We start from the raw sequence: 56433 nt of genomic DNA, 5'->3' as shown, positions 1-56433 counted from the left end.
GCCCAGCGCAGCTTCGACACCTCTTCCGCAATGGAGGAGGTCACCGCTGAGTTGCCGATATTGGCGTTGATCTTGGTGAGAAACTTCCGCCCGATGATCATCGGCTCCGACTCCGGGTGATTCACGTTATTGGGCAGGATGGCGCGGCCGCGCGCGATTTCGGAGCGCACAAACTCCGGATCGCAGTGCTCGCGCAGGGCCACGAACTCCATCTCCTTGGTGATGATGCCCTGGCGCGCGTAATGCATCTGGGTGACGCGCTTGCCCTCCTTCGCGCGCAGCGGCTGGCGACGCTCCCCCTTCCATTCCTGGGAAGCGGCACCGCGGCGCTCGGCGGAGCGGCCATCATCGGCGAGGTTGCGGGCGCGGCCCTCATACTCGTCGACGTCCCCGCGCTCCGCAATCCACTCAGCGCGTAGCGCCGGCAGACCTACCTCTGGCTCGCACTCCGGGCCGCGGGTGCGGTAGACGCGGAAAGGTTCATTCGGGCCGGAAGGGGAATCATCCAACTGAATCTCGGTCTCGGGTACCTCGAGGCCGTGCTCCCGGATGGGGGAGTAGGAGTGCTTGGGGTGAATCTCGCCGGAGTCAGAATTGTGAATGGGGGTATGGGTAGCCGTCATGGCTGCTCCTCTCTTCCTTCGCTGGTGCTAACCAGACAGGTTCAAACGGTGCAGGCGCGGTATCAGCGCCACTCTCAGCCCACTTCCCGTGGGCACCCGTGGGGTATCAGTGCGCCACCCACCTTAGAGCCCGCAACGAGGAGATGTCAGGCGTTTGGCACAATTTGTTCTGCGGGGGTGGGGTATGGAAAGATAGCGATGTTCTGTGTAATAGGCACGAACCGGTCAGCCGCCGCGAGGTGGCGCCAGGGTCCTCTGTCTTAAACTGAAAAGGAAAACACCAATGGCAAACCTCATTGACAAGGTTGATGCAGCTTCGCTGCGCGACGATATCCCGTCCTTCCGCCCGGGCGATACCCTTGACGTCAACGTCAAGGTGATCGAGGGCTCCACCGAGCGTACCCAGCTCTTCAAGGGTGTCTGCATCCGCCGTCAGGGCGCTGGCATCCGCGAGACCTTCACCGTGCGTAAGGTTTCCTTCGGCATCGGCGTTGAGCGTACCTTCCCGGTTCACTCCCCGAACATTGCCTCCATCGAGGTAGTCCGCCGCGGCCGCGTTCGCCGCGCCAAGCTGTACTACCTGCGCGACCTGCGCGGCAAGAAGGCCCGCATCAAGGAGCGCCGCTAGTTCTAGCTGCTCTGTAGCCCTCAGCCCTCCGCTTCCCACCGATTCTTGTGGGTAAGGCGGAGGGCTTTGTGCTTTCAGCAGCCTCCGGCCGAGCCGCATACCGGGATGTCGGCGCGCATTGCTAGGATTTAGCCCGTGGAAAAAGAAAACGACATTACTGAAGGTTCCCAGGGCGTGGGGAAAGAGGCGTCGGAAAGCGCAGCACCCCCAGCTGAGGAAAAGAAGCAGATGCCTTGGTTGCTGGAGACCGCACTGGTGGTGGTTTCCGTGCTTGCGGTCGTTGGTGTTTTCCAAAACTTTGTGGGCCGGCAGTACGTCATTCCATCAGGGTCGATGGAGCCGACCTTGCATGGCTGCGAAGGCTGCAATAATGACCGCATTTTTACCGAAAAGGTCTCCTATTACGGCGACAAGAACCCAGAGCCCGGTGATGTCGTGGTGTTCAAAGGAACGCCGGACTGGGACAGGAATTGGGTATCGCCGCGTTCCGACAACCCGGTCATCCACCGCATTCAGGATGCGCTGAGCTACGTTTCGCTCACCCCGCCAGATGAGAACACCTTGGTCAAGCGTGTTGTTGCTACCGGTGGCCAGACTGTGTCCTGCCAGGAGGGTGATCCGGCGGTCATGGTGGATGGCAAGCCCATCGAACAGGACTATGTGCAGGACCCGCCGACGTATCGCGTTGATGAGACCACCGGTTCTTACGCCTGTGGCGGCGCGTATTTTGGCCCCGTGACCGTGCCAGAGGGCAATATCTGGGTGATGGGAGATAACCGCACGGCTTCCGCGGATTCGCGCTATCACATGCAGGATGAGTTCCAAGGAACGATCCCGCTGGAGAACGTCCGCGGCAAGGTCATGTTCATCTTCTTCCCCTTCAACCGCATTGGTGGAGTCGATGACCCGGACATCCAGTCCTAGAGGGCGCGATGTCCTCACGGCGCTAGCACTCACCTTCGTGGTGCTGGCGCTAATTCAGGCTTTAGTGGGGCGGATGTATCTCATCCCGTCTTCCTCCATGGAACCCACCCTGCACGGCTGCCCGGGGTGCACGAATGACCGCATCGCCGTGCAGAAGGTGAGCTATTACTTCAGCGATCCGCGCCCCGGCGAGGTTGTTGTCTTTGCCGGTCCTGACTCGTGGAACACGTCTTTTGAGGTCAAGCGGTCCCGCAATGTAGTGCTGCGCGGACTGCAAAACATTGGCGCCTTTGTGGGGCTGGTGCCTAATGGCGACAACATCCTGGTTAAACGCGTCATCGCTACAGGCGGCCAGACCGTGTCGTGCCAAGAAGGGGATCCGGCCGTCATGGTGGACGGCAAACCCACTAACCAGGACTTCGTTCTGGATCCGCCGGAGATTCCGATTGATGAACGCGTGGGATCACAAGCTTGTGGCGGCGCCTACTTCGGCCCCGTTACCGTCCCGGAAGGCCATCTGTGGGTGATGGGGGATAACCGCACGAACTCCTTGGATTCGCGCGCGCACCTCGGGGATAACCTGCAGGGCACTGTTCCTGTCGAGAACGTGCGCGGCAAGGTCGCCGCTGTTGTGGTTCCGGTCAGCCGCGCGCAAACTATCGACGACATTCCGTTATAACCGCCATGCGCCGACTGAAACAGAAGAGAACCTATGAGGTCGCGCTCTCCAAGGCAGGGCTCGGTCCAGTTGCAGGGGTGGATGAAGCTGGGCGCGGGGCATGCTGCGGGCCAGTGACCATTGCCGCGTGCATCTTGCCGGAGCGCATCCTGCCCGGCTTGGAGCGGCTTGATGATTCGAAGAAACTCACGCCGGCGGCCCGGGAAAAACTGGAGCCGCTGATCAAGTGCCGCGCGCTAGCGTGGTCGGTGGTGCACGTGGACGCGAAAGACATCGATACCTTTGGCATCCAACACGCGAATGTGTCGGGGATGCGCCGGGCGGTGGCACGACTGGGGGTCCGCCCGGGCTACGTGCTAAGCGACGCCCTCTTCGTCCCCGGCCTGCCCGCCCCGCAGCTGCCGATCATCGGTGGGGATACCGCCGCGCGATGCATCGCCGCGGCGAGCGTTCTGGCCAAAGTCTCCCGTGACCGACTCATGGTGGACATAGCTAAGCACTACCCGGGCTATGCATTGGAGGCCCACAAGGGCTACGGCACCGCAGCACATCAGGAAGCTATCGCCCGGCTGGGGGCGACGCCGGAGCACCGCATGAGCTATCGCAATGTTGCTGACGCACATGCGCGATTCCTCGCGCGCGCCTGAAGCCTTATTCAGGACGCGGGAACTAAGCTGGTGCTGATTCTGTGACACCGTGAATCCGGGTAATTGTGAGCGAAGGAGAAGCACACCGTGAGCGCTGAGGAACTCGATAACTACGAGGCTGAAGTCGAGCTGTCGCTGTACCGCGAATACCGCGATGTGGTCAGCCAATTCTCCTATGTAGTGGAGACTGAACGTAGGTTTTATCTGGCCAACGCTGTGGAGCTTATTCCGCATACGTCGGGTCCGGACGTCTACTACGAGGTCCGCATGTCTGATGCTTGGGTCTGGGATATGTACCGCTCGGCGCGTTTTGTGCGCTACGTCCGTGTAATCACCTACAAGGACGTCAATATTGAGGAGTTGGACAAGCCGGATTTTGTCCTACCGGAATAGAGCCTTAGGTAAGTGATCTAGATAAAAGTGGGCGGGGGACGCCACGTTGGTGACCCCGGACTAGTTATCCACAGATTTGCGGTGGCGAGGCATTAAGCCCTCGCCACAACGCAGTTAATGGGGTGTTCTGGAAGTGCCGTAAGGGGGTGTGCGGCACGGGAATTGTCTTGTGTCGTGCTTGCGGCGTGTTGTGTACACGTTCAATTCCAAGGAGCACCATAGTGACAAGAAATCTAGCAACCACTTTGCAGTCACCGACAGTGGGCCAGACCATCCGCCCGGCGGAAGCACTGGGGAAAGCGGGGGAGAAATTCGCCGCTGACTTTTATCGTGCGCGCGGGGCGCAGGTCATCGCTGCGAACGTCCACTACCGTGTGGGCGAGCTCGATCTCGTCGTGCGTGAACCCGATGGGACCATTGTCTTTTGCGAAGTAAAAACTCGGGCAAACCGCAACTTCGGCGTCGCGGAAGCGGTAACCCCACGCAAGTTAGCGCGCCTGCGCAAGGCGGCCGCGCAGTGGCTGAGCGCCGCACGGAGCGAAGGGCAGGCGTTGAGCAAGGTCCGTTTCGACGTCCTCGGGCTGGTAGCCACCGGGGCGAAGTCGGGGGAGGCGTTCGAGGTGGACTACTTCCAGGGAGTCGATCATGGCTCTCGGTAGGTGCGACACGATAGCGCTGGATGGGGTCCTGGCCCGGGTGGTCACGGTGGAGGCCAACGTTGGCCCCGGGCTGCCGGGGGTTCACGTGGTGGGGCTGGGGGATGCCGCAATCTCAGAGTCGCGGGATCGCATCCGTACTGCGGTAAGCAATTCGCACTTGCCGTGGCCCAAGACGAAGGTGGTGGTGTCCATGTCACCGGCCTCGCTGCCTAAAGCAGGGGCGCACTTTGATCTCCCGATGGCCTTGGCAATTCTAGGAGCAGGCCAGGCGGAGAAGAGTCGCCTTAGCAGGGCGCTGGTTCTTGGTGAGCTGGGGTTGGACGGGCAGGTACGCCCGGTCTCCGGCATCATCCCGGCCATTCTGGCTGCGCGTTCACAGGGCTATGACACCCTGATCATTCCGGTGGGAAACGCTGCGGAAGCAGCATTGGTGTCCGGCATCACTGTACTCGTGGCCGAAACGCTGTGGGATGCTTTTGCGTGGGCGTGTGGGAATGATTGCCTGCCGGACGCGCACCTCATTGCACATGCAGCAGCGCCTGCGTGCGAGCAAGTCGCCGATTTCAGCGAGGTGGCAGGCCAGAAGGAAGCCAAGTGGGCGGCGGAAGTTGCCGCTGCCGGCGGCCACCACGTGATGATGGTGGGTCCACCCGGCTCCGGTAAGTCGATGATTGCCTCGCGCTTGCCGGGGATTCTGCCGCGCCTGAGCACAGAGCAAGCAGTGGAAGCCACGGCCATCCACTCGGTGGCGGGAGCCGTCGGCACCGCTATCTCGCGGGCTCCGTTCATTGCGCCGCACGCTTCGGTAACGAGGGCCGCGCTGATCGGTGGCGGCTCAGGGCGCCCACGGCCAGGAGCAGTGAGCTTGGCGCACCATGGCGTGCTCTTCCTCGACGAGGTCAGTGAGGTGCCTGCGCAGGTACTCGATAGTTTGCGCGCCCCCTTGGAAGAAGGACAGGTGCGCCTGACGCGGGCGAGCCGGGAGGTTATCTTCCCCGCCCAATTCCAACTAGTGCTGGCTGCAAATCCCTGCCGGTGTGGAGCCGAAGAACCGGCGCGTTGCGAGTGCCGAGTATCAGACAGGATGAATTACTTATCCAATCTGTCGGGGCCGCTGCGGGACCGCCTCGACATCATCGTGTCCCTGTCGGGGCAATCAGCGGTGCTCCAAGCGGAAGGTGAAGAGACCTCTGAGGTCATCGCTCAGCGCGTGGCCGCAGCCCGGGAACGCATGAAGGCGCGCTGGGAGGGCGACGGGTTGGGAAGCGTGGTCAATGGAGCAGTTCCGGCTTCATATTTGCGGCGCCACCGCCCAGCAGCGGAGTCTGCGATGATCATGCTCGCCGCCTACCTGGCGGAAGGGGAGCTGAGCCAGCGCGGGGTCGACCGTGTTCTGCGCCTAGCCTGGACGCTGGCAGACCTCGACGGCTCATCTCGCCCTGAGCTCGAGCACGTCAGCCGGGCGCTGGATCTCCGCGGGGCTGGGACGATCGAAAGGCTGGCGGCATGAGTGAGCTCAATCTATCGAGTAGCCGGCATACGTGGGCCTATCTCAATCGCGTGGTGGAGGGTCCTTCACCAACTCTTCACGGGCTGTTGACCCAATACTCGGCTGAGGAGATTGCTCGGGGAATCTACAAAGGAGAGGATTGGATTGGGCCCTTGCGGCAAGCCACGGCTTCGCGGCGTGAGTGGCTGCGGCAAGACGAAGACTTGGCTGTAGCGGAAGCGGAAGGCGCTCGGCTCATTACGCCCGCGGACGCTGAGTGGCCCGGGGAAGAGTTCTCCCGTGCCTTCGGTTTCTATCACCAAGGGGTGGTTGATGCCCCGGCAACGTTTGATGACCAAGCAGTACCACCGCACAGTCTGTGGGTACGCGGTGGAAACCTGCGCGAAGTGGTATCTCAATCTGTGGCCCTCGTGGGCACGCGCGCGGTGAGCAGGTATGGCTGGGAGGCTGCGTCACTCTTAGCGGGTGGCCTTGCGGCTCATCAATGGACAGCGGTGTCCGGCGGAGCGGTAGGCGTTGATACGGCGGTCCATGAAGCGGCCCTCGATGCGGGCGGACTGACCGTCGCTGTGGCGGCCTGCGGCATCGATATCTCTTACCCAGCGCGAAATGCGAAGCTCTTTGACAGAATCGCCGAGAAAGGATGCATCGTGTCTGAGTTCGCGCCGGGCACGCGGCCGCAGCGATTCCGCTTCTTATCCCGCAACCGTCTCGTGGCGGCGATGACGAGTGGCACTGTGGTGGTTGAAGCGGGGTTCCGCTCTGGTGCTCTTAACACGCTGAATTGGGCGGAAGCGCTGGGCAGGGTTGCCATGGCCGTACCGGGGCCTATTACGACATCTGGTTCCTTGGGGTGTCATCAACGAATTCAGGATGGGCGGGCCCAATTGGTGGCGTCTGCGGATGAAGTTCGGGGGTTGGTCGGCAAAGCAGGAGAGGTAGATGTGGTGGGACAGTATGAGCTCGAGTTTCAGCCGACTGCTGTGCAGCGCCTGTCCCGCAATGAGCTTCGGGTGTATGACTCCACTCCACCGGAAAGCGCGGAGGAAGGCGCGAGCGCTGAGGACATCGCGGCGGCCGCGGGAATGCGGGTGGCGTTGACCATTCACCTTCTCGTGGCGATGCAGAAGATGGGGGTGATTACTCGCTCGGGGGCGATGTGGCAGCGCACCTGAGTACACTCATGAGACATGAGTGGTGCAAGTGGTAACGGTGAGCGGCACGTGGGCGGACAGCTGGACGAGGCGATCGAAGACTTCGCGGACTTCCAGCGCATCGTCCGCGGCCGTTCCGATGCGACCGTTCGCGGCTATTGCTCCGACCTGCGCTTGCTGGCGACGGAGGTTCCGGACTTCTCAGCGTTCACACTGAATTCCCTGCGCGAATGGTTGGCCCACGCCGTTTCCGAGGGCAAGTCCCGCTCCACACTGGCGCGCCGCACCGCCGCGGTGCGTGCTTTTTCCACATGGGCTGCGCGTGAAGGCTATTTAAAAACTGATGTGGCGCAGCGTTTGGCCACGCCAAAGGTGGGCAAACACTTGCCGACGGTGATGTCGCCTTCAGCGGCGGGGGAGCTGATGGGCAATGCCGTCTCCGCCGATGAGATCCATTTCCTGCGTGATAGTGCCATGCTCGAATTCCTCTACGCCACCGGTGTGCGCGTGGCTGAGCTCGTCGGTCTCAACATCGGGGATATCGATGTGTCCCGGCGTACTGCCCGCGTCACAGGTAAGGGCAATAAACAGCGCGTCGTCCCGTTCGGGGATGCAGCTCACGATGCGCTTTGTGCCTGGTTGGAAACGGGCCGTCCCCAGCTTGCGGGTGATACGGAGGCGGTGTTCGTGGGGACCCGCGGCGGGCGTATCGACCCCCGCCAAGTCCGCCGTGTTGTCGAGCGCGCTGCGCAAGTGACGGGAACGCCGGGTTTGACCCCGCACGGATTGCGTCACTCGGCGGCAACGCATCTGCTCGAGGGCGGAGCGGATTTGCGTATTGTCCAGGAGCTGCTCGGGCACTCTTCATTACAGACCACGCAGGTCTACACGCACGTCTCCGCCCAGCGGCTTAAGGACGTCTACGCCCGCGCCCACCCACGGGCTTGAGGCGAATGACAGGTTCCCCAAGCAAGTCCAGCGGATTGATGTAATCCTCGCGTCCTTCAATCGCGCCCCAATGCAGTCCCGGATAGCCGTCCACGGACGGGGCGAGGGTGCCAATCACGTCTCCTTCCTGTACCCGGTCACCTTTCTTGACTCTCGCAAACACTGGTTGATAGGTCGTGCGCAGGCCGTTCCCATGGGCAATCGATAGGGCGGGTTTGCCCGCGATCGAACCGGCGAAATATACGACGCCATCGCCGGCCGCGAGGACCACCCCGCCGACAGGCAGGTCCAGATCGACACCGCGGTGTCCCGCCATCCAGCGCTTTTCGGGAGGCTCGAAGCCGCGCAAAACACGCGAAACGACAGGTTCCCCGGTGGTGGGGTCGACGTAGGCGGCGGCTAAAGGGACGTCGACAAGCGCGGCCCAAGCACACAGCAAGACGGATACATAAAGAAGACGGTGACGCATGCCTCCAAGCCTGCGCTCGGACGCCTCTTCAGAGAAGAGGTGCAGCCACTGTTGTGGATAACCTGTTAAAGAAGAGGCCACTGTTGCAGCAGGGGAGAAGACCGTAGAGTCATCAACAATCCTGCTGAGATAAATCAGGCCCGTCGTTTGGAATCACCATGTGTGCAGTACTAAGCTAGCCCATAGCAGTCTGTGCTCAAGCCTAAAATGCTGGCGCATGGATTGACTACGCGCGGCGAAGCAGTCGCTTCCTGGGTTAAGGAAGAGGCAGCCTGTGGTTGACGTGGTCCCCGCAATAGTGGGGTGTTGACCAGGGCCTTCGTTGCTAGGGTGCGGAATAAAACACCGCACAATTTTTGCAAAACCGAAACAACATATAGAAAGCGAGCGAAACATGGCAGTCGTAACCATGCGCGAGCTCCTCGACGCTGGCGTCCACTTCGGTCACCAGACCCGTCGCTGGAACCCGAAGATGAAGCGCTTCATCTTCACCGACCGTAACGGCATCTACATCATCGACCTGCAGCAGACGCTGACCTACATCGATGAGGCCTTCGAGTTCGTTAAGGAAACCGTCGCACACGGCGGCACCATCCTCTTCGTTGGTACCAAGAAGCAGGCTCAGGAAGCCGTTGCTGAAGAGGCAACCCGCGTGGGAATGCCCTACGTTAACCACCGCTGGCTCGGCGGTATGCTCACCAACTTCCAGACTGTCTCCAAGCGCCTGAAGCGCATGAAGGAGCTGCAGGCTATGGACGCGGCTGAGGACGGCTACAAGGGCCGCACCAAGAAGGAAGTTCTGATGCTGACCCGTGAGCGCACCAAGCTGGAGCGCGTCCTGGGCGGTATCTCCGATATGACCAAGGCTCCGTCCGCACTGTGGATCGTTGACACCAACAAGGAGCACATCGCGGTCAAGGAAGCCCAGAAGCTGAACATCCCGGTCGTCGCCATCCTGGACACCAACTGTGATCCGGATGAGGTTGACTTCCCGATTCCGGGTAACGACGACGCCATCCGCGCTACCAAGCTGCTCTCCGGCATCATCGCCACCGCTGTGGAAGAGGGCAAGAAGGCTCGCGAGGAGCGCCAGCTGGCTCAGGCTAAGGAGGCCGCCGGCGACAGCGCTGAGAAGGACGCCCGCGACGCCGCTGAGGCCGCCGCTGCGTCTGACCCGGCTTCCGCAGAGAAGTCTGAGGACGCTGAGAAGTCCGCAGAGTAATCTGCACACCTTAAGCCCCCGTACCGCACGGCCCACAGTGTCCGCGGCGATGGGGGCTTTTTCTTAGCGTGCTAAGGCGCGTGACACATTAAAGGGTTGAAAACACCACGCTGAAGGTTCTTCAGATTCTTCGCTGGGGGAGCTGGCGAAAAACTAGCACCCCCTCAACGCGACGTGGTGGTAGTGATTCCGCTACGCTGTTTCAACGAATACCGTTCAATTCCAAGGAGGATCGCTCCAACTATGGCGAATTACACTGCTGCAGACGTAAAGGCATTGCGTGAGGCCACCGGCTCCGGCATGCTCGATTGCAAGAAGGCTCTCGAAGAGTCCCAGGGTGACTACGACAAGGCCGTTGAGTACCTGCGCATCAAGGGCGCAAAGAACGTGTCCAAGCGTGCCGAGCGTGAGGCCACCGAGGGCCTGATCGCCGTTTCCGGCAACACGATGGTCGAGATCAACTGTGAGACCGACTTCGTGGCTAAGAACGAGGCTTTCAAGGCTTTTGCCACCAAGATCGCTGAGGCTGCCGGTGAGGCCAAGGTCAACTCCGGTGAGGAGCTCAACAACCTGGAGATCGACGGCAAGAAGGTCTCTGAGATCGTTGACGAAGAGTCCGCAAAGACCGGCGAGAAGCTGCAGGCCCGCCGCGCAGTCACCATCGAGGGCGACAACGTTGCTGTCTACCTGCACCAGCGTTCCGCTGACCTGCCGCCGGCAGTGGGTGTCCTGGTCTCCTACGAGGGCAACGCAGAAGGCGCTCACGCAGTGGCACTGCAGATTGCGGCTATGAACGCCGAGTACCTCACCCGCGAGGACGTTCCGGCTGAGGTCGTTGAGAAGGAGCGCGAGATCGCTGAGGCCACCACCCGCGAGGAGGGCAAGCCGGAGGCAGCCCTGCCGAAGATCGTGGAAGGCCGTCTCAATGGCTTCTACAAGTCTGTGGTTCTGCTTGAGCAGGCAGCTCTGTCTGACTCCAAGAAGACCGTCAAGCAGGTCGCGGACGAGGCTGGCACCACCATCACCGGTTTCATCCGCTACGAGGTTGGCGCCTAAGCTTTACTAGAGCTTTCGCAGCCTAAGCGCATTGCGCCGTAGCTGCGGTTTCTCCCTCCTCCTCTTCATCCCTGTGGCCGCCTGGCCGGTGGGGAAGAAGCGGGGAGGGAGTTTGCTGTTTTCTGCCGCCCCTTAGGGTGGGGGTTGTGCGCAGCTGAATATATAAGAGCGGCTTCCTATGGTTAAGATGGAACGGAATTATTCGTGCGCTTAACTGAAGCGTCGCCATGCGTGAAGGAGACGATGAAGACCGTGACTAACCCTGAACCGAAGCGAACCGGATACAAGCGAGTCATGCTGAAGCTGGGCGGTGAGATGTTCGGCGGTGGCAAGGTCGGCATCGATCCTGATGTCGTAGAAAACGTCGCCCGCCAAATCGCCGAGGTGGCCGAACAAGGAACTGAGATTGCCGTCGTTATCGGTGGCGGTAACTTCTTCCGCGGAGCGGAGCTGTCCCAGCGCGGTATGGACCGCGCTCGCTCCGACTACATGGGCATGCTGGGTACAGTCATGAACTCCCTGGCGCTGCAGGACTTCCTCAAGCAGCAGGGCATCGACTGCCGTGTGCAGACGTCCATCAACATGGCACAGATTGCGGAGCCGTATCTGCCGCTGCGCGCCGACCGCCACCTAGAAAAGGGGCGCGTGGTTATCTTTGGCGCCGGCATGGGCATGCCGTACTTCTCCACCGACACCACCGCAGCGCAGCGCGCGCTGGAGATTGGTGCAGAAGTCCTCTTCCTGGCCAAGGCTGTCGACGGCGTCTATTCCGCCGACCCGCGCACGAATCCGGACGCGGAGCTCTACTCCGAGATCACCCCGCGCGAGGTCATCGAGAAGAACCTCAAGGTGGCTGATGCTACGGCGTTCAGCCTGTGCATGGATAATAATATGCCGATTCTGGTCTTCAACCTCCTCACCGAGGGCAATATCAAGCGCGCCGTGAACGGCGAGAAGATCGGCACGCTGGTCCAGTCTTAGTACAAACGGGCCGCGACCTGCTACATTCTTTCCCAGTACTTTTGACTATTTCAAGGGAGTTGTAACCCTCATGATCGACGAGATTCAGCTCGAAGCTGAAGAGCACATGACCGCCTCGGTGGAGCACGCCCGCGAGCAGCTGATCACCATCCGCACCGGCCGCGCCAACCCAGCCATGTTTAACGGCTTGGTCGCTGAGTACTACGGTGTGCCGACCCCGATTACCCAGATGGCAACCATCTCGGTTCCTGAGCCGCGCATGCTGCTCATCAAGCCTTATGAGCAGTCCGTGATGAATGAGATTGAGAACGCAATCCGCAACTCGGATCTCGGTGTGAACCCGACCAATGATGGTCAGGTGCTGCGCGTTACTATTCCGCAGCTGACTGAGGAACGCCGCCGTGAGATGGTCAAGCTGGCTAAGAGCAAGGGTGAGGACGGCAAGATTGCTATCCGTAACATTCGCCGCCGTGCCATGGAGCAGCTGAAGAAGCTGCAGAAGGACGGCGATGCTGGCGAGGACGAGGTCATCGCTGCAGAGAAGGAAATGGAAAAGATTACTTCCGGCTACATCGAGCAGGTGGACAAGCTCGTCGCCAATAAGGAAGAGGAGCTCATGGAGGTGTAGCCTCCACACACGAGCTTTGACTTGCCGCCGCGCCAGGCACCGACCAGCACGGCGGTCTTTTCTGTGTAGAGCTTAAGCACCCACGACTACCTGAGGAGCATGCGTGAGCACTGAGCACCCGAGCCGGATGCCGAAACCCAAGAATTCCGCGGGCCGAGACATGCCTGCGGCGATTGCCGTCGGCGTCGGCTTGGGCGCGCTCGTCGTTTTTGCGGTGTGGGCCGGGCCTTTGGTGTGGTATCTCGTCGTCGCCACCGCAGTGGGCTTGGGCATGTGGGAGGTTCTCACCCGGTTGCGGGAGCACTCCTACTATGTCCCGCGCACCCTGCTGATCGTTCTTGGCCAAGCCATGGTGTGGGTCTCGTGGTTCCTCAACGCCCCGGGCCTCGTTGCGGTGTATGTGGTTGCGGTTCTGGCGCTCATGTTCGGGCGCCTCTTCCACAACGGCAGGCACCGTCCGCCAATTAACTATCTCCGTGATATGTCGATGGGCATCTTCGTGCTGACCTGGATACCCCTCTTTGGCACGTTTGCCGCGATGCTTTCGCGGGTGGAGACGCCGTTTGCTTCGGGGGCGGCGTCGATTGTCGTGTTTATGCTCTGCGTGGTCGCCTCAGATACCGGTGGTTTCATCGCCGGCGTGATGTTTGGCTCGCACCCCATGGCACCGGCTGTAAGCCCCAAAAAATCATGGGAAGGATTTGCCGGCTCTGTCGTTTTCGGCACCCTTACCGGTGCGCTATCTTTCGCATTCCTTCTTCACCACAAGCCGTGGGTGGGCGCGCTCATGGGACTAGGACTGGTTTTCTGCGCCACTCTCGGTGACTTAGTGGAATCCCAGTTCAAGCGCGAACTGGGAATCAAAGATATGTCTGCCCTGCTGCCGGGGCACGGCGGCATCATGGATCGCTTGGACGGCATGCTGCCCTCTGCGATGGTGACCTGGGTGGCGATGAGCTTTCTCACCACCCTTGCACCTTAGATTTAGCGGCGAGCCTGCTTACGCACCTGTCGGCGCAGCTCGAACATGCGCCAGCCGCCTACCAGGGCCATGATGAGTGCGCCAGAAATAGCGCAAATGAGGTAGGTGACGCCAGCCGGGAACTGAACGGACCAGTTAAGGAAGTTCAGCGGTACCTGGTGCTGGTTCTGCAGGATGAAGATAATGAGGACGATGAGCAACAGGAAGCCCACGATGAGGGCGATCCACGTGCTGGCAGCGAAGGAGCCCTTCACCTTGCCATCATTCTTCTCCTCATAGTCCGAAGTAGTCGGAACCGGCTCTACGGAGCTTTCGGTGGCGGGGGCTTCCGCAGAGTAATCGGTCAACGGCTCCTCGGCCGGAGTGCTGGTGCGGAATTCCTCAGGGGAGTTTTCTGGATTCGTCATGCATCCATTAAATAGGTTGAGATGTCACTTTCGCCACTCCAGCAGAACTTAGATTGGATAATGTGGCCGAAAACGTGGAAAATGGGCTCTACCATGGCTGAACCACTGAAACTGAATTTCTCCGCTCCGCGGCGCGGGCTACCCCCGAAGCACTTCGCGGACCTGACCGAGGCCGAGCGCATTGAGGCGCTCGCGGAACTTGGCCTGCCCAAGTTCCGGGCAAAGCAGCTGGCCAAGCACTACTACGTCCACCACACCGCCGATGTCTCTGAGATGACGGATATCCCGGCCGCCTCCCGCGAGGCGGTGCAGGAGCGTTTGTTCCCCACGCTCATGGAGCCCATTCGTCAGACCTCTACCGATGATGGGGAAACCACCAAGTCCCTGTGGCGTTTGCACGACGGCACTTTGCTGGAATCCGTGCTCATGCGCTACCCAGGGCGCGCAACACTGTGTATCTCCTCCCAGGCTGGCTGCGGCATGGCCTGCCCGTTCTGCGCCACCGGCCAGGGCGGGTTGGACCGCAACCTGTCCACCGCGGAAATCGTGGAGCAGTTTAGGCACGCTGCTCGCCTCATGGAAGAGGAAGGCGGGCGCCTAAGCAACGTTGTTTTCATGGGCATGGGTGAGCCGCTGGCTAACTACAAGCGCGTGGTTCACGCGGTGCGCCAGATTACCGGCGCTGACCTCACCGGTTTCGGCCTTTCCCAGCGCAATGTCACGGTGTCGACGGTCGGCTTGGCACCGGCCATCCGCAAGCTCGCGGATGAGGACTTGTCCTGCACCCTCGCCGTCTCCTTGCACACCCCGGACGATGAGCTGCGCGATACCCTCGTGCCAGTCAACAACCGCTGGCCGGTTGAGGAGGTCCTCGATGCCGCTAAGTACTACGCCGACAAGTCTGGCCGCCGCGTCTCCATCGAGTACGCGCTGATCCGCGATAAGAATGATCAGGATTTCCGCGCTGACATGTTGGGCCGGAAGCTGCATGCGGCTCTGGGCTCCAAGGTTCACGTCAATGTGATCCCGCTGAACCCCACGCCGGGCTCGGAGTGGGATGCTGCCCCGAAGGCGCGCCAGGACGAGTTCGTTCGCCGCGTCATCGCGCAGGGCGTGCCGTGCACCGTGCGCGATACCAAGGGCGATGAAATCGCTGCCGCCTGTGGCCAGCTCGCTGCCGACGAGCGCGAGAGCGCTTAAGAGCTCTGCTTACAGTTTCCTAACAATAGTTTCGCCGGAGGAGAAAGCATTAATGGTTCTTGATACCGTTAATGCTTATGACTCATCCTTATCGCGAGGACTTAGCGGCAGATCCACGCACCCAAGCTTTAGCGGTGCGCGATCTGCGCAAGTCTTTTGGTTCTCAGATTGCCGTCAACAGCCTCAACCTGGATGTACCGCGCGGATCCATCTACGGGATAGTGGGGCCGAATGGCGCGGGCAAGACCACGATGCTGACCATGGCGTGTGGCCTCCAGCGCCCTGATGCCGGCCACAGCTTCATCGCCGGCCACAACGTGTGGGAAGAGCCCATCCCCGCCAAACAGGCCATGGGGCTGCTCATGGATGGGGCGCCGGTCTTTGACCGTCTCACTGGCGCTGAATACCTTCACTACCTCGGCGCCCTTCACAAGTTGGAGCGCTCCGAGTCGCTGCGCCGTGCGCAGGAGCTTCTCGACGCCCTCTCCCTCTCCGAGGCCGCCGATAAACGCATCGCGGACTATTCCGCTGGCATGACCAAAAAGATTCTCCTGGCCGGGGCCGTCCTGCACAACCCGGAGGTGCTTATCCTTGACGAGCCTCTGGAAGCCGTGGATCCGGTCTCCGGGCGCCTCATCCAGCAGATGCTGCGCGCCTATGCCTCCCGCGGCGGCACGGTTATTTTGTCCTCGCACGTCATGGAGCTCGTCGAGGGGCTGTGCGACCACGTCGCCATCATCAACGGCGGCCAAGTCATCACCGCGGGTCACGTCGACGATGTCCGCCAGGGCCAAAGCCTGAGCGATCTCTTTATCGCGGCCGTCGGCGGGCGGGACCTGGATGCCTCGAAGTTTGGGTGGCTGCGCTCGCCAGCGGCAGGTGACGCTGAATGACATCCACTCTGTTCAGCCTCCATCGCACTCTGTGGTGGCGAAGCGTTTCCTCCAACCCGGCGACGCTCATGATGGGGCTCATGATGCTGATCTACGGAGCAATCGGCCTCTTTTCCATCGCAGCCATGGTGTATGCAGATATCACCACGCCCGGACACGGCTACCAAGCATTGACCGTTGGCGTGGCGGGCGGCATGCTCATCTACATACTCCTCGCTCTCTTTATGCCGGCGGGGGAGAACCAATTGAGCCCAACAACCCTGGGAGCCCTTCCTCTGACTCCCCGCGAGGTCCTTCCGGGCTTGTTCTTCTCCGGCCTGTTGACCACCCGCGCCATCATGTCAGTCGTCTTTTCCCTGGTGTATGCGATCATCGGCAGCATTTTCCTCATCCTGACAGGAACCGGGTGGGCTGCGGTGCCCTTCGTCGTGGGCATGGTGCTGTCGTGCGCGACGACCATCATCGTTGGCGAATGTCTTGGCCAAGTGGCTTCCGCTATCGCGGATTCCCAAAAGTCGCGCACCCAAATTGCGGCGATGGTGGTTATGGGCCTGCTGGTCTTTGGCATGCTGCAGGCACAGAGCGTCCTCGAGTCCTTGCCTCCGCTCGATTCGGTGGGCACCATCATGGCCTGGACCCCGTTGGGTGCCGGGGTGGGGTGGGCGCTCGCGCTTGCCGACGGCCACCTCATCACCGCCCTATCCCAACTACTGATCGCGGTGGGCAGCCTTGTCCTGCTGGTATGGGCATGGTCCCGTCAGATAGGCGGCCTCATGCGCAACCCCGGAACAGGCGGTGACGCAGCCAGCGAAGTGACGGGCAAGGGTGTGTCCAAGTTGGAGTTGGGCGCTTGGTCTTATTCCAGCCCGGCGGCGATGGAATACTCTCGCGCACTGTGTTATCTCACCCGCGATAAGCGGCAAACCGGCATGCTCTACACGATGCCTTTGTTTGGCGTGCTGACCCTATATCAGTTGTGGAAGGGCGATGATTTCACCGCATATTTCATGCTGTGCTTCAGCGCGATCGTGCTCTCTTCGCTCTTGGCTAATGATTATGGCTTCGATGGGCCGTCGAATTGGGTCCACATGGTGGCGCCGGTTGCTCCGCGTACCATCCTTCATGCGCGCCACCTCGCACACGTCACTATTCCCTTGATCGGGTTTGTGCTGCTTGCCGTAGTGGTTCTTGTCTTTAGCGACAACTTCACCTTGGGCATGTTGTGCACAGCTGTGGCTCTAGGCGTGTTCATTTCCACGGCGGCGGTGGGCTTGGGACTGACCGTGCTCAACCCTTATCCCTTGTCAGCCCCGGGACAGAACCGGTGGAATGACAAATCCGGCTATTCCGCTGGCGCTTTCTTCACGGCGTTCGTCGGCATGATGCTGGTGTGGGTGCCCGCGCTTCCCGGCATCGTAGTTTCTGCCCTCAGCTATGAGCGCGGCGGCTGGCTGCTGTATGCCGCTGTGATAGTTTCTCTGCTGGTTCCGTCACTTGTCTACGCCGCTGTCTGGCGCTTCGCCGGAAAGAGGGCGCAGGAGCGAACCCCGGAGATTTACGCCACGGTAAACCGTTACGTGAGCTAGGGGTTGAGCAGATAGTACAAAAGCTCCCTTCCATGTGCAGTTCATTCATGAACTGCGGGAAGGGAGCTTTTGTTTACAGCGAAGAAGCTTTAGTTAGCCACCGGCTTGGCAGCGTGGCGGCCGTCGGACACGCCGCGGAGGTGAGCGACGCGGGAGGGCTCAATGTTGAGGGCACGCAGCTCGTCATCGGTCAGGGAAGCGTAGACGTTGCCAACGGTCTTCTGCTCGTATGCCCAGTCCGGCTCCTCGTGGCCCACCGGCTTGTTGCGGGCAGTCAAGGTGCGTACCTGGGAGAGCTTCGGCTGCAGAGCGTAAATGACCAAGCCGAGGGCGATGAGGACTGCCAAGGCGATAAGCCAGACCGTCTCTACGTGGCCCTTGTGGTTACCAAAGTTATAAGCAAGCAGGAACGCGACGGACGTCCAGCCGGCGATCTGTACGCCCGAGCGGCTGATGCGGGACCAACCGAAACCTGCGGACGGGACGTCATCGGTGGATACGCCGTCGAAAACCTGCGATGCCGGCTTGTGGGAAGACACTTGCTCTCCTTTGCGTGTACATGCGGCCCGCCCTGGTTAGAACTAGTTGCGTGAGGCGAGCGCACGAAAATGCCAGTTATTCTGTGTAGTAGTTTAAATGATCCTGCCGGCAACCGCGATTAAACACCCCCGCTTATCGCTATCGGAGCGCACAGGACTCCGACTAGGGTTGAGAGGGTGAGTACCCAACGCATTCTTATTCTCGGCTCTACTGGCTCGATCGGCACCCAGGCTCTGGACGTTATCGCGGATAACCCGGATAAGTTCACAGTCGTAGGCATTGCCGCCGGCGGCTCCAACCCGCAGCTCATTATCGAGCAGGCTCGTGCCCTCAACCTTTCGTTTGACCACGTGGCCGTCGCCAAGCCCGATGCGGCACGGACCGTCTCCGAGGCCCTCGGCGGCACCGTGCTCTCCGGCCCAGATTCCGCAGAGCAGCTGGTCCGGGCCATCGATGCGGATAAGGTCCTCAACGCGCTCGTCGGTTCAATGGGCCTAGCCTCCACGGTTGCGACTTTGGAAAAAGGCGAGCTTCTAGCGCTAGCGAATAAGGAATCCCTCGTCGCCGGTGGCTCCATCGTGACCCGCCTGGCGGGGGAGGGTCAGATCATTCCGGTGGATTCCGAGCATTCCGCCATGGCGCAATGCTTGCGCGCGGGCAGTGATGTGGAGCTTGATCACCTTGTGCTCACCGCCTCCGGTGGTCCCTTCCGAGGCTGGACCCGCGAGGAGATGTGGGATGTCACCCCGCAGCAGGCTGCCCAGCACCCAACGTGGTCGATGGGGCAGATGAACACCCTGAATTCCGCCACGCTGGTCAACAAGGGCTTGGAGCTCATTGAGGCCACGCTGCTTTTCGACGTCTCCCCAGAGCGCATCGAGGTCACCGTCCACCCCCAGTCCATCGTCCACTCGATGGCAACGTTCACTGACGGCTGCACCATCGCGCAGTGCTCGCCACCGTCGATGAAGCTGCCGATCTCCCTCGCATTGGATTGGCCGCGCCGCGTGCCGGGTGCCCAGCCGGCATTGGATTTTTCCACCGCGCATGACTGGCATTTTGAGCCGCTGGATGATGAGTCCTTCCCGGCCGTTCGCTTGGCGCGCGAGGTTGCCGCCGCCGGAGGTACCCACGCTGCCGTGTACAACGCTGCCAACGAGGAGGCGGCCGCGGCCTTCTTGGCGGGGCGCATTCACTTCCCGGAAATTGTTGACGTTGTCAGCCACGTCGTGGATCAGGCCGCGCAGTTCGCTGGTGTACCCTCTAGCGTCGATGATGTCCTCGCCGTGGAAGGCGAGGCCCGCCGTCGCGCCAACGCGATGGTGGATTCGCTCGCTCGTTAGAAAGCCCCATAATTTATGGCAAATGTCCTCGGCATAGTTCTCTTCGCCTTGGGGATCGGCATCACCGTTGCCCTGCACGAGGCCGGTCACATGTTTAGCGCTCGTGCCTTCGGCATGCGTGTGCGCCGCTATTTCATCGGCTTCGGTCCGCGCGTTGCGTCCTTTACCCGTGGCCACACCGAGTATGGCCTCGCTGCCTTCCCGGTGGGTGGTTTCTGCGATATCGCAGGCATGACGGCGCAGGATGAGTTCCTCACGGAAGAGGAAAAGCCCTATGCCATGTACACGAAGCCGGCGTGGCAGCGCATCATCGTGCTGGCCGGCGGCATCACCGTCAACCTGCTTTTAGGATTTATTATCCTGCTGCTCATCGCCATGACGACGGGCTTGCCCAACCCAGACGCGGATGTGCGCCCGCGCGTTGGCGAGGTGTCCTGCGCGGCGAATCAGAAGGCCGATGGCGAACTCGAACCGTGCCAGGGAGTAGGCCCTGCTGGTGAGGCGGGCGTGGAACCTGGGGACATCGTTCTCGCGCTGAACGGCGAGACCATGGACTCCTTTGCGCAGCTTCGCGATACCGTCATGAACTATCCCGGCGACACTGTCACCCTCAAAGTCGAACGCGATGGCGAGCCGCGTGACTTCGACATCACGCTTGCTACAGTGACTCGGCTCAATGCCGAGGGGCAATTGGTGAAGGTCGGTGCCATCGGTATGAGCAACCAGATTATCGATATCAGGGAGACCTACTCCTTCGTCGACGCCTTCCCGGCGACCGCCCGCTACTCGGGCTATGCGCTCAACGCCACGGTCCAAGGAATCGCGCAATTCCCAGCCAAGATCCCGGGCGTGGTGGCCTCCATCTTTGGGCAGGAGCGCGATGTTAACGGACCAATGTCTGTGGTGGGAGCCTCCCGGGTGGGCGGCGAGTTGGTCGAGCGGAGCCTGTGGTCATCCTTCTTCATGATGCTGGCCACCCTCAACTTCTTCCTCGCGCTGTTTAACCTCATCCCACTCCCGCCGTTCGATGGCGGCCATATCGCCGTCATTATTTATGAGAAAATCCGCGACGCCCTGCGCCGCCTCATGGGCAAGGGCCCGAAGGGGCCCGCGGATTACACCAAGCTCATGCCGGTGACCTATGTGCTGGCTTTCCTCCTCATGGCGGTGGGTGCTCTCATCATGATTGCGGACGTGGTTAACCCAATTCGGCTGTTTGGCTAGTGATCCACCTGCGGTGCGCGGTGCTAGAGTAGGGGCGTTAAAACCCAATTAGCAAGGAGCACACATGTCGACCCCTATTGGTCTTGGAATCCCCGACGGCCCGCCTCCCACCCTGGCGCCGCGCCGCAAGACGCGTCAGCTCATGGTTGGCCAGGTGGGCGTGGGCTCTGATCACCCGATTTCAGTGCAGTCGATGACCACGACGAAGACGCACGACGTCAACGCCACCCTCCAGCAGATTGCACAGCTGACCGCGAGCGGCTGTGACATCGTTCGCGTTGCCTGCCCGAAGACGGTTGATGCGGAGGCTTTGCCGGCGATTGCGCAGAAGTCCCCGATCCCGGTGATTGCAGATATCCACTTCCAACCCAAGTACATCTTTGCCGCCATCGATGCCGGCTGCGCTGCGGTGCGCGTCAACCCGGGCAACATCAAGGAATTTGATGGCCGCGTTAAAGAGGTGGCGAAGGCCGCCGGCGATGCCGGTATCCCGATTCGCATCGGCGTCAACGCGGGCTCCCTGGATAAGCGCATCATGGAGAAGTACGGCAAGGCCACCCCGGAGGCTCTCGTCGAGTCTGCGTTGTGGGAGGCCGGCCTCTTCGAGGAGCACGGCTACGGCGATATCGCCATTTCCGTCAAGCACAACGACCCCGTCGTCATGGTGGAGGCCTACCGCCAGCTCGCCGCTCAGTGCGACTACCCGCTGCACCTCGGCGTCACCGAGGCCGGCCCGGCATTCCAGGGCACCATCAAGTCTTCCGTGGCTTTCGGCGCCCTGCTCGCCGAGGGCATCGGTGACACCATCCGCGTGTCCTTGTCGGCGGATCCGGTCGAGGAGATCAAGGTCGGTGACCAGATCCTGCAGTCCCTCAACCTGCGCCCGCGCAAGCTCGAGATTGTTTCCTGCCCGTCCTGTGGTCGCGCACAGGTGGACGTCTACAAGCTCGCCAACGAGGTCACCGAAGGCCTCGACGGCATGGAGTTCCCGCTGCGCGTGGCTGTCATGGGCTGCGTGGTCAACGGTCCGGGCGAGGCCCGCGATGCCGACCTCGGCGTGGCCTCCGGTAACGGCAAGGGCCAGATCTTTGTCAAGGGTGAGGTCATCAAGACCGTTCCCGAGTCCAAGATCGTGGAAACGCTCATCGAAGAGGCAATGCGCTTAGCTGAAGAACAAGGTTTGGAAGCTGTGGAGGGCGCCAAGGCTGAGGTCCGCGTTACCAAGTAACCCACCTGCGGTGTGGGGCGGCCGTCTAGCCGCCCCAGGCTGCTACGCTGCCCAAGCATGAAGAGGTTCGTGGCGCTGCTCGGTGCGGCAGGTATCGCGGCGTCGTCATTGGTGGGATGCACCCCCAAGCCGGTGTCTGCGCGTCCAGTCGCTGAGCAATTCCTGGAAGACATGGAAACCCGCAATAACGAGGACTTGGTGCAGCTTGTCGATGATGGCAGCACAGCTACGAACACGCTTGACGCAACCTTCGCGGGCCTGCAAGCCGAGGGGCTCGACGTCGAATTGACCGGGGTTGATCAACAAGAGGCCCAAGCCACCGCGCACTATTCGGTGACGTGGACCCTGCCTCGTAATCGTTCCCTGCGCTATGACACCTCGATGGCCTTAACGCGCAAGGAGAAAGACTGGACGGTGCGCTGGCAGCCCAGCATTATCCACCCCGATCTCGGTGCGCACCAACACCTCGAATTGCGCTCAATTGCGCCGAAACGCGCCGGCGTGGTCTCCTCCGATGGAGTGGAACTCATGTCTCCGGGCTTGCAATACCGCCTCGTTGTCGATACCGACGCCGTAGACGACCCACGCCCCGTCGCCGCGAAAGTATCCGGCGCGCTGAGCCAAGCTCATCAAGAGGATGATTCCATCCCGGAGATTGACTCTGGTGAGCTAGCCAAGAATCTCGAGGAGGTCGATGGTTCCTACTCAGTCACCATGCTCAATGAGGCTCAGGCAGCGCGGCTGCGCCCGGTTCTGGAGAACCAGAAAGGGATCCGCTTCAACGAGGAACCCGCGCTTATCACGCGCGATACTGGCTTGGCCCCGGACATCCTCGCCCGGGTGCGGTCGATGGTCTCCGAGGAGGTCGACGGAACAAATGGATGGTCCGTTTCTGTCGTCAACGAACACGGAGCCGCGCTTTCCGACGTCGAGCATCACGAACCCGAGGCAGCTCCGTCCATCAAGGTATCGCTGGACTATGACGTCCAGCGTGCCGCGCAAGAAGCCGTCAATCAGCGTGCTGAATACGAGGCCATGCTCGTGGCCATGCGCCCTTCGACCGGCGAGATTCTAGCCGTGGCCCAAACCCCGGAGGCAGATAAGAAGGGCGATATCGCCCTCCAAGGTCAGTTCCCACCGGGTTCGGTGTTTAAGATCATTACGGCCTCGGCGGGCGTCGACAAGCAAGGCCTGTCTCCAGACTCTATCGTTCCGTGCCCCGGCACCATGGAGCTGTATGGGCGCACCGTCACCAACTACAACGGGTTCTCCCTTGGCTCGGTGCCGCTGCGTCAAGCCTTTGCACAATCCTGCAACACCACTTTTGCGCAGATCTCAACGGATCTGCCGAAGGGTGAGCTACGTGATGTGGGCAAACAATATGGTCTGGGAATTGACTATGAGGTGCCGGGCTTATCGACGCTCACCGGCTCCGTCCCCGAGGGCGAGACACCCCTCGAGCGCACGGAATCTGGTTATGGACAGGGCCTCGACCTTGTCTCTCCCTTCGGCATGGCGCTTGTCTCCTCGACGGTCGCGGCGGGCAAGACCCCGACGCCGACGCTTATTGAGTCACGCGAGACCAAGGTGTCCGAAAAGGTCCCCGCGCCCAGCGAGGAGACCTTGACTCAGGTGCGGGACATGATGCGCCAGGTGGTGGCAAGCGGTACCGCCTCGGGGATGCAGGCACAGGGCACCGTCTACGGCAAGACCGGTGAGGCGGAGATCAATGGTGGCTCGCATGCCTGGTTCACCGGCTACCGCGACGACGATATCGCTTTCGCAACTCTGGTTGTTCTGGGCGGTGGTTCGACAATTTCGGTCAACATCACGGACAATTTCCTGCAGCGCCTCGACGCCCTCCGCGCGGAAGGCCACGGCGAGGTGGCCCCCGCACAAGAGCAGTAGCGCGTCGTAGTCAGCGCGCCTGTGGTGTCCTTTGTCGGGCGCTGGGGAAGAGGGCTACCATGAGTAGTTATGACTAAGCGCGCGATGCTGAAGCAAGAAAAAGATACTCCAATCCGCAAGGTACCGAAGGACATTGAGCGCCCGGAGTACGTGTGGAAGGACTCGGTCCAGGAAGCCCAGGGCGAGCCATTCGTGCAGACCCCAGAGGTTATTGAGGCCATGCGTGAGGCCTCCCGAATCGCCGCCAATGCTCTCCAGGAGGCCGGAAAAGCAGTGGCGCCTGGCGTGACCACGGATGAGATCGACCGCGTGGCGCACGAGTACATGTGTGACCACGGTGCTTACCCGTCGACTTTGGGCTACCTGGGGTTCACGAAGTCCTGCTGTGTCTCCCTCAATGAGATTGTCTGCCACGGCATTCCGGACACGACGGTGATTGAAGATGGAGACATTGTCAATATCGACGTCACTGCCTTTAAGAACGGTGTCCATGGCGATACGAACGCTACGTTCCTTGCCGGCAACGTCACCGAGGAACACAAGCTGCTGGTTGAGCGCACCAAAGAAGCGATGATGCGTGGCATTAAGGCCGCGAAGCCCGGCCGTGAGATTAACGTTATTGGACGCGTGATTGAGTCCTACGCTCACCGCTTTGGCTACAACGTGGTCACTGACTTTACCGGTCACGGCGTGGGCCCCACCTTCCACAACGGGCTGGTCGTGCTGCACTATGATTCCATGACCTACCGCGACATCCTCGAGCCCGGGATGACCTTGACCATCGAGCCGATGATCAACCTGGGCTCCCTGGATTATGAGATCTGGGATAACGGCTGGACCGTCCAGAACACCGATGGCAAGTTCACCGCCCAGTTCGAGCACACCATCGTCATTACCGATGACGGCAACGAGATCCTCACTTTGCCGGACGAGGCCTAGCGTTTAAGCGCCAGCGTTTAAGCGCCGAGCGCTTAAACCTAGCCAAGATGAAACAAAGCCCTCCACCTCCCGTGCACTACACGGTGGGGTGGAGGGCTTTGTGGTGCCAGTAAAGAGCGCTAACTAGAAGGAGACGTTCTTCAAAGCCTGGCCAACGTAGTCCGGAATCATGCCGGAGAACACGGCGTAGTTGTAGCCGGCGACTGCGGTGGAGACAGCGGCAGCGGCGACCATAGCGATGGTGCCACCACGCCAGAGGTCCAGCCACTGCGGAACCTGGGACTCGTTCTTGGTGGAGCCGAAAGCGTCGGCGCCGTTGCCGGTGATGTTGCCGTCGGTCACGCCACCCAGCTTGGAGGAGAGGGAGCCCTCGCCCTCAGAGGAGAGCGCGGAGGACATTTCGGAGGAGGTAGCGTCCTTCTGGAGCTCCTCCTGAACCTGCTGCTCGGTCAGGCCGGAGCCCTCAACAGCCTCAGCGGCGGAAGCAACGGTGGTGCCAGCGAAGGCGATGGTAGCGGCGGTTGCAGCAGCAACGGCGGCGGTGCGGAATTTACGCATCTTGAGTAAAGCCTTTCAGAAAGTGGGTTAGAAGGGGAAGGGGAGAACTACATACCGAACTTGAGGTAGTTCAGTGCCGGGCCAACCAGACCACCGGCAATGGTGATGATGGTGGCGACGATGCCGATGCCGGCGAGGGCCTGTGCCCACTTCGGCTCACCGGAGATAGAAGACTTCTGGCCGAAGATGTTCTGGCCGTTTGCTTCCTTCTGGGCGTCGAGTGCCTTGCCCAGCTCGGAGGAGCCGCCTGCCTTCTGGTTGCCCTGCTGCTCGCCAGCAGATGCGGAAGAGTTGGTGGCGGAATCGTTGCTGCTGCCCTCTGCGGCGGAAGCAACGGTGGCGCCGCCGAATGCAACAGCGAGAGCGGTAGCACCAGCAATGGTGGCCTTGCGAATGCGCATAGTGTGAATCCTTTTAAACCTCGTAGGAACTGGAGTAACTAGGGTGTCCCAAGTCACTTGAGCGATTCTAGCGTAAACATTGGAGGGATTCACGGAATCTTCACCACTAACTTTCCCATTTCCCTCTTAGAGAGCTCTAGTTACTTAGCTACGTTCACAGCCACATTAAACCGCTAAGAAATGATCAAGCCAGCATCAAGATTGTCCCGAATCATTAGAAAATCGGGCATGCAAAAGCGCCCATCCTCAAGAAAAGAGGATGGGCGCTAGAAAAAGCGCGCTGAGCTAGTCAGCGTACCCGCAGCTTAATTAGCGGCGGAAGATCGGATCGAGCACGTGCTGCGGAACGATGTTGTTGTACACAGCGAAGTTGTAAGCAGCGATCAGAGCGCCAGCGATAGCGGTGCCGAAAGCAGCGAAGGTGCCATCGCGCCAGATCTCAGCCCACAGCGGGTTGTCTTCAGCCTTCTCCTTGCCGAAGAGATCCTCGCCGGAGACCTTCTTGTCACCCTCGGTAGCGTCGCCCCACTTGGAGGACAGGGTAGCGTCGGAGTCGTTCTCCTTGACCTTGTCGCCAGCGGAGGACAGCTCGGAGGAGGTGGTGTTGGTCTCGGTATCGGCCTCTGCAGCGAAAGCAACGGAGGTACCAGCGAAAGCAACGGAAACAGCGGTTGCAGCAGCAACAGCGGCGGTGCGGAAGTTACGCATGAAATTTAAGCCTTTCGGAAAAGTGTGTGGGGGAGACGTCTTAGAAGGACGGGCCGTGGACGAAGAAGTTGTAAACAACGCCGATCAGGCCAGCCACGGAAGCGACGGCGCTAGCGATGCCCAGGCCGTAGAAGGTCTTGGCCCAGGTCGGCTGATCGCCGAGGGAGGTGCAGTCCTGGTCGGTCTCGTCAGCGTCGCAGTGCTCGTGCTTGGAGGAGCCGAAGATGGCGCGGCCGTCAGCCTCAGTGCCCTTGTTGTCGTTCTCATCAACGTAGAACCAGTCACCAATCTTGGAGGACAGGGAAGCCTCGCCCTTGGTGCCTTCCTCGGAAGCGGAGGAGCCGTTCTCCTGGGAGGTGGAGGAGGCGTTCTCGTCCTGCGGAGCAGCGTCCTGTGCGAAAGCGACGGTGGAGCCGCCGAAGGTAACAGCGAGAGCAGTAGCGCCGGCGAGGGCTGCATTGCGGATACGCATATCAAAAGTCCTTAGTGTCGTACGTGCAAGGCCTCTGGTTGTGAGGTCTTGATTTACAGGGATAGGGATTAATTTGGTATCCCCAAAACACACTGAGCCGGTAGAGAGTATCGGCTCGTTCCGGTGTCCGTAATTAATCTAGCCAACGGTCAGGCAAAATGCACGTCAGTTGGAGCGTTCTTTTATGCACTGCCAGCAATCACCCCCGAAATGGGTGATTTTCTTAAAGGTTGCTGGCAGATGTTGTTGGTGTTAAGACGTGCTTGTAGTGGCTTTCAGTGGGAATGGCGAAATTAGTTTAACGCCAATGTGAAAAACGTTACATGATTCGATGTAACTTTCACTCTAGCCACTCTAGTCCCAAAACGGCGTTCTCCACTACTTCTGGCAGTGCCGGGTGGATCCAATACTGTGAACGGGCGAACTCGCGCATGTCGAGGTCGTAGCTCATCGCGGTGATCAATTGTTGGATAAGCGTGGAGGCCTGTGGGCCCATGATGTGGGCGCCGAGGAGCTTGCCCGTGGTCCGGTCCGCTACCAGCTTGCAGATGCCCGTCGAGTCCTCCATGGCCCAGCCATAGGCAACGTCGCCAAAATTTTGCACCTTTACAGTGACGTCATAGCCCTCCTCGCGGGCTTGTTCCTCAGTGAGGCCGACCGTCGCAATCTGTGGGTGCGTAAAGATGGCAGAGGGCACGTGCTCGTGGGGCATGGGCTGGAGATCGTCCGGGTGCAGCAGATTGTGCTGCACTGCTCGTTGCTCCGCATTGGCCACGTGCTTGAGCATGTACGGAGATGAAACATCCCCGAGCGCCCACACACCCTTGCAGGTTGTGCGGCCAAACTCGTCGACCTTGATTCGACCGTCCTCGTGCATTTCAATGCCGCTGGCAGAAAGATCCATCTGGTCACCGTTGGGCTGGCGGCCGGTGGCAACGAGGATGGCATCTGCCTCCACGACGTCCCCGCTGTCCAAGGTAAGGCGTACGCCGTCTTCGGTTTCATCGAGCGCAGTGGCGGTGCCGATGTGGACGTCGAAGCGCTTTCGTGCGAGGTCGTTGAAGCGGGAGCTTAGGTCCTCATCGAGGAAGCGGAGGAATTTCTCCGATCGGTTGACCACGGTGACGTCGGTCCCCAGGCCGTCGAAGACGTGAGTAAACTCCATGGCGATGTAACCGCCACCTACCACTATGAGGCTGCGCGGCTGCTTCTCAAGACGCATGATGTCTTCATTGGTGTGAACCGGGGCAGTGGCGCTGGCATACGGCTCGGGTAGCACGGGGCGTGAACCGGTAGCGATGACTATATTGTCACCGGTGATGATGTCCTCACCCGCCTGCAGGGTCTTCGGTCCGATGAACCGTGCGTGCTGATCAAAGACTGTAATATTGGGCGTTTCCTCGCCACGGCGGTACTCTTCGCCGCCCTGGGCAATCTGATCAATTCGGTTGTGGAACACGCGCTTGACGATGCCCTCCCAATCCACAGCATCCACGTGGGCGCTGAGCCCAAGGCGCGTGGCCTCGCGCGCGGCGAGCGCAACGTCGGCGGCGTAGACGTACATCTTCGTGGGGATGCAGCCTACGTTGAGGCACGTGCCGCCGAAGGTTCCCTTCTCAATGATGGCGATGGATTTACCGTCAAACTCGGGAGAGGGGATTGAATTTCCCGAACCTGTGCCGATGATGACGAGGTCAAAGTGCTGTGCGGAAGTCATGCCGATCATTCTAAAGGTTGACTAGCCGCAAACCGTGCAGGCTTTTAGGAGCGCGAGGCGCGGGAGGTTAATCCGTCTCAAGTGGTGCTACTGTGCTCAACCATTCCGCCGTGGCGGAGAGAGCGTCTAGTAGCGGCTCGGGACGCGAGAGAAAGAGATCGTGGCGCCCATTGTTGACAACGTGAAGCGTGTAGCGAGCACTGAGTTCCTTGGCCCAGCGCTGGCTTTGCCGTACATCAACGACAGTATCGGCGGTATTGGAGGACTCGCTGTATGGCCGGTTGAGCTCGGAGCGTCCAGAGGTCATAGTGAGCAGCGGGAGCCCAATGTTGATGCGGCCGGAGTGGATTGCGTCGAAGCCGCGGAAGACCGCCGCAACCCAACCCAGGAACTTGGGGTGTCCGCCCAGCGGCTTCAGGCGAAGATCGAAGTCCCAGTCGCCCTGTTCCCCGGAATGGACCGACTCCCCATAGGTTGTGAGGTCACCGGCGGGTATTTCGAGTCGTGGGGCGATGGCAGCGCCGGCATAGATAACGTGTTTGAGCGTCTCGTAGGTTCCATTCGGTATTCCCATCATGGCTAGCCAGGGGCTGTTGAACACGACACCAGCGATGCGGGCGAAACGCTCGCGATCATGGCGGCGAAGGCGATCGAGCCAGAGCGCGGTGATGGTGCCGGCGGTGGAGTGGCCCATGATGATGACACGCTGGTTGGGGATGGCATCGAGAGCTGCATTGAGATCAGCGTCGTAGTACTGCAAGTCGCTGATGTAGTGCCAGGTCTGACCGTCCCGTCGAGAGCGTCCGCACTTGCGCAGATCGAGGGCGTAGAAGGCATAGCCGAGCTCATAAAAGTACCGTGCCACGTGGTCATGGAAGAAATAGTCTGTCATCCCGTGGACCCACAGTAAGGCGGGGCGATCATCATGGGCGTCGCCGCCGGGGCAGTAGCGCACGAGCGTCGCGCAGACAGTGTCTTCGCCGTCAGGGTCGGTGCCGAGTTCGAGTGGAGCGGCCTGGAAGTCGGGGCCGAGGATGTCTTCTGACCATTCGAGTTCGTTATGCGTCATGGGATTCATGATAGGTTGCGCGGCCAGATGCGTCCGGCAGAGCGGAGCGCTGACGGGAAACACCCTGCACCACAAATGGGGTAACAAATTCGAATTCGGGCATTTATTTTTTCAGGAATGCCTATTTCGCAATAAGGGGCGTAAAGTGGAATTAATGCTTGACGGACCTTCCGCAGGGGTGGTCTGTATGCCAGCTTGGACCCTAGCATCGTCGAGCGCTTTCTCACCGCGCCCTGTGCACCCACATGTGCGGGGCATTTGACCACATCGAATACATCGACTTAAAGAGGTAATAAGTACAGTGTCCTCCGATAAGAAGACAACACAAGTAGTAGACGAGGTTGAGGTCGCACTCATTGGTGCAGGTATTATGAGCGCCACCCTCGGCGCCATGCTGCGTGAGCTCGAGCCCAGCTGGACCCAGATGGTCTTCGAGCGCCTGGACGGCCCTGCGCTTGAGTCCTCCTCCCCGTGGAATAACGCTGGTACTGGCCACTCCGCGTTGTGCGAGTTGAACTACACCCCGGAGAAGAACGGCCGCATTGATGTTTCCAAGGCCATGAACATTAATGAGAAGTTCCAGGTTTCGCGCCAGTTCTGGTCCCACCAGCTCAACAACGGCATTCTGACGGACCCGAAGGCCTTCATCAATCCAGTCCCGCATGTGTCCTTTGCACAGGGTTCCATCCAGGTTGACTACCTGAAGCGCCGCTTCGATGCGCTGAAGGACAACCACATGTTCCCGAACATGCAGTTCAGCGATGATGACGCTACCTTCCAGGAAAAGCTTCCTCTGATGTCGGAAGGCCGTGACTTCAACGCCCAGAAGGTCGCTATTTCCTGGACCGAAGTTGGTACCGACGTCAACTTTGGTGCCCTGGCGAAGCAGTTCTTCACCGCGGCTAAGGCAGCGGGTACCGAGATCCGCTACGGCCACGAGGTCGTCGATATCAAGCGCGATGGTTCCAAGTGGCGCGTGGTGGCAAAGAACCTGCACACCGGTGACTACGAGGCCGTCCACGCCAAGTTCGTCTTCGTGGGTGCAGGCGGCTACGCGCTCGACCTGCTGCGCAAGGCTGGGGTCCGCGAGGTTTCTGGTTTCGCAGGCTTCCCGGTTTCCGGTCTGTGGCTGCGTTCTAAGAACCCGGATCTGATTAAGCAGCACCACGCCAAGGTTTATGGCAAGGCTGCTGTGGGCGCTCCGCCGATGTCCGTGCCGCACCTGGATACCCGCGTCATTGATGGCGAGCAAGGCCTGCTGTTTGGCCCGTACGGCGGCTGGTCCCCGAAGTTCCTCAAGAAGGGCTCCTACCTGGACCTGTTTAAGTCCATTCGTCCGGATAACATCACCTCTTACCTGGGCGTTGCGGCACAGGAGTTCGGCCTGACCAAGTACCTGGTTACTGAGGTCCTCAAGGACTTCGACAAGCGCGTCGAGACCCTGAAGGAGTACGTCCCGAGCGCAGACCCGGCAGATTGGGAGACCGTCATCGCTGGCCAGCGCGTTCAGGTGATTAAGCCGGCGGGTGCACCGCAGTTCGGTTCCTTGGAGTTCGGTACCACCCTCATCAATAACCCTGAGGGCAACATCGCCGGCCTGCTCGGCGCTTCCCCGGGAGCGTCCATCACCCCGGCCATCATGGTGGAGCTGCTGGAGCGCTGCTTCGGTGAGCACATGATCCAGTGGGGCGATAAGATTCAGGAAATGATTCCTTCCTACGGCACCAAGCTCTCCAAGGACAAGAAGCTCTACAACGAGATGTGGGAGTACACGCAGAAGACACTGCAGCTTGAGTCCAAGTAATTTCTCCTTTCGGCTCGTAGGTGCTTGCCTCGCAGGTAATTCTCAGTAACTGGCAGGGAGCGTCCAGTGCACCGGAACGCTCCACCAAGGAGAGCGCCCCATAATAATGGTGTGCGTTTGAGAGAGCGCATGCGAGAGAGATAGAGAGAACCCCAGCCGCGCGGGGCGGTCGGCCTGAGAAACCGACCGGGAGCGCGGCAGTGAAAGATAGAGACGCACCGCCGCCCCGAGACTCCGTTTCCTTTCCTACGGAGGCCTCGGGGCGGCGGTGTGTTTTCCTTTTCTTCTCTTACGTTCCGCAGTAGGTGAGGTAGCCTTCCGTGCCACCCGGTTGCTCGTATTCTGGCGCGGCAGTAAAGGGACGCGTGGTGGCGTGAAGCAAGCGGGGGAATTCTTCAGCATCACTCAGTGCGGCCTCGACCAGACGCGGGCGGGGAATCACGCGGGGCACGGTTTGCTTGAGAGACTCGACGTTGGGGCCACTAGCACAGTAGGCATCAACAAATCGAGCGTCACCAAACATCTCATAGGCGTCTGCCGGTTCACCCGCCGCTGCGCTGACGAGACTGCGGTGGGCCTGCGTGAGATCCGGAGCGGACTGTGCAAGGGCCGCACTATAGTCCTGGAAGAGCTCGTCGGGAATCTGCAAACGGCTCGCGGCTTCGCGGCGGCGCGCCTTTTCATAGCGCTCGCCAAAGGAATTGATGGCCTCCTGGGCCCAGGTAAGGGAAGCGTCGGGGGAGACGTCGAAAAGCGGCAGCAGTGATTCCGCCAACCGCGCAAGGTTCCAGCCCAGCATGTCGGGCTGGCGCCCAAAGCGGTAGCGGCCCTGCGTATCGATGGAGCTAAACCAGGTATTGAGGTCATAGTTTTCCATGAACGCGCACGGCCCGTAGTCAATCGTCTCACCCGATAGCGTGGTGTTATCGGTGTTCATCACGCCGTGGATGAAACCCACCTGCATCCACCCGGCAACCGTCGCTGCCTGTGCGTCCATGACGCGGGTAAACAGCTCCCGGTAGTCGGCGCCAGGGTAGTGGCGTTCAATGGTGTAATCGGCGAGCCGCTGGAGCAACCCGGGTACCTGCGAGTGCGCGGCGAAGTGGAAGGAACCAACACGGATGTGGCTCGCGGCAACGCGCACGAGAACGCCTGCTTCCTCCACCATCTGGCGCTGAATGGGACGGCCGGTCCCGATGACCGCCAGCGACCTTGTGGTGGGTACACCGAGGGCGTGCATCGACTCGGAGAAGAGATATTCACGCAGCATTGAGCGCAGCGTGCCGCGCCCATCAGAGCCATAGCGCGAATAGGGGGTTAGCCCTGTCCCTTTGGCATGCAGATCCCAGAGGCCCGTGGGGTTGTGCGCAGCGGTGGGGCCGGTGACTTCACCCAAGAGGAGGGCACGGCCATCACCCATTGTCGGGTTGTATTGGCCGAACTGAAAACCGGCGTAGGCCATTGCGTGGGGAGTAACTGGCCCGCGGCCGAGGAGAAACTCTAGGCCATCTTCGCTGCGCAGCCAGTCCGGGTCGAGGCCCAGTTCGGCGGCTAGCTCTTCGTTGAGCACTACCATTCGCGCCGTTGGCTGTTCTTCGCCCCGGCTCGCCGTGACCATGTGGGAAAGGCGTTGGGCGAACTCGCTGCGTAGCTCGAAGGGGAGGGAGGCATCAGACATCGCGTGACTCCAGGGTTCCGCGCACGCGAACGTGGGCGTTGCCGCCGACCCAGATGTCATGACCATCGTCGTTGATATAGACGCGGCCATCGCGCCCTACCTGGCCGCCCTGTGCCGCGGTATAGCGGGCAGGAACAGCACCCTTGGCGCGCAGGAATTGGGCAGCGCCGCCGTTGAAGGAACCGGTGACGGGATCCTCGAATTGCCCGGTGATGGCGCGGACTACATAAGCGGGGTGATCATTACCGGTGAGCCCGACTACGCCCACTTTGACGCGCGGGGTGGGCGTGGGGCGAAGATTTTGCACGGCCTCGGCAGACTCGAGCTGGACTAGGCGCCAGCCGGGCCCGTTGTCTACCCAGCCGGAGTCAAGGATGCTGTCCTCGTCGATCCCAAGGGCAGCGGCTGCCTCAGCCCGCTCCTCATCACTTAGCGCCCCTTCACGCACCAAGGGCGGGGTAGCGAAGGCGAAGCGGCCCTCTTCCTGGCGCACGGTGACCAACCCAACTCCGCATTCCTGAATCAGGGTGCCGTTCTTTCCGAGTAGTTCCGCCGCCACGCGTGCGCTGCCCAGCGTCGGGTGGCCGGCGAAAGGAAACTCCTCGTACGGGGTAAAAATCCTCACTCGGTAGTCTGCACGTGGATCCGTAGGCGAGCACAGGAAGGTTGTCTCCGAAAAGTTTGTCCAGTGTGCGATGCGCTGCATCTCTTCGGTGCTCAAGCCGTCGGCATCCGCCACCACAGCAAGGGGATTTCCCGTAAACGGCCCAGTGGCAAAGACATCTACTTCAAAGAATCGGTGCTGCATGAGGCTTAAGTCTAGTCGCACCGGTGAGCAGGGAGGTCTACGCTGGGCTGCATGAGCGAAGCACTCTTTAGCCGCGTCGAACCTATCCAGACCATGGCGGATGGGACCGTCAAACAGGTCAACCCCTTCTCCGGAACGGAGGTGTGGACGGTGCCGGGACGTGGAAACCGTCCGCTCTCGCGTCCCGCGAAGGATCCGCAGCCCCTGACGGCCGATGCCATGACGCACAGCTGTGCTTTTTGCTCCGGGCGCATGCTGGACACCCCGCCGGAAAAGTCCCGCATCCTGGCCTCGGGGGAGATCCAGCGCGGGCTCCTTCCACACGAGCTGGACACAACCCAGCCGGTGTTTCGCCGGGTTCCTAACCTTTTTGAGATCGTGTCTTATGACTACTGGCATGAGAACTATGGCTTCACCATGGACCCAGACCTAGCTCAGCACAAGGAGAAATATGAAGCCGATGAGGCCGGGCGCCTGCACGTACTCAACGTGGTGCGCACCAAACTCAAGGCCGCGGGCAAAGACGCCGCGCTGGGCGACGACTCTCTCCTCGCCCTCGCCGATGGCTTCTTCGGTGGCGGGCACGATGTCATCATTTCTTCGCGCCACTTCGTGGAGGGGGCGGTCGACGACAGCCAGCTGGCTTCCTCCGGCACGCTGAGCCCCGATGAGCACTTTCTGCTCACAACCTTCACCGCGGAATCAACGCGCGAGCTCTACCAGCGAAACCGCTATGCCTCTTATGTCGCCGTGTTCCAGAACTGGCTGGCACCGGCGGGCGCGTCCTTCGACCACCTGCACAAGCAGCTCGTCGCGATTGATGCTCTGGGCATGGCAGCCCAGCAAGAAAATGCGATTCTACGTGCACACCCCAACATGTACAACGATTGGGCAGTTGGGTATGCGGCAAAGCGCAACCTTGTTATCGCAGAGAATGACTATGCGGTCCTCTTCGCCGGCTTTGGCCACCGCTATCCCACGCTGGAGATCTTCTCCAAGTCGCCCCGCTGTGAACCGTGGGAACAAACACCTGGCGAAGTCCGTGGAATGTCGGATCTGATCCATGCTGCACACGCCGCAGTGGGGCCGGATGTGGCATGCAATGAAGAGTGGCACCACCGCCCACCCAGCGTGGATCTGCCGCAGCCGTGGCGCGTGATGATCAAGCTCAGGGTATCGACCTTGGCCGGCTTTGAAGGCGGCACGAAGGTCTACATCAACACCATCGATCCATGGGGCTTGCGTGATCGCGTCGTGGACGCCATGTTCCGCCTTCGTGAGCGCGGAAAGATTGCCTCCGGCATCTCTATCGCCACTGAGTGCGAGCTCAAACGCAATAGTTTGCGTTATAACCCGCTGGTGTAATCAGTAACGTTTAGTCCACGTAGGTTTGTTCGCCGCCTGCGTGAAGATAATCGCGGAGGTACGGCAGGGCGAGAGCAACCGTGCCGTGCCGTGGGGCATCGATAAGCCCCTGCTCTAGCAAACGCGCGCGCACTTCACTGAGAGACGTCGTCGTTGTCTTCAGCTCGTGAGCGATAGCGCCAGATGTGGCCGTCCCCGCCTCATCTGCGATATCAGCCAGCGCGTGAAGGTACTCAAGTTGTCGTTGGCTGAGCGCACGTACCGCAGGATCGTGCACTTGGGTTCCCATTGTCGTGATTGCCTCACCAAGAACTGCGTCGACGGTTGTTGAGGAAATGGTCGTCTCACTGGCTTGGGATGCAGCGTTCCAGGCCAAGTACCCGATGAGCTGGATGAGGAAGGGATAACCGTGGCTCGCTTCAGTAGCGCGGTCGGCGGCTTCGTCGTTGAAAGCAATCGAAGTCAAAGCTGCCGTATCTTTGAAAGCGCTGGTCGTAGCTTGCGGGTTAACAGGTCCTAGGTGAAATCTGCGGGCACGGCGCAGAAACGTTGTTCCCGGCAGGTGTAGAAGCTTGTCAACACCGGCAGTAAGCCCTGCCATCACGATGGAAACGTCGAGTTCATCGCGAACAAGATGCTGGAATGCGACTGCGATTATCTCAAGGTCATGAGGATCCGCGTCCTGAATCTCATCGATAGTAAGTAGAATTCCGCTGTCTCGGAGATGAGCGGAGAGTTCGCGCAAGCGCGATTCTAATGTTGGCACTGGTGGCGTACCAATCTCTTCAGTACCAATGCCACCGAGGCCCGCTATACGTATGTCTTTGATTCGACGGGTTGATGGAGAAGCCAGCTGGTTGATCTTTTCTGGGATGATGGAGTCGATGAGCTGAGTGACTGAATTGCTTCGACCACTGACTCGAATAACAGCCCATCCTTGTTGGGCTGCGATGTCCTCGAGCTCAGTCAACAGGACCGTTTTGCCCATCCCACGATGACCGCTAATAAGCATTGCGCGATTAGGGTTGCCAACTCCGCCGTCGAGCCCAACCGTGAAGTCATTGAGGACCGCACTGCGGCCAGCCCACTTAAGTGGGCTGGCACCAAAGGTTGGGCGAAAAGGGTTTCCAGTCATGCTGGAAGTATATAGCAGGCAGATAAATTGATAAATAGATAAATCGGCGGGCGTAGATAAATTGATAAATAGATAAATCAGACCACGAGCACCAGCTCGGTGCCGCGCAGTTCGGTGCTCATGCCCGCCTCCTGGGCTACGCGGGCGGCATCCTCGAGGGAGGAGACATTCTCGCCCTGGAGGGCGAGTACGCGAGCGAGTTCCCCCTTGTAGTGCTTATTGAAGTGGGAGACCACCTTGCGGGAGCCATCCTCCTGCACTGACTCCACGCGCACCGTGGAGGCTTCTTTGAGCTTGCCCAGCTGTTGGTAGGTGCCCGAGCGCATGTCGATGAGGAACTCGCCTGCGTCGATAAGCGCGCGCAGCTCATCGGTGATGGCCGTACCCCAGCGAGACTTGAGAGTCTTCCCGCCCAACTTGGTGCCACCTGAAAGCCGGTAGTGGGGGATGAGATCATCGGCGCGCAGCAACCCGAAGAGCGCATCACCCACAGCGAGGTGTTGACGCGCGGCTGGGGGAAGGGAAGGGGAATCGAGGGCGTCGTACAGCACGCCCGTAAACCGCTCCAGCGCGGGCATGGTGGGGGAGGACGCCAACTCGCGGTTGGACTCGGCTTCCCCGCGCAGCTTTTCCGAGAGCTTGAGCACCTTTTGCGCCTCGTCGAGGGGCAAAGAAGACAATTCAGCAGCGATTTCTTGGCGTATTGGATTCAGCGCGGGGAAAGAGAGCTCTTCCCAGTTGAGGGGCGCGCCGCTGCCGCCGTGTGCTTTGGTCTCAGAAGGAGGGAGGATGATCAGCATGGCTACATGCTAGCGATGTAGACTGAGCAACCATGATTACACGTCTTTCTGAGCTTTTCCTCCGCACTCTTCGTGAGGATCCGGCTGATGCCGAAGTCCCCAGCCACAAGCTTCTCGTCCGCGCAGGCTATGTGCGCCGCGTCGCGCCGGGTGTGTACACCTGGTTGCCATTGGGACTGCGCGCCATGCGCAAGATCGAAGACGTTATCCGCCAGGAAATGAACGCCATCGGTGGCCAGGAGATGCTCTTCCCGGCGCTGCTGCCGCGCGATCCTTATGAGCAGTCGAACCGCTGGACGGAATACGGCAATAATTTGTTCAGGCTTAAGGATCGCAAGGGTGCGGACATGCTGCTGGGCCCGACCCATGAGGAGATGTTCGCCACTGCGGTGAAGGATATGTATTCCTCCTACAAGGACTTCCCGGTCACGCTGTACCAGATTCAGACGAAGTACCGCGATGAGGAACGTCCGCGCGCTGGCGTGCTGCGCGGCCGCGAATTCACCATGAAGGACTCCTACTCCTTCGACATGACGGATGAGGGGCTCGATGAGTCCTATGCCCGCCACCGCAAGGCCTACCAGAACATCTTCGACCGCCTAGAGATCGATTACGCGATCTGTAAGGCCACCTCCGGTGCGATGGGTGGCTCGGCCTCCGAGGAGTTCCTCGCCGTGTCCGAGGTGGGTGAGGATACCTTCGTTCGCGCCACGGAGGGAGACTACGCAGCCAACGTGGAAGCAGTAGTGACCCAGGCGCCGGAGGAGATTCCCTTCGACGGTCTGCCGGAGGCACAGGAGCACGAGACTCCGAAATCCGAGACCATCGAGTCCCTGGTGGAGTGGGCTAAGGGTGCTGGCATTACTGTCGACGGCCGCGAGGTCACCGCAGCGGACACCCTCAAGTGCATGATGATCAAGGTGGCTGCGCCCGCGGCCGCTGAGGAAGAGAAGAAATGGGAGCTGGCCGCCGTCCTTATTCCGGGCGACCGCGAGCTGGATGAAAAGCGCTTGGAGGCTTCGCTGGAGCCAGTCGAGTTTGAGCTCGCCGGCGAGGGCGACTTCAAGAAGAACCCCTTCTTGGTCAAGGGCTACGTTGGCCCGCGTGCCCTCAACGCTCACGACGTGAAGGTTTATGCCGACCCGCGCGTAGTTTCCGGTTCGTCGTGGATTACTGGCGCGGATGCCCCGCAGCGTCACGTCGTCGGCTTGGTGGCCGGCCGTGATTTCACCGTGGGTGAGTTCATCGAGGCCGCGGAGGTCAAGGAAGGTGACCCGGCGCCGAACGGTCAGGGCACTCTGACCCTGGAGCGCGGCATTGAGTTGGGCCACATCTTCCAGCTGGGCCGCAAGTACACCGAAGCATTCGATGTCCAGATTCTGGATGAGAATGGCAAGCGCGCCGTGCCGACCATGGGCTCCTATGGCATTGGTGTCACGCGCATGCTCGCCGTGCTGGCGGAGCAGCGCCACGATGAGAAGGGCCTCAACTGGCCAGTGGCCGTGGCCCCGTACCAGGTGCACGTGGCCGTGGCGAACAAGGACGCCGCTGCCCTCGAGGCCGGTCAGAAGCTGGTGGAGGACCTAGATCGCGCTGGCATCGAGGTGCTTTTCGACGACCGCCCCAAGGTTTCCCCGGGCGTGAAGTTCAAGGATGCGGAGCTGCTGGGTATGCCCTTTATCGCCATCCTGGGCCGCTCCTTCAAGGACGGCATCATTGAGTTGCGCATCCGTGGCGGCGAAACCCGTGAGGTCCCCGCAGACTCCATCGTGGACACCTTAACGGAGCTCATCCGCGGCTAGGTGCGTTAAGCGCGTAGGCTCGCGGGTATGAGTTCTCACCACCCCGCACTGGCATATTCAATGGCTGCAGCACTCTCTGCCATGGGAGTGCTGCATTTTGCTAAGCCGAAGCCCTTCGAGTCCATCATCCCGCCACAACTTCCAGGGTCGGCTCGCTTCTACAACTTCACCTCTGGCGCCTGGGAAGTGGTTACCGGTGCGCTCCTGGCGAACCCATCGACGCGGCCTGCAGGCGGCCTTTCAGCCCTAGCTTTGCTCGCCGCCGTGTGGCCGGCGAACTTCTACCAGGCCTACAGGGACTTAGAAAGCGGCAAGGCATCAACCGGCAAGAAGATCTACCACGCGGTGCGTCTGCCGTTGCAGATTCCGGTCATGCGCTATGCCTGGTCGCTGTACGCCGAAAAGAACGCCAAACGTCGGTAGCTCAGGAAAATCGAGCCCGCGAGGGAGGAATTAAGCTGCACTGATGCGGTGAGATTGGGCGGCTACAGAAATAAGCCAGCTTCGCCATTCAGCATTGGGTGCCGCTTGGTTGGGCGCCTCCTGTGAGGCGGCGGAGGCCCATGTCACCGTGTCACTATGCGCGACGTCGTCAAGGAACGCGCGCGCTGAGGCGGCGTCTACGGGCAGCTCACCGGAGGACGAGGTGTAGGCCGCTGCGGGCTGTGGCACTGGTCCGATTTTGGCTACTGCTTCTTGGAGTGCGAGGACGCGGCTCTCGTGCAGAGCGAGGCGCTCATCAACCAGCTCTTCGACGTCAGGTGTGACATAGGAACGAGCAAAGTCCAAGGCATACACCTGCTGGTATTCCCAGTCCAAGAGTTCGGTGGCGAGGTCAGCGTCACCCTCCGTCAGCTCCGGCACAGCGCCCGGTTCATCGGTGGAGCGGGCCTCCATTGCGATGGCTTGGGCGACGAGCAAGGGCCGAGATTCCGGGGAGACCGCGTCAAGCTGCTCCTCAGTCGATGAAGAAGCTGCGGCAAGCACGGCAGCCGCATCGGTGGCCTCGTGTGCTTCACCCTCACGATTCACTTCGCAGGAGCGCGGAACGTGTCCTTCCTCGTCGCGGCCGCAGAGGCGCTCAATTTCGGAGTAAAGCTCGTCTGCGTGCTGCGCGCGCAGGGACGCGGCATCGGGATCGAGTTTCTGCAGTGCGTGGGCGTCGGCGCTGGCATCGTGAGCCAGAGAGGTCAACGTAGGGTCTGCATGGGGGCCAAAATAATCCACGATCGCGTCGGTGGCTTGGCAGCCGCCCAGCCAGGGGGCGGCGCAGACTAAGAGGGTGGGCACAACTACTCGGCGGTTCACGCGATAGACCCTACCCGGGTGTCCTAGTCTAGAGCGCATGGCATTCCCAACACCCGCGCAACTAACCGAAATCCTGCAGCCTGTCGCCGCCGCGCGCGGCCTCGACATCGAGGACGTGAAGACCACTCGTGCAGGAAAGAAATCTCAGGTCATCATCCGTGTTGACGGTGACGAACGCCCAAGTTCCGATCTCATTGAGGAGCTCTCGCAGGAGATTTCGGCGCTCTTTGATGCACAGGAAGAGGCGGGCACCCTCAACTTTGGCGCGGGTTACACCCTGGAGGTGTCGACGCCGGGGGTGGACTTTCCGCTGAGTGCCCCGCGCCACTGGCGCCGCAACCAAGGGAGGCTCGTGGGCTACGCGCTCACCGAGGAACCTGGCACGACCCGCGTCGCCCGTATCGGAGCGCTGTCCGAGGATGAAGAATCCGTGGCGCTCATCACCACTGTGAAAAAGGAGGTGCGCTATCAGGTTGAGCGATTGGAAAATCTAAGCCGCGCAGTGGTAGAAATTGAATTTGCCCAACCTTCAGCCATGGAGCTGGAGGCGGCACAGCAGACGTTCGACTTCGCCGAGCAGAACTCGGCAACCCGAGAGGACTAACAAGTGAATATTGACCTAGAGGCACTTCGCACGATTCAGCGCGAGCGCGGCGTCCCGGTAAAGGACCTGCTCGAAGCGATTGCGGGTGCCCTTTTGTATTCCTACCTGGATCACCGTGCCGAGTCAGCCGAGACCAAGGCGGAAGGTACGAAGTCTCGCGTCGACATCGACGCCGATAGCGGTGCTGTCACCGTCGTCGTGACCGAGAGTGATCCGGAGACTGGAGAGGTCATCAGTGAATACGACGACACTCCCGACAACTTTGGGCGCATCGGCGCGCAGGCGGTCCGCGATGCCATCCTGCGTAAGCTGCGCGAGAATGAGGCGGAACGAACCTACGATTCCTATTCGGAGCTCACCGGAACGGTTGTGTCGGGCGTCGTCCAGCGCGATATTCACGCGAACAAGCGCGGCGTCGTCGTGGTGCAGCTGGGTACCGAACACGACTCGCAGGATGCTTTCCTGCTGCCCGCCGAGCAGCTGCCGGGGGAGAAGCTCGAGCATGGCGACCGCGTTAAGGCCTACGTCGTGGGCGTGAACCGCACCGGAGCCAAGGTGCAGATCACGTTGTCGCGCACTCACCCTGAGCTGGTGCGTGGCCTGTTCGAGCTGGAGGTCCCAGAGGTTGCTGATGGCTCGGTTGAGCTCATTGCTATTGCCCGCGAGGCTGGCCACCGCTCGAAGGTATCCGTGCGCGGTCACGTTAAGGGGCTCAATGCCAAGGGCGCGTGCATCGGCCCGAAGGGTTCGCGCGTGAGCAACGTGATGCGTGAACTTGGTGGTGAGAAGATTGACATCATCGATTTCAACGAAGACCCTGCCGTCTATGTGGGCAACGCTCTTGCTCCGTCAAAGGTCGTGCGCGTAGAAATCCTCGACTCGGAGGCGCAAGTGGCCAAGGTGACTGTGCCGGATTACCAGCTCTCGCTCGCAATCGGTAAGGAAGGCCAGAATGCCCGCCTCGCGGCGCGCCTGACTGGATGGAAGATTGATATTCACTCTGATGCCGCTCGCGATTAGCTTTCCGACGGGCCTGCGGTGGGATTAAAGGTTTGGCCCGTTTTCGCGTAGAGTAGACAACGGCCCACATGCAGGAATGCTGTGGCGCAGGAATAGTGGCGATACGACGTAAGGAGTTGGATGTCTCAAGGACAGCGGCTCCGCACGTGTATTGCTACGCGTCAAAAGCATCCCGACACGGAACTGCTCAGGGTGGTCGCCGATAGGGACGATCCTTCAGGACGCCGTGTTGTTCCGGATCCAGGCCGCCGCCTTCCCGGTAGGGGAGCGTGGATTAGACCGGATCTGGAAGCAGTAGAGCTGGCGGAGCGAACCCGTGCCTTCAGGCGCGCGCTCCGATTGTCCACAGACGTGGACACAGGTCACGTACGTGAGTACCTCGCTGCTCAGCAGCAGGTGCAGTCGGCGGGTAATCGCCCGTGCGACCCAGAGTTAAAAAGGAAGACCGAACACTGATGAGCACACAACGATGAAGCAGCATCAGCGATGAAAGTCCATAGCCATTAACTAGGGGTCAAGCCGTGTTCCGCGGCCTTGGCTCCTAGAAAGATTGAAGAGGAGACAAGTGCCCGGAAAGCTACGTGTACACGAGTTAGCAAAGCAGCTCGGTGTAACCAGCAAGGAACTGCTCGCCACGCTGAAGGAACAAGGCGAGTTCGTCAAGACCGCATCCTCGACCATCGAACCGCCGGTGATCAAGAAGATGCGCGCACACTATGAAGCAAAGAGTGGCAACGACAAGCCCGCAGACAAGAACGCGTCTGCAGCCACCCCTGCTTCCGCTGCCAAGAAATCTGCTGCCAAGAAGACTGCAGAGAAGAAGCCGGCGGAAAAGAAGCCAGCAGCCACGCCAAAGCCTGGCCCCAAGCCGGGTGGTGCCCCGAAGCCAGGTGCTGCTCCGACGCAGAGCGGCGCCCCCAAGCCGGGTGCCGCTCCCAAGCCGGGCGGTGCCCCGAAGCCGGGTGGCGCTCCCAAGCCCGGAGCACAGCGCAAGGGCGGCGAACGCGCTGTTACCCCGCGTTCTATGCCGAAGCCTGGCGGTACCCGCCGCGTGGCCAATAACCCGTTCTCCACGGGTAGCTCCAGCGATCGACCCAGCCCAGGGCCGCGCCCGGGCGGAAGCAAGGGTCAGCGCTCTGGCGGCAAGCCTGGAGATAACCGCGGCGGTAAGGGCGGCGCCCGCCCGCAGGGCGATGGCAACCGTGGTGGACGTCGTCCTTCGCCAGCGATGATGCCTTCGCATCCGAATCCGGCCAGCATGCCGTCGAAGGCTGCAGGTAGCGGCGGTGGCGGTCGCGGTCGTGGCGGCCGCGGTGGTGGCCCAGGCCATGGCGGTCCAGGCCACGGAGGTTTCCGTGGTGGACGCGGCGGACGCCGCGGTGGCACCGCTGGTGCATTCGGACGTCCCGGTGGCGCACCGCGTCGCGGTAAGAAGTCGAAGCGTCAGAAGCGCCATGAGTTTGAAGAGCAGCAGAAGCATGAGGTAGGCGGCGTACGCTTGCCTGACGGCGGCGGTAAGGTTGTTCGCCTTCGCCGCGGTGCTTCCCTGGCTGACTTCGCCGAGAAGATTGGTGCGGATCCCGCAGCATTGGTGCAGGCGCTCTTCAACCTCGGTGAGATGGTGACCGCTACGGCCTCCGTATCTGAGGACACCCTGCAGCTCTTGGGCTCGGAGATCAATTACGAGGTCCAGGTTGTCTCCCCTGAGGATGAGGACCGCGAGCTGCTCGAGTCCTTCGACCTGCAATTTGGTGAGGACGAGGGCGGCGAAGAAGCCCTTGAGAAGCGCCCGCCAGTCGTGACCGTGATGGGTCACGTTGACCACGGTAAGACCCGCCTTCTGGATACCATCCGTAAGACCAACGAAGGTGCGGGCGAGGCCGGCGGCATTACGCAGGGCATCGGCGCCTACCAAACCACGGTGGACGTTGAAGACGGTCCGCGAACCATCACCTTCCTGGATACCCCGGGTCACGAGGCGTTTACCGCCATGCGTGCCCGCGGTGCTAAGTCCACCGACTTGGCCATCCTGGTGGTTGCTGCTGATGACGGCGTTATGCCGCAGACCATCGAGGCAATCAACCACGCGAAGGCAGCGGATATCCCTGTGGTCGTCGCGGTCAACAAGATTGATAAGCCGGAAGCTTCCCCGGACAAGATCCGTGGTCAGCTCACTGAGTACGGACTTGTTCCGGAGGAGTACGGCGGCGACACGATGTTCGTGGATATTTCTGCGAAGAACAACATCAACATCGACGACCTGCTCGAGGCTGTCATCCTGACCGCGGATGCTTCCCTAGAGCTCACCGCTAACCCGGACATGGACGCGCAGGGTTCTGCGATCGAGGCTCACCTCGACCGCGGTCGAGGCCCGGTGGCTACGGTCATCATCCAGCGCGGTACGCTGCGCATCGGTGATTCCATCGTGGTCGGCGATGCCCATGGCCGCGTGCGTCGTATGCTCGACGAATTCGGTAACGATGTGGAAGAAGCCGGTCCGTCCCGCCCGGTCCAGGTGCAGGGTCTCAATGGCGTACCAGGTGCCGGCGATAACCTCTTGGTTGTTGAGGACGACCGCGTGGCTCGCCAGATTGCCGCACAGCGCGATGCTCGGAAGCGTTCCGCACTGCAGGCGAAGGCGCGCAAGCGCGTCTCCCTCGAGGATCTGGATGCCGTGCTCAAGGAAACCTCGACGCTCAACCTCATCCTCAAGGGCGACAACGCCGGTTCCGTCGAGGCACTGGAAGACGCCCTCTTGGATATCGAGGTCGACGACGAGGTACAGCTCAACATCATCGACCGTGGTGTTGGTGCGGTGACGCAGACCAACGTCACTTTGGCTGCTGCCTCCGACGCCGTCATCATTGCCTTCAACGTTCGCGCTGAGGGTAAGGCAACCGAGGAAGCCAACGCCGAGGGCGTTGATATCCGCTACTACACGGTGATTTACCGTGCTATCGAAGAGGTCGGGGCAGCGCTGAAGGGCATGCTCAAGCCCATCTACGAGGAGCGCGACACCGGTGCAGCGGAGATCCGCGCGCTGTTCAAGTCCTCCGCGGTCGGCACCATTGCCGGTTGTATGGTCACCGAGGGCAAGGTCAAGCGCAACGGCAAGGTGCGCCTCGTGCGCGACGGAAACGTCATTACCTCCGATGCCAAGATCGAGTCCCTGCGCCACGAGAAGGATGACGCCAACGAGATTAACGCCGGATATGAGTGCGGTATGGTTCTGTCCTACCCGGATATCCAGGTAGGCGATATCATTCAGGCCTTTGAAGAAGTCGAGGTCCCGCGCGACTAGCCGCACCTGAGTTCTTCACTCAGTAACAGAGCTCAGTACTAAAGCCCAGCCAGGAGAGATTCTGGCTGGGCTTTACTCGTTTCGGCCGAACGGCGGCGAATCGGTATCCTAGACTAGTTGCCAGCAACCGTACGCAAAGGAGCTTCACCATGGTTGATCACGCACGCGCCGCACGCATGGCTAAGCGCATTCAGACAATCGTTGCGAGTGCGATTGAACGCCAGATTAAGGATCGCCGCCTTGAACTGGTTACCATCACAGATGCCCGCGTTACGGGTGACCTGCATGATGCCACCGTGTATTACACGGTGCGCGGAACGGATATTGATTCCGAGCCGAATTTTGACCAGGCGGCCGAAGCTCTTGCGAGGGCCAAGGGCCAATTGCGCAAGATCGTGGGTGATGAGCTGTCCGTTCGCTTTACCCCGACGTTGTCTTTTGAGCTCGACACCGTCCCTGAAGCCTCCGCTCACATGGAGGATGTGCTTGCACGTGCACGTGCACGCGATGCAGAGCTGGCCAAGTTGAAGGAAGGCGCGAAGCCGGCCGGGGATGCGAACCCATATAAGACCTCGGATGAGGAAGAAGACTAAGTGTCACGAACCAACTACGAAGCCGCAGTTGATGCGCTGGTACAGGCCAGCAGCATTTGCATCATCACCCACTTGCGCCCCGACGCCGACGCCGTTGGCTCAGCGGCGGCCCTCACGTTGGCGCTTCGTCAGCGCGGTAAGCAGACCCGCACCGTGATTGGCCAGCGCCGAGACATTTCCGCCAACCTTTTTTCGATTCCCACCGTGGATGAAATCGAGTTGGTAGATGAGCTCCCGCAGGGCTATGACCTTTATGTCACTGTGGACTGCGGATCGATCGACCGGACCGGATCGGTAGCACGGGGCATTGAGGAGATGGCGGCCGTTGGGCGCGTCCTGTGCATCGATCACCACGCTTCGAACGATGGCTTTGGTGCGATCAATGTTGTGGATCCGGTGTGCGAGTCCACCACGGTGGTGTTGCTCGATATCTTAGATAGGCTGTCCATTCAGATTGATCGCGTCATCGCGCACTGTCTGTACGCCGGGCTAGTGACCGACACAGGTAACTTCCGGTGGGGCCGCCCAGCGATGCACGATATTGCCGCGCGCCTGATGCTCTATGGGCTTGATACCAAGCAGATCGCGTTGGAGCTTATGGATGCCAGCACCGCCGATGACCTGCAGATGATTGGTCGCGTCCTCTCGGGCCTCAGGATCGAAGCAGCGGGAGAGCACCGCCTCGCTGTCCTCTTCGTGCCGCATGAGGAAGTCAGTACGCACGCAGATTCCGCGATCGAGTCCTTCGTCGACTATGTCCGCGCCCTGAAAGGCACAGACATCGGGGTTGTGTTCAAGGAACAGGCCCCTGAAGTGTGGGCGGTGTCTTTGCGCTCCTCAGCAGTGAACTGTGCCGAGGTGGCCCTCACCTTTGGCGGAGGAGGCCATATTCCAGCCGCCGGCTATACCGCGCACGGCACGCCTGAGGAGGTTATTGCGCAGCTGGTAGGTGTGTTGTCTTAAATGGCTTGCGAGCAACCCGTCAAGGTTTCTGCGGCGGAAGTCTTCCGCCTTGCCGTGCCCGCTTTGGGTGTCTTAGCGGCCATGCCGCTGTATTTGCTTCTGGACACCGCGGTAGTGGGACGGTTGGGCGCGCAGGATCTGGCCTCGCTGGGGGCTGCGGCCACGATCCATTCGGTGGTCACTACTCAGCTGACCTTCCTGTCCTATGGCACTACCGCGCGTGCTTCGCGTTTGTTCGGCGCAGGCAAACGTGAGGAAGCTGTAGCCGAAGGTGTTCAGGCCACGTGGGTTGCGGTCGGCGTCGGCCTGGTCCTAGCGGTCCTTATGTGGCTCTTCGCCGGGGGCTTTGCCTCCTGGTTGACCGGCAACCCCGAAACGGCGAAGGGAACCGCACAGTGGCTGCGCATCGCCGCCATCGCGATTCCCTTTACCCTCATCACGATGGCTGGTAACGGTTGGATGCGAGGGGTACAAGACACCCGCAAGCCCTTGTATTTCACACTTGCCGGTATGATTCCTGGCGCTAGTGCAGTGCCTATTTTCGTGCACTTGTGGGGGTTGCAGGGGTCAGCCTTAGCCACGGTGTTGGGGATGGGAATCATCGCGGCATTCTTTCTCAGGGAACTGCGCCGCGAGCATACCGGCTCGTGGGAAGTCCGCTGGCGCGTCGTACGCCGGCAGCTCGTGCTGGGGCGCGATCTCATTGTGCGTTCGTTGAGTTTTCAAGTGGCCTTTCTATCCGCAGCAGCTGTGGCTTCGCGCATCGGAACCGCACAACTGGCCGCGCATCAAATCTTGATGCAGTTGTGGAACTTCTTGTCCCTTGTGCTGGATTCACTGGCAATCGCCGCCCAGGCCTTGACCGGCGCGGCACTGGGTGCAGGCTCAGCGCGTTATGCCCGCACGGTGGGTACTAAGGTGACGCTCTATTCGACGTCTTTCTCCCTTGGACTTGCTGTGATTCTTGCGCTTGGTTCCGGGATCATCCCGCGGATCTTTACCACGAGCCCGGAAGTCCTCGAGGTGATCTCCGGGCCTTGGTGGGTTATGACTTTCCTCGTCATCATCGGCGGGGTGGTCTTCGCCTTGGACGGCGTTCTCCTCGGCGCTGGGGATGCAGCGTTTCTTCGCACGCTGACCTTGGCGTCGGTACTTCTAGGCTTCCTTCCCGGCGTCTGGTTGGCTTTTGCTCTAGGCACCGGGCTTAGCGGAGTATGGGGCGGGATCGCCGCGTTCATCTTCATCCGCATGGTAGGCGTCGTCTGGCGCTTTCGCTCGATGCGGTGGGCGCGGGTCTAAGCCTGTGGTAGAAGTAGAGGGAATGTTCGTGTGAAGGAGGCATTATGACCACTCTGTGGGCCGTCTCCGATCTCCACGCGGCGGTGCGAGTCAACGGTGAGCGCATCGATGAACTCGTGCCACCGAATCCCCATGACTGGTTGATCGTCGCAGGGGACGTCGCCGAGCGCATTGACCTAGTGATCAACACCTTGGCGCGGCTGAAGAACCGCTATGCCACCGTCATTTGGGTGCCCGGCAACCATGAGCTCTTTTCTCGGGGACAGGATGCATTTAAGGGGCGCGCAAAATACGACCGGCTTGTTGAAGGCTGCCGTGAGATCGGCGTGATTACCCCAGAGGATCCTTATCCGGTCTTCGGAGGAGTGACCGTCGTCCCGCTGTTTACGCTGTACGATTACAGCTTTCGCCCGCCGGGGACCACGGTCGAACAAGAGCTTGCGAGCGCAAAGCAAAAGCAAATCGTCATGACCGATGAATTTGCCATCGCCCCCTTCGTCGATGTGCGTGCTTGGTGCTGGGACCGGCTGGCCTATTCAATTAAGCGCCTGTCCCGGGTGGAAGGGGAGACCGTCCTCATCAATCACTGGCCATTGGTCCAGGAGCCGACCCTCTACTTGCGCTGGCCCGAAGTGGCCTTGTGGTGCGGTACCCGCCACACGCGTTCGTGGCCGCGGCGCTACAACGCCAAAGCCGTGGTCTATGGACATCTTCACATGCCAAACCGAGCCAATATCGACGGCGTGGACCACATCGAGGTTTCGCTAGGGTATCCGCGTGAATGGCAGGCACACGGTGGCCTCCAGCAGTGGCCGTATCCGGTGCTCACCATCGATGAGACGACGGGGAGGGCCGAGCATGCTTGAGCCTTCCCTCTTCCCAGAGTCTGCGCGCTACTGCTACGTGCGCACGGATGAGTCGATGACTAATCTCCTCAATTTCCATCACCTATCCCCAGAGGAGCGCGCTGTGGTCTCGCAGGCCGTGGACGTCCGCAAGTCGGAATTTGGGGATGCCCGCTGGTGCGCTCACCGCGCGCTGAAGGAGCTTAATTACACCGGCGAGGAACCTATTCTGCGCGGTGAGCGGGGCATGCCGCTGTGGCCGGAAGGCTACACGGGATCGATGACGCACACCGAGGGTTTGCGCGCAGCGGTGGCAGCGCCCACCACACACGTGCGCTCGATGGGACTCGACGCCGAGCCAGCGGAGCCCTTGCCGGAACACGTGTTGACGATGATCGCCCGGCCAGGGGAGATGCCGCAGTTGTCCCGCCTCCGCGCGGCGGGCATCTCCTGCCCGGACCGCCTGTTGTTTTGTGCGAAGGAAGCCACCTACAAGACGTGGTTCCCCATGACGCGGCGGTGGCTCGATTTCGATCAGGCCGAAATTGACTTGCGCCTCGACGGAACTTTAGTCTCCTACCTCCTAGCGCGACCAACCCCGGTGCCGTTCATTACCGGCCACTGGATTATTCGGGACGGCTATGTCATCGTCTCTGCCGCCGTCCCGGCGCTCAACTTTGAGAACTAAAGAGTGGAGGGGCGAGCGACAAAAACTGTGGCCAGGCGCTTGCCCATTTCTTTGATTAGGGCGACGGATCGGCCCTGGGGGTCGACGGCCGCGTAGGTGCCTTTCAACCCACGCGGCTCCAGCCACTTACCCATGGCCAAGGCCTGAGCCTCGTCATCGGTGACCTCCAAGACCGGATAGCTACGAGCGAGCGCCTGGTCGAGGCTCAAGGACAGCTTCGGGGAGGTCTCGAGGGTGTCGAGGGGGAGGGCGTCGTCAAGCGTAAAAGGCCCTACCTCCGTGCGGCGCAGCGCGGTGAGATGCCCGCCGACGCCGAGCGCTTCCCCCAAATCCCGAGCCAGCGAGCGGATGTAGGTGCCCGAAGAACAGGCCACCGACACGTCCAGATCAATGAACGATCCGGTGCGCCGCGTATCGAGGATATCGAAGCGGCTGACCGTTACCGGGCGAGCTGGAATCTCAACCTCTTCGCCCGCCCGCACCCGTTCGTGGGCACGCTTGCCATCGATTTTGATCGCGGACACCGCTGCCGGACGCTGCATAATATCGCCGGTCAAGGCATCAACTTCCTGCGCAATGGCTGAATCTTCCACAGCGGTTGCCGGTTCGCCCCACGTGCTTTCCCCCTCCGCGTCGTCGGTGTGGGTCGCCATGCCGAGGCGAATCGTCGCGTCGTAAGCCTTGGTAGAGGCCACCATGTGGGCGAGGAACTTGGTGCCGCGCTCAATGCCCACGATGAGCACCCCCGTGGCCATGGGATCTAGCGTGCCTGCGTGCCCCACCTTGCGGGTGTGGAAGAAGCGCCGCAGTTTTCCCACGACATCGTGCGAGGTCATGCCGGCGGGCTTGTCGACGACCACGAGGCCAGAACGTTCGAGCGGATCAGTCATGCCCTGCAGTCTAGGGCACCGTCTGCTGTGGGATAGCATGGTGCCCGTGGATATTTGGTACGGAATCGATAGCATCCCCGCTGACCTCGGTCCGACGTCGGTGACAATTGGCGTCTTCGACGGCCTACACCGCGGCCACCAGCAGCTCGTGACGAAGGCCGTCGAGCACGCGCGCGAACACGGTCATAGTGCGGTCATGGTGACCTTCGATCCGCACCCAGTTTCGGTGTTCCTTCCGGAGCGCGCGCCGTTGTCCGTCATTACATTTGAGCGCCGCATGCAACTGGCGGAAGAAATGGGCATCGAGGCCGTGCTCGTCATCGATTTCACTGAGGAGCTCCGGGGCGTCGAGCCGCGCGAGTACGTGACGGACCTCCTTGTGGGGCGCTTGCATGCGGAACACGTCGTGGTGGGGGAGAATTTCACCTTTGGCGCGGGCGCGGCTGGTACGGCGGAGGCGCTGGCGGAGTTCGGAGCCGAGCTCGGCTTCGGCGTTGACATCGTGCCCTTGCTTGACGACGACGGCGAGCGCGTCTGCTCCACCAACATCCGCGCCGCTCTTGCCAAGGGCGATATCGCGCGCGCGAACTGGGCGCTGGGGCGTCATTTCACGGTGACTGGGCCCGTCGTGCGCGGTGCAGGACGCGGCGGAAAGGAACTCGGTTTCCCGACCGCCAACCAGTACTTCCCGGAATCCGTCGCTATCCCAGCCGATGGCGTCTATGCGGGCTGGTTCGTGGTCGAGCCCACCGGCGCCCCTTTGGAAGGAGACATGGAGCCCGGTGTTCCTTATCCAGCGGCCATTTCGGTGGGCACAAACCCCACCTTCGGCGACGAGGAGCGCTCTGTGGAGTCCTTCGTGCTGGACCGCGACGCCGACCTCTACGGCCACGAGGCCACCGTGCATTTTGTCGATCACGTGCGCGACATGGAGAAATTCAACTCCGTTGAGGAGCTCCTAGCGGCCATGGAGCGCGACGTCGCCCGAGTTCGTGAGATTCTTGCCCGTGAGGCCTAAATGAAGATCATCCTCGACCTCGACACAGGAATCGACGACGCCCTTGCGCTCGCCTATGCCGTTGCGCACCCTGACCTCGAGCTGATCGGGGTCACCGGCACCTATGGCAACGTGCCGGTGGCCTTGGGAGTGCGCAACTCGCTGGCGTTGCTCGAGCTTCTCGACGCCTCGGACGTCCCTGTCTTTTCCGGCCCGACCCGGCCGGGCTTTAGCGTGGCTCCCATTTCGGCGTTCATTCATGGACGCAATGGCCTCGGCGAGGTTCTCTTGCCTCCGCCGCGGCGCAAAGCCTACGAGGATGCGGTGGGCTTTCTTGTCCGTTCGGTCCGCGAACATGGCGAGGACTTGGTGATAGTGCCGACGGGGCCGTCGACAAGCATTGCAGCCGCCATGCGCGAGGACCCGGACTTTGCCCGCAACGCCCGCATCGTCATGATGGGCGGCGCGCTAACCGTGCCCGGAAACGTCACTCCTTATGCCGAGGCCAACGTCTTCCAAGATCCCCAAGCCACGGACTATGTCTTTCGCCATGCACAGAACCTCACGATGGTGGGGCTCGACGTCACGTTGCGCACGTTGCTCACCAGGGAGCATACGAAGCAGTGGCGAGGCACGCGGACGGGCCGGATCTACGCGGACATCGTGGACTACTACATCCGCGCCTATAAAACGACGTCTCCGCATCTCGGCGGTTGTGGGCTCCACGATCCCTTGGCGGTGGCAGTGGCAGCGGATCCTTCGCTGGTTACATGCCTCGACCTCAATCTGCGGTGTGGGGAGAACGGGCGCACCATCGGTGACCCTGAGCGCCTCGAGAATCCCACCACCCGCGTGGCCGTTGCTGTCGACGACGCGCGCTTCGTCGAGGATTTGATGTCGAAGCTGGGCAGCCTCTATACTTCTATTTCGGCTTGCTGACTGCGGTCCACAGTAGTCACGGGCAGCGTCTTTCAGGCGCAACATTTCATGTGGACTGAAATACAATAGGAGATTTTTCCATGGCTTTGAGCACCGAGAAGAAGGCTGAAATCCTCAAGGAGTACGGCCTGCACGAGACCGACACCGGTTCCCCGGAGGCACAGGTTGCGCTGCTGACTTCCCGCATCAACAACCTGACCGAGCACCTCAAGGATCACAAGCACGATCACCACTCCCGTCGTGGTCTGCTGCTCATGGTTGGTCGCCGTCGTGGCCTGCTGAAGTACCTGGCCGCTAACGACGTTGACCGTTACCGCGACCTGATTTCTCGCCTGGGTCTGCGCCGCTAAGCGCTCGACTTTTTAGCCCCCGCACCAAGTGTGCGGGGGGTTTTCTTGTCCCATCTGCTAAAATCCTTGGGCGTTGTCAGAAAACATCGAAGAAGAGGCGGCACCGAAGATCGCCATGACAGCTCCAAGGAGAGTTTCATACATGAGCGCTAAGAACGCTAAGAATCAAACGAACAACTCCGTCGAGTTCGCAATCGACGAGGACTACGGCATTACCGAGGCCATCGCCACCCTGGATAACGGCGATTTCGGCACCCGTACTATCCGTTTTGAGACGGGCCAGCTTGCCCGACAGGCTGGTGGCTCCGTGACCACCTACCTGGACGAGGACACCATGCTGCTGTCCACGACCACCGCTTCCAACCAGCCGCGTGAGGGCTTCGACTTCTTCCCGCTGACCGTGGATGTGGAAGAGCGCATGTACGCCGCGGGTAAGATCCCGGGCTCCTTCTTCCGCCGCGAGGGCCGTCCTTCCACCGAAGCTATCCTGGCCTGCCGCCTCATCGACCGCCCGCTGCGTCCGACCTTCGTGAAGGGTTTGCGCAACGAGGTTCAGGTCGTTGTCACGGTCCTCTCCATGGACCCGGAGGAGTACTACGACGTCGTTGCCATCAACGGTGCTTCTGCCTCCACTCAGCTCTCCGGTCTGCCGGTTTCTGGCCCGGTGGGTGGCGTGCGCATGGCGCTGATTGCCGATGACAAGCACCCGAAGGGACAGTGGGTGGCCTTCCCGAACAACGAGCAGCACGAGCGTGCTCTCTTCGAGATGGTCGTTGCCGGCCGCATCGTGAAGAAGGGCCGCAAGGACGACGTTGCCATCATGATGGTGGAGGCGGGCGCCGGCGTGAACGTGGCCGAGCGCATCAAGGAAGGTGCCCCGGCTCCGCAGGAATCCACCGTGGCTGAGGGTCTTGAGGCTGCCAAGCCTTTCATTAAGACCCTGTGCGAAGCACAGGCAGGCCTGGCCGAGCGCGCCGCGAAGGAGACCCAGGAATTCCCGCTCTTCCCGGCCTATGGTGATGATGTCTACGCTGCTGTCGAAAAGGCTGCCTCCAAGAAGCTGGAGAAGCTGCTTACCATCCCGGGCAAGCAGGACCGCGACGATGCTACCAATGACTACATGGAGCAGGTTGAGGCACAGCTCATCGAGGACTTTGATGACCTCGATGAGGCTGATGCCTCCAAGCAGATCCGCAATGCTTTCAACGCCGTGATGAAGGCCATCGTCCGTAACAAGATCCTCACTGAAGGATTCCGCATCGATGGCCGCGGCGTCACCGATATCCGCGACCTCGGCGTTGAGGTCGATCTCGTTCCGCGCGCCCATGGTTCCTCCCTCTTTGAGCGTGGTGAGACCCAGATTCTGGGTGTGACCACCCTGGACATGCTCAAGATGGAACAGCAGATCGACTCCCTGACCCCAGTGGAGTCCAAGCGCTACATGCACCACTACAACTTCCCGCCGTATTCCACCGGTGAGACCGGCCGTGTGGGCTCCCCGAAGCGCCGCGAAATCGGCCACGGTGCTCTGGCCGAGCGTGCCCTGCTGCCGGTTATCCCGTCCCGCGAGGATTTCCCTTACGCCATCCGCCAGGTTTCTGAGGCCCTCGGCTCCAACGGTTCCACCTCCATGGGGTCCGTCTGTGCATCCACCCTGTCCCTCTACAACGCGGGCGTTCCGCTGAAGGCACCGGTGGCAGGTATCGCCATGGGCCTTGTTTCCGGTGAGGTCAATGGCAAGGAAAAGTTCGTTGCGCTCACCGATATCCTCGGCGCTGAGGACGCTTTCGGCGATATGGACTTCAAGGTCGCCGGCACCTCCGAGTTCATCACTGCGCTGCAGCTGGATACTAAGTTGGACGGCATTCCTTCGCACGTGCTTGCCGACGCCCTCGAGCAAGCCCGCGACGCCCGTGCCGCCATCCTTGACACCATGGCTGAGGTCATCGAAGGCCCTGATGAGATGTCTGGCCTGGCTCCACGCATTACCTCTGTGACCATTCCGGTGAACAAGATTGGTGAGCTCATTGGCCCGAAGGGCAAGACCATCAACGCCATCACCGAGGAGACCGGTGCCGATGTCTCCATTGAGGAAGACGGCACTGTGTATATCTCTGCCGCTACCGGCGAAGCCGCTGAGGCAGCCATTGAGCGAGTAAATGGCATCGCTAACCCGCAGCTACCGAAGGTGGGCGAGCGTTTCCTCGGCACCGTGGTTAAGACCGTGGCCTTTGGTGCCTTCGTCTCCCTGACCCCGGGCCGTGACGGCCTGGTGCACATCTCGAAGCTGGGCGGCGACGAGCGCATCGAAAAGGTCGAAGACGTTGTCAACGTTGGTGACAAGATCCAGGTTGAAATCGCGGACATTGATAACCGCGGCAAGATTTCCCTGGTTCCGGTTGAGGAGGACTAATCCTCAGATCGCCTAGGAACTACTAGGACGAGGGCCCTGCCATCCAGCTCTTAAGTAGCTGAGGCAGGGCCCTTAGCGTTGCCGCGGCCGCTATTCTTGGAAGTCGAGTACCAAGCGCTTGGGGTGCTCAAGGAAAGTCACCGAGTACGGCGTCTTCTTGTTCAGGCCAATGACCAGTTGAGTCTGTGCCTCGAATGAGGTGGTGTATACGACTTCGCTCACCACGCCGGCACCAGGTGTATTTCCCGGCTTCATATATTTTTTCTTCAAGCTCAGGCGTGGAAGGCCGCGGGGTGCCTTCGAATCCCAGGTTGAGAAAAGCGCTTCCTTAAAAGCAGCGGCATTGGCTACCTGCCGGGAAGAGGGAGCCAGCGTGTCATTGGACTGCTGCGGTGCATCGGCGGTGCTTGTGCTCGACGGAATCGTGCTGACCAGCGGCGCCGGTAACGTATCCGCGCCGCGATCCGCGCATCCGCCCAGCGGCATGATACATACAGCGGTGATGATTGCGACGATGGAAGCGGGAGAAACTAGGCGCGACAATTTCGCTATTTCTTGAGCTGCACCAGTTGGATGAGGTTTCCTACGGTGTCATCGAAGACAGCGATGATAGAGGGGCCGACGTCGGTGGGCTCCATAGTGAAATCCACGCCATTTTCAGTGAGCTCCCTATATTCCTTCTCCACGTCTGCGGACAAGAACTGGGTGGCAGGAATGCCATCGGCCTTGAGCGCTGCTGCGTAGTCCTTGGACGCCGGGTGGGCCTTCGGCTCGAGGAGGAGCTGCGTATTTCCTTGACCTTCAGCATTGGTCACCGTGAGCCATCGAAAGTCTCCGTGGGTCACATCGTCCTTGACTCGAAAGCCGAGCGTATTGACATAGAAGTCGTGCGCGCGAGCAACGTCATCGACTGGTACTGAAGCAATGTAGATCTGCATTCGCCCCATATAAACGAGCATGACGAAACCACGCCGGCGGCCCTGTCTGCAGCAGGGGAGACCTGACTAGGGCTGAGTGATACAGTCGTCGTTCTTTTCGACGGTGGGTGTGTTCTTGGTTTCTTGTCCTTTCGGTTGTTTGGAGTGGTGTCGCCGTTTGATTCGACGAGGGCTAGGCCCCTGTTCTTCGTCATCGT

The 56433-nt window shown here is 60.7% G+C and carries 57 protein-coding genes and 1 riboswitch (1 of these 58 only partly in view); of the genes, 39 read left to right on the top strand and 18 right to left on the bottom strand.

Features of this window, described 5'->3' with window-relative positions; translation table 11 throughout:
• Window positions 1-623, bottom strand: the beginning of a protein-coding gene (gene thiC, locus HMPREF2792_RS09580; protein ID WP_070533188.1) for a phosphomethylpyrimidine synthase ThiC. The gene continues 1180 nt to the left of window position 1, outside the view; the window shows 623 of its 1803 coding nt (coding positions 1-623); the start codon lies at window positions 621-623; the stop codon falls past the left edge of the window.
• Window positions 619-733: riboswitch (TPP riboswitch) on the bottom strand. (Overlaps the previous gene by 5 nt.)
• A 173-nt stretch (window positions 734-906) precedes the next feature.
• Here thiC and rplS point away from each other — a divergent pair.
• The 9 genes from rplS to HMPREF2792_RS09535 all read left to right on the top strand — a co-directional run bounded on the left by rplS (window position 907) and on the right by HMPREF2792_RS09535 (window position 8165).
• Window positions 907-1251 (top strand): 50S ribosomal protein L19, encoded by a 345-nt coding sequence (rplS, locus tag HMPREF2792_RS09575; protein ID WP_070533187.1) that lies wholly within the window; start codon window positions 907-909, stop codon window positions 1249-1251.
• Between the two features lie 228 nt (window positions 1252-1479).
• Complete coding sequence (lepB, locus tag HMPREF2792_RS09570) at window positions 1480-2175, top strand: signal peptidase I (RefSeq protein ID WP_154761868.1); 696 nt, start codon at window positions 1480-1482, stop codon at window positions 2173-2175.
• On the top strand, window positions 2153-2854 hold the full coding sequence (lepB, locus tag HMPREF2792_RS09565; RefSeq protein ID WP_070533182.1) for a signal peptidase I: 702 nt from the start codon (window positions 2153-2155) through the stop codon (window positions 2852-2854). Before lepB (HMPREF2792_RS09570) ends, lepB (HMPREF2792_RS09565) begins: the two co-directional genes overlap by 23 nt.
• A complete protein-coding gene (locus HMPREF2792_RS09560) occupies window positions 2851-3501 on the top strand; it encodes a ribonuclease HII (RefSeq protein WP_198530321.1) in 651 nt (216 codons plus the stop codon). Before lepB (HMPREF2792_RS09565) ends, HMPREF2792_RS09560 begins: the two co-directional genes overlap by 4 nt.
• Before the next feature lie 87 nt (window positions 3502-3588).
• Window positions 3589-3894: a DUF2469 domain-containing protein gene (locus HMPREF2792_RS09555; RefSeq protein WP_005528899.1), complete on the top strand. Its 306-nt coding sequence runs from the start codon at window positions 3589-3591 to the stop codon at window positions 3892-3894.
• 221 nt (window positions 3895-4115) lie between these two features.
• Entirely contained in the window at window positions 4116-4553 is a 438-nt protein-coding gene (locus HMPREF2792_RS09550) for a YraN family protein (RefSeq protein WP_070533178.1), read from the top strand.
• A complete protein-coding gene (locus HMPREF2792_RS09545; RefSeq protein ID WP_070533176.1) occupies window positions 4540-6063 on the top strand; it encodes a YifB family Mg chelatase-like AAA ATPase in 1524 nt (507 codons plus the stop codon). The genes HMPREF2792_RS09550 and HMPREF2792_RS09545 overlap by 14 nt, the downstream gene beginning before the upstream one ends.
• Window positions 6060-7238, top strand: a complete 1179-nt coding sequence (gene dprA, locus HMPREF2792_RS09540) for a DNA-processing protein DprA (RefSeq protein ID WP_070533175.1) — start codon at window positions 6060-6062, stop codon at window positions 7236-7238. Before HMPREF2792_RS09545 ends, dprA begins: the two co-directional genes overlap by 4 nt.
• A 15-nt stretch (window positions 7239-7253) precedes the next feature.
• On the top strand, window positions 7254-8165 hold the full coding sequence (locus tag HMPREF2792_RS09535) for a tyrosine recombinase XerC (RefSeq protein WP_070533173.1): 912 nt from the start codon (window positions 7254-7256) through the stop codon (window positions 8163-8165).
• On the opposite strand, the gene HMPREF2792_RS09530 is transcribed toward HMPREF2792_RS09535, so the two are convergent.
• Window positions 8128-8634, bottom strand: a complete 507-nt coding sequence (locus tag HMPREF2792_RS09530; protein WP_070533171.1) for a M23 family metallopeptidase — start codon at window positions 8632-8634, stop codon at window positions 8128-8130. The two genes, HMPREF2792_RS09535 and HMPREF2792_RS09530, sit on opposite strands and share 38 nt — an antisense overlap.
• 394 nt (window positions 8635-9028) lie before the next feature.
• On the opposite strand from HMPREF2792_RS09530, the gene rpsB reads away from it, so the two are divergent.
• The 5 genes from rpsB to HMPREF2792_RS09505 all read left to right on the top strand — a co-directional run bounded on the left by rpsB (window position 9029) and on the right by HMPREF2792_RS09505 (window position 13503).
• Window positions 9029-9856, top strand: coding sequence for a 30S ribosomal protein S2 (gene rpsB / locus HMPREF2792_RS09525; RefSeq protein ID WP_070533169.1), 828 nt, complete (start codon window positions 9029-9031; stop codon window positions 9854-9856).
• Between the two features lie 243 nt (window positions 9857-10099).
• A complete protein-coding gene (gene tsf / locus HMPREF2792_RS09520) occupies window positions 10100-10912 on the top strand; it encodes a translation elongation factor Ts (protein WP_070533167.1) in 813 nt (270 codons plus the stop codon).
• Window positions 10913-11155: 243 nt separating this feature from the next.
• Entirely contained in the window at window positions 11156-11893 is a 738-nt protein-coding gene (gene pyrH, locus HMPREF2792_RS09515; RefSeq protein ID WP_070533165.1) for a UMP kinase, read from the top strand.
• A gap of 70 nt (window positions 11894-11963) precedes the next feature.
• A complete protein-coding gene (frr, locus tag HMPREF2792_RS09510) occupies window positions 11964-12521 on the top strand; it encodes a ribosome recycling factor (RefSeq protein WP_070533163.1) in 558 nt (185 codons plus the stop codon).
• A gap of 127 nt (window positions 12522-12648) precedes the next feature.
• Window positions 12649-13503, top strand: a complete 855-nt coding sequence (locus tag HMPREF2792_RS09505; RefSeq protein ID WP_180952038.1) for a phosphatidate cytidylyltransferase — start codon at window positions 12649-12651, stop codon at window positions 13501-13503.
• Window positions 13504-13505: 2 nt separating this feature from the next.
• On the opposite strand, the gene HMPREF2792_RS09500 is transcribed toward HMPREF2792_RS09505, so the two are convergent.
• On the bottom strand, window positions 13506-13910 hold the full coding sequence (locus tag HMPREF2792_RS09500) for a LapA family protein (protein ID WP_070533161.1): 405 nt from the start codon (window positions 13908-13910) through the stop codon (window positions 13506-13508).
• A 93-nt stretch (window positions 13911-14003) separates the two neighbouring features.
• On the opposite strand from HMPREF2792_RS09500, the gene rlmN reads away from it, so the two are divergent.
• From rlmN to HMPREF2792_RS09485, 3 genes are all read left to right on the top strand, one after another.
• Window positions 14004-15110, top strand: coding sequence for a dual-specificity RNA methyltransferase RlmN (gene rlmN / locus HMPREF2792_RS09495; RefSeq protein ID WP_070533381.1), 1107 nt, complete (start codon window positions 14004-14006; stop codon window positions 15108-15110).
• 71 nt (window positions 15111-15181) lie between these two features.
• Window positions 15182-16003 carry an ABC transporter ATP-binding protein gene (locus HMPREF2792_RS09490; RefSeq protein ID WP_070533159.1) on the top strand — a complete coding sequence of 274 codons (822 nt, stop codon included), beginning with the start codon at window positions 15182-15184 and terminating at the stop codon, window positions 16001-16003.
• Window positions 16000-17589 (top strand): ABC transporter permease, encoded by a 1590-nt coding sequence (locus HMPREF2792_RS09485; protein ID WP_232748529.1) that lies wholly within the window; start codon window positions 16000-16002, stop codon window positions 17587-17589. The genes HMPREF2792_RS09490 and HMPREF2792_RS09485 overlap by 4 nt, the downstream gene beginning before the upstream one ends.
• Before the next feature lie 89 nt (window positions 17590-17678).
• Here the strand turns inward: HMPREF2792_RS09485 and HMPREF2792_RS09480 are convergent, their stop codons facing one another.
• Window positions 17679-18128 (bottom strand): DUF2631 domain-containing protein, encoded by a 450-nt coding sequence (locus HMPREF2792_RS09480; protein ID WP_070533158.1) that lies wholly within the window; start codon window positions 18126-18128, stop codon window positions 17679-17681.
• Between the two features lie 177 nt (window positions 18129-18305).
• Between HMPREF2792_RS09480 and dxr the strand changes: the two genes are divergently transcribed.
• The 5 genes from dxr (at window position 18306) to map (ending at window position 24771) form a co-directional block, all read left to right on the top strand.
• Window positions 18306-19472 (top strand): 1-deoxy-D-xylulose-5-phosphate reductoisomerase, encoded by a 1167-nt coding sequence (gene dxr, locus HMPREF2792_RS09475; protein ID WP_070533157.1) that lies wholly within the window; start codon window positions 18306-18308, stop codon window positions 19470-19472.
• Between the two features lie 15 nt (window positions 19473-19487).
• Window positions 19488-20696: a M50 family metallopeptidase gene (locus tag HMPREF2792_RS09470; protein WP_070533156.1), complete on the top strand. Its 1209-nt coding sequence runs from the start codon at window positions 19488-19490 to the stop codon at window positions 20694-20696.
• Window positions 20697-20760: 64 nt separating this feature from the next.
• The gene (gene ispG / locus HMPREF2792_RS09465) at window positions 20761-21924 is read left to right on the top strand and encodes a flavodoxin-dependent (E)-4-hydroxy-3-methylbut-2-enyl-diphosphate synthase (protein ID WP_070445607.1); all 1164 of its coding nucleotides are present in this window, start codon (window positions 20761-20763) and stop codon (window positions 21922-21924) included.
• A 57-nt stretch (window positions 21925-21981) separates the two neighbouring features.
• Window positions 21982-23832, top strand: a complete 1851-nt coding sequence (locus tag HMPREF2792_RS09460; protein ID WP_070533155.1) for a penicillin-binding transpeptidase domain-containing protein — start codon at window positions 21982-21984, stop codon at window positions 23830-23832.
• A 69-nt stretch (window positions 23833-23901) separates the two neighbouring features.
• Entirely contained in the window at window positions 23902-24771 is an 870-nt protein-coding gene (gene map, locus HMPREF2792_RS09455) for a type I methionyl aminopeptidase (protein ID WP_070533153.1), read from the top strand.
• A 123-nt stretch (window positions 24772-24894) separates the two neighbouring features.
• Here the strand turns inward: map and HMPREF2792_RS13340 are convergent, their stop codons facing one another.
• From HMPREF2792_RS13340 to HMPREF2792_RS09425, 6 genes are all read right to left on the bottom strand, one after another.
• On the bottom strand, window positions 24895-25329 hold the full coding sequence (locus HMPREF2792_RS13340; protein WP_230310860.1) for a hypothetical protein: 435 nt from the start codon (window positions 25327-25329) through the stop codon (window positions 24895-24897).
• Window positions 25330-25376: 47 nt separating this feature from the next.
• A complete protein-coding gene (locus tag HMPREF2792_RS09445; protein WP_070533151.1) occupies window positions 25377-25730 on the bottom strand; it encodes a hypothetical protein in 354 nt (117 codons plus the stop codon).
• A gap of 309 nt (window positions 25731-26039) precedes the next feature.
• Window positions 26040-26438, bottom strand: a complete 399-nt coding sequence (locus HMPREF2792_RS09440) for a hypothetical protein (protein ID WP_070533149.1) — start codon at window positions 26436-26438, stop codon at window positions 26040-26042.
• Between the two features lie 40 nt (window positions 26439-26478).
• Complete coding sequence (locus HMPREF2792_RS09435; protein ID WP_070533147.1) at window positions 26479-26910, bottom strand: hypothetical protein; 432 nt, start codon at window positions 26908-26910, stop codon at window positions 26479-26481.
• A 340-nt stretch (window positions 26911-27250) separates the two neighbouring features.
• On the bottom strand, window positions 27251-28636 hold the full coding sequence (gene mtr / locus HMPREF2792_RS09430) for a mycothione reductase (protein ID WP_070533145.1): 1386 nt from the start codon (window positions 28634-28636) through the stop codon (window positions 27251-27253).
• A 58-nt stretch (window positions 28637-28694) separates the two neighbouring features.
• Window positions 28695-29696 (bottom strand): alpha/beta hydrolase, encoded by a 1002-nt coding sequence (locus HMPREF2792_RS09425; protein ID WP_198530320.1) that lies wholly within the window; start codon window positions 29694-29696, stop codon window positions 28695-28697.
• Window positions 29697-29997: 301 nt separating this feature from the next.
• Here HMPREF2792_RS09425 and mqo point away from each other — a divergent pair, with 301 nt between their 5' ends.
• Window positions 29998-31500 (top strand): malate dehydrogenase (quinone), encoded by a 1503-nt coding sequence (gene mqo / locus HMPREF2792_RS09420; protein ID WP_070533141.1) that lies wholly within the window; start codon window positions 29998-30000, stop codon window positions 31498-31500.
• Between the two features lie 289 nt (window positions 31501-31789).
• Here mqo and HMPREF2792_RS09415 read toward each other — a convergent pair whose 3' ends face one another.
• A complete protein-coding gene (locus tag HMPREF2792_RS09415) occupies window positions 31790-33178 on the bottom strand; it encodes a protein adenylyltransferase SelO family protein (protein ID WP_070533139.1) in 1389 nt (462 codons plus the stop codon).
• Window positions 33171-33986, bottom strand: coding sequence for a PhzF family phenazine biosynthesis protein (locus tag HMPREF2792_RS09410; RefSeq protein WP_070533138.1), 816 nt, complete (start codon window positions 33984-33986; stop codon window positions 33171-33173). The genes HMPREF2792_RS09415 and HMPREF2792_RS09410 overlap by 8 nt, the downstream gene beginning before the upstream one ends.
• A 51-nt stretch (window positions 33987-34037) precedes the next feature.
• On the opposite strand from HMPREF2792_RS09410, the gene HMPREF2792_RS09405 reads away from it, so the two are divergent.
• On the top strand, window positions 34038-35351 hold the full coding sequence (locus HMPREF2792_RS09405; RefSeq protein WP_185963332.1) for a DUF4921 family protein: 1314 nt from the start codon (window positions 34038-34040) through the stop codon (window positions 35349-35351).
• Window positions 35352-35361: 10 nt separating this feature from the next.
• Here HMPREF2792_RS09405 and HMPREF2792_RS09400 read toward each other — a convergent pair whose 3' ends face one another.
• Together HMPREF2792_RS09400 and yaaA are read right to left on the bottom strand one after the other, a co-directional pair.
• Complete coding sequence (locus tag HMPREF2792_RS09400; RefSeq protein ID WP_070520090.1) at window positions 35362-36486, bottom strand: ATP-binding protein; 1125 nt, start codon at window positions 36484-36486, stop codon at window positions 35362-35364.
• A 77-nt stretch (window positions 36487-36563) separates the two neighbouring features.
• The gene (gene yaaA / locus HMPREF2792_RS09395) at window positions 36564-37286 is read right to left on the bottom strand and encodes a peroxide stress protein YaaA (protein ID WP_070533136.1); all 723 of its coding nucleotides are present in this window, start codon (window positions 37284-37286) and stop codon (window positions 36564-36566) included.
• Between the two features lie 32 nt (window positions 37287-37318).
• On the opposite strand from yaaA, the gene HMPREF2792_RS09390 reads away from it, so the two are divergent.
• Window positions 37319-39088, top strand: coding sequence for a proline--tRNA ligase (locus tag HMPREF2792_RS09390; RefSeq protein ID WP_070533134.1), 1770 nt, complete (start codon window positions 37319-37321; stop codon window positions 39086-39088).
• Between the two features lie 27 nt (window positions 39089-39115).
• Window positions 39116-39511, top strand: a complete 396-nt coding sequence (locus HMPREF2792_RS09385; protein ID WP_070533133.1) for a DoxX family protein — start codon at window positions 39116-39118, stop codon at window positions 39509-39511.
• 30 nt (window positions 39512-39541) lie between these two features.
• Here the strand turns inward: HMPREF2792_RS09385 and HMPREF2792_RS09380 are convergent, their stop codons facing one another.
• Window positions 39542-40396, bottom strand: coding sequence for a hypothetical protein (locus tag HMPREF2792_RS09380; protein WP_070533131.1), 855 nt, complete (start codon window positions 40394-40396; stop codon window positions 39542-39544).
• A gap of 37 nt (window positions 40397-40433) precedes the next feature.
• On the opposite strand from HMPREF2792_RS09380, the gene rimP reads away from it, so the two are divergent.
• The 9 genes from rimP to HMPREF2792_RS09340 all read left to right on the top strand — a co-directional run bounded on the left by rimP (window position 40434) and on the right by HMPREF2792_RS09340 (window position 49709).
• Complete coding sequence (gene rimP / locus HMPREF2792_RS09375) at window positions 40434-41000, top strand: ribosome maturation factor RimP (RefSeq protein WP_070533129.1); 567 nt, start codon at window positions 40434-40436, stop codon at window positions 40998-41000.
• A gap of 3 nt (window positions 41001-41003) precedes the next feature.
• Window positions 41004-42020, top strand: a complete 1017-nt coding sequence (gene nusA / locus HMPREF2792_RS09370; RefSeq protein WP_070533127.1) for a transcription termination factor NusA — start codon at window positions 41004-41006, stop codon at window positions 42018-42020.
• A gap of 120 nt (window positions 42021-42140) precedes the next feature.
• Complete coding sequence (locus HMPREF2792_RS12740) at window positions 42141-42476, top strand: YlxR family protein (protein WP_083306427.1); 336 nt, start codon at window positions 42141-42143, stop codon at window positions 42474-42476.
• Between the two features lie 109 nt (window positions 42477-42585).
• Window positions 42586-45321, top strand: a complete 2736-nt coding sequence (gene infB / locus HMPREF2792_RS09365; protein WP_070533125.1) for a translation initiation factor IF-2 — start codon at window positions 42586-42588, stop codon at window positions 45319-45321.
• A 149-nt stretch (window positions 45322-45470) separates the two neighbouring features.
• Window positions 45471-45914 (top strand): 30S ribosome-binding factor RbfA, encoded by a 444-nt coding sequence (rbfA, locus tag HMPREF2792_RS09360; protein ID WP_070533123.1) that lies wholly within the window; start codon window positions 45471-45473, stop codon window positions 45912-45914.
• Window positions 45915-46877, top strand: a complete 963-nt coding sequence (locus HMPREF2792_RS09355; protein ID WP_070520110.1) for a DHH family phosphoesterase — start codon at window positions 45915-45917, stop codon at window positions 46875-46877.
• Window positions 46878-48176, top strand: a complete 1299-nt coding sequence (locus HMPREF2792_RS09350) for an MATE family efflux transporter (protein WP_070533121.1) — start codon at window positions 46878-46880, stop codon at window positions 48174-48176.
• A 44-nt stretch (window positions 48177-48220) separates the two neighbouring features.
• The gene (locus HMPREF2792_RS09345) at window positions 48221-49042 is read left to right on the top strand and encodes a metallophosphoesterase family protein (RefSeq protein WP_070520114.1); all 822 of its coding nucleotides are present in this window, start codon (window positions 48221-48223) and stop codon (window positions 49040-49042) included.
• The gene (locus HMPREF2792_RS09340; protein ID WP_070533120.1) at window positions 49035-49709 is read left to right on the top strand and encodes a 4'-phosphopantetheinyl transferase family protein; all 675 of its coding nucleotides are present in this window, start codon (window positions 49035-49037) and stop codon (window positions 49707-49709) included. Before HMPREF2792_RS09345 ends, HMPREF2792_RS09340 begins: the two co-directional genes overlap by 8 nt.
• Here HMPREF2792_RS09340 and truB read toward each other — a convergent pair.
• Window positions 49706-50599: a tRNA pseudouridine(55) synthase TruB gene (gene truB, locus HMPREF2792_RS09335; RefSeq protein ID WP_070533118.1), complete on the bottom strand. Its 894-nt coding sequence runs from the start codon at window positions 50597-50599 to the stop codon at window positions 49706-49708. The two genes, HMPREF2792_RS09340 and truB, sit on opposite strands and share 4 nt — an antisense overlap.
• A 37-nt stretch (window positions 50600-50636) precedes the next feature.
• On the opposite strand from truB, the gene HMPREF2792_RS12885 reads away from it, so the two are divergent.
• The 4 genes from HMPREF2792_RS12885 (at window position 50637) to HMPREF2792_RS09315 (ending at window position 55298) form a co-directional block, all read left to right on the top strand.
• A complete protein-coding gene (locus HMPREF2792_RS12885) occupies window positions 50637-51617 on the top strand; it encodes a bifunctional riboflavin kinase/FAD synthetase (protein WP_070533116.1) in 981 nt (326 codons plus the stop codon).
• A complete protein-coding gene (locus tag HMPREF2792_RS12880; RefSeq protein WP_070533114.1) occupies window positions 51618-52535 on the top strand; it encodes a nucleoside hydrolase in 918 nt (305 codons plus the stop codon).
• Window positions 52536-52615: 80 nt separating this feature from the next.
• Window positions 52616-52885: a 30S ribosomal protein S15 gene (gene rpsO, locus HMPREF2792_RS09320; RefSeq protein ID WP_010190317.1), complete on the top strand. Its 270-nt coding sequence runs from the start codon at window positions 52616-52618 to the stop codon at window positions 52883-52885.
• A gap of 142 nt (window positions 52886-53027) precedes the next feature.
• Window positions 53028-55298, top strand: a complete 2271-nt coding sequence (locus HMPREF2792_RS09315; RefSeq protein ID WP_070520124.1) for a polyribonucleotide nucleotidyltransferase — start codon at window positions 53028-53030, stop codon at window positions 55296-55298.
• Between the two features lie 90 nt (window positions 55299-55388).
• Here the strand turns inward: HMPREF2792_RS09315 and HMPREF2792_RS13335 are convergent, their stop codons facing one another.
• Together HMPREF2792_RS13335 and HMPREF2792_RS09305 are read right to left on the bottom strand one after the other, a co-directional pair.
• Window positions 55389-55784: an AMIN-like domain-containing (lipo)protein gene (locus HMPREF2792_RS13335; protein WP_232748528.1), complete on the bottom strand. Its 396-nt coding sequence runs from the start codon at window positions 55782-55784 to the stop codon at window positions 55389-55391.
• A 62-nt stretch (window positions 55785-55846) separates the two neighbouring features.
• Window positions 55847-56236, bottom strand: a complete 390-nt coding sequence (locus HMPREF2792_RS09305) for a VOC family protein (RefSeq protein WP_070533110.1) — start codon at window positions 56234-56236, stop codon at window positions 55847-55849.
• Window positions 56237-56433: the final 197 nt, after the last annotated feature.

This window comes from Corynebacterium sp. HMSC068H04, assembly GCF_001811255.1.
Taxonomy (GTDB): Bacteria; Actinomycetota; Actinomycetes; order Mycobacteriales; family Mycobacteriaceae; genus Corynebacterium; species Corynebacterium hesseae.
The sequence above is the reverse complement of the archived record's forward strand: the minus strand, read 5'-3'. Positions and strand labels throughout refer to the sequence as shown.

Coding starts and splice junctions, on each gene's coding strand:
- HMPREF2792_RS09435 (WP_070533147.1), bottom strand. CDS start 26,910: ATGCGTATCCGCAATGCAGCCCTCGCCGGCGCTACTGCTCTCGCTGTT.
- HMPREF2792_RS09390 (WP_070533134.1), top strand. CDS start 37,319: ATGATTACACGTCTTTCTGAGCTTTTCCTCCGCACTCTTCGTGAGGAT.
- HMPREF2792_RS09535 (WP_070533173.1), top strand. CDS start 7,254: ATGAGTGGTGCAAGTGGTAACGGTGAGCGGCACGTGGGCGGACAGCTG.
- HMPREF2792_RS13340 (WP_230310860.1), bottom strand. CDS start 25,329: ATGCGTAAATTCCGCACCGCCGCCGTTGCTGCTGCAACCGCCGCTACC.
- HMPREF2792_RS09545 (WP_070533176.1), top strand. CDS start 4,540: ATGGCTCTCGGTAGGTGCGACACGATAGCGCTGGATGGGGTCCTGGCC.
- HMPREF2792_RS09340 (WP_070533120.1), top strand. CDS start 49,035: ATGCTTGAGCCTTCCCTCTTCCCAGAGTCTGCGCGCTACTGCTACGTG.
- HMPREF2792_RS09440 (WP_070533149.1), bottom strand. CDS start 26,438: ATGCGTAACTTCCGCACCGCCGCTGTTGCTGCTGCAACCGCTGTTTCC.
- HMPREF2792_RS09405 (WP_185963332.1), top strand. CDS start 34,038: ATGAGCGAAGCACTCTTTAGCCGCGTCGAACCTATCCAGACCATGGCG.
- rpsO (WP_010190317.1), top strand. CDS start 52,616: ATGGCTTTGAGCACCGAGAAGAAGGCTGAAATCCTCAAGGAGTACGGC.
- HMPREF2792_RS09460 (WP_070533155.1), top strand. CDS start 21,982: ATGAAGAGGTTCGTGGCGCTGCTCGGTGCGGCAGGTATCGCGGCGTCG.
- HMPREF2792_RS09400 (WP_070520090.1), bottom strand. CDS start 36,486: ATGACTGGAAACCCTTTTCGCCCAACCTTTGGTGCCAGCCCACTTAAG.
- HMPREF2792_RS09530 (WP_070533171.1), bottom strand. CDS start 8,634: ATGCGTCACCGTCTTCTTTATGTATCCGTCTTGCTGTGTGCTTGGGCC.
- HMPREF2792_RS12740 (WP_083306427.1), top strand. CDS start 42,141: ATGTCTCAAGGACAGCGGCTCCGCACGTGTATTGCTACGCGTCAAAAG.
- HMPREF2792_RS09415 (WP_070533139.1), bottom strand. CDS start 33,178: ATGTCTGATGCCTCCCTCCCCTTCGAGCTACGCAGCGAGTTCGCCCAA.
- rpsB (WP_070533169.1), top strand. CDS start 9,029: ATGGCAGTCGTAACCATGCGCGAGCTCCTCGACGCTGGCGTCCACTTC.
- HMPREF2792_RS09345 (WP_070520114.1), top strand. CDS start 48,221: ATGACCACTCTGTGGGCCGTCTCCGATCTCCACGCGGCGGTGCGAGTC.
- HMPREF2792_RS09505 (WP_180952038.1), top strand. CDS start 12,649: ATGCCGAAACCCAAGAATTCCGCGGGCCGAGACATGCCTGCGGCGATT.
- HMPREF2792_RS09350 (WP_070533121.1), top strand. CDS start 46,878: ATGGCTTGCGAGCAACCCGTCAAGGTTTCTGCGGCGGAAGTCTTCCGC.
- lepB (WP_070533182.1), top strand. CDS start 2,153: ATGACCCGGACATCCAGTCCTAGAGGGCGCGATGTCCTCACGGCGCTA.
- HMPREF2792_RS13335 (WP_232748528.1), bottom strand. CDS start 55,784: ATGCCGCTGGGCGGATGCGCGGATCGCGGCGCGGATACGTTACCGGCG.
- HMPREF2792_RS09425 (WP_198530320.1), bottom strand. CDS start 29,696: ATGACGCATAACGAACTCGAATGGTCAGAAGACATCCTCGGCCCCGAC.
- dprA (WP_070533175.1), top strand. CDS start 6,060: ATGAGTGAGCTCAATCTATCGAGTAGCCGGCATACGTGGGCCTATCTC.
- truB (WP_070533118.1), bottom strand. CDS start 50,599: ATGACTGATCCGCTCGAACGTTCTGGCCTCGTGGTCGTCGACAAGCCC.
- HMPREF2792_RS12885 (WP_070533116.1), top strand. CDS start 50,637: ATGGTGCCCGTGGATATTTGGTACGGAATCGATAGCATCCCCGCTGAC.
- HMPREF2792_RS09445 (WP_070533151.1), bottom strand. CDS start 25,730: ATGCGCATTCGCAAGGCCACCATTGCTGGTGCTACCGCTCTCGCTGTT.
- rlmN (WP_070533381.1), top strand. CDS start 14,004: ATGGCTGAACCACTGAAACTGAATTTCTCCGCTCCGCGGCGCGGGCTA.
- lepB (WP_154761868.1), top strand. CDS start 1,480: ATGCCTTGGTTGCTGGAGACCGCACTGGTGGTGGTTTCCGTGCTTGCG.
- mtr (WP_070533145.1), bottom strand. CDS start 28,636: ATGATCGGCATGACTTCCGCACAGCACTTTGACCTCGTCATCATCGGC.
- pyrH (WP_070533165.1), top strand. CDS start 11,156: ATGAAGACCGTGACTAACCCTGAACCGAAGCGAACCGGATACAAGCGA.
- HMPREF2792_RS09470 (WP_070533156.1), top strand. CDS start 19,488: ATGGCAAATGTCCTCGGCATAGTTCTCTTCGCCTTGGGGATCGGCATC.
- HMPREF2792_RS09500 (WP_070533161.1), bottom strand. CDS start 13,910: ATGACGAATCCAGAAAACTCCCCTGAGGAATTCCGCACCAGCACTCCG.
- yaaA (WP_070533136.1), bottom strand. CDS start 37,286: ATGCTGATCATCCTCCCTCCTTCTGAGACCAAAGCACACGGCGGCAGC.
- map (WP_070533153.1), top strand. CDS start 23,902: ATGACTAAGCGCGCGATGCTGAAGCAAGAAAAAGATACTCCAATCCGC.
- HMPREF2792_RS09410 (WP_070533138.1), bottom strand. CDS start 33,986: ATGCAGCACCGATTCTTTGAAGTAGATGTCTTTGCCACTGGGCCGTTT.
- tsf (WP_070533167.1), top strand. CDS start 10,100: ATGGCGAATTACACTGCTGCAGACGTAAAGGCATTGCGTGAGGCCACC.
- rplS (WP_070533187.1), top strand. CDS start 907: ATGGCAAACCTCATTGACAAGGTTGATGCAGCTTCGCTGCGCGACGAT.
- HMPREF2792_RS09315 (WP_070520124.1), top strand. CDS start 53,028: ATGAGCGCTAAGAACGCTAAGAATCAAACGAACAACTCCGTCGAGTTC.
- HMPREF2792_RS09490 (WP_070533159.1), top strand. CDS start 15,182: ATGCTTATGACTCATCCTTATCGCGAGGACTTAGCGGCAGATCCACGC.
- HMPREF2792_RS09305 (WP_070533110.1), bottom strand. CDS start 56,236: ATGCAGATCTACATTGCTTCAGTACCAGTCGATGACGTTGCTCGCGCG.
- rbfA (WP_070533123.1), top strand. CDS start 45,471: ATGGTTGATCACGCACGCGCCGCACGCATGGCTAAGCGCATTCAGACA.
- rimP (WP_070533129.1), top strand. CDS start 40,434: ATGGCATTCCCAACACCCGCGCAACTAACCGAAATCCTGCAGCCTGTC.
- HMPREF2792_RS09385 (WP_070533133.1), top strand. CDS start 39,116: ATGAGTTCTCACCACCCCGCACTGGCATATTCAATGGCTGCAGCACTC.
- ispG (WP_070445607.1), top strand. CDS start 20,761: ATGTCGACCCCTATTGGTCTTGGAATCCCCGACGGCCCGCCTCCCACC.
- HMPREF2792_RS09485 (WP_232748529.1), top strand. CDS start 16,000: ATGACATCCACTCTGTTCAGCCTCCATCGCACTCTGTGGTGGCGAAGC.
- frr (WP_070533163.1), top strand. CDS start 11,964: ATGATCGACGAGATTCAGCTCGAAGCTGAAGAGCACATGACCGCCTCG.
- HMPREF2792_RS12880 (WP_070533114.1), top strand. CDS start 51,618: ATGAAGATCATCCTCGACCTCGACACAGGAATCGACGACGCCCTTGCG.